General features: G+C 62.1%; 49 protein-coding genes and 2 pseudogenes (1 of these 51 running past the window's edge). 25 read left to right on the top strand and 26 right to left on the bottom strand.

Annotated features, from left to right (window positions below; genetic code table 11):
• From AB4O25_RS16250 to AB4O25_RS16220, 7 genes are all read left to right on the top strand, one after another.
• Nucleotides 1–1022, top strand: partial view of a sarcosine oxidase subunit beta gene (locus AB4O25_RS16250; protein WP_010207084.1) — the 3' portion only. The gene continues 229 nt to the left of window position 1, outside the view; 1022 of the gene's 1251 nt are visible here — the last part of the coding sequence; its start codon lies off the left edge, out of view; it ends in the stop codon at nt 1020–1022.
• A gap of 15 nt (nt 1023–1037) precedes the next feature.
• Nucleotides 1038–1340, top strand: coding sequence for a sarcosine oxidase subunit delta (locus AB4O25_RS16245; RefSeq protein ID WP_017530747.1), 303 nt, complete (start codon nt 1038–1040; stop codon nt 1338–1340).
• Entirely contained in the window at nt 1337–4354 is a 3018-nt protein-coding gene (locus AB4O25_RS16240; RefSeq protein WP_017530748.1) for a sarcosine oxidase subunit alpha, read from the top strand. Before AB4O25_RS16245 ends, AB4O25_RS16240 begins: the two co-directional genes overlap by 4 nt.
• Nucleotides 4355–4432: 78 nt before the next feature.
• Complete coding sequence (locus AB4O25_RS16235; RefSeq protein ID WP_017530749.1) at nt 4433–5065, top strand: sarcosine oxidase subunit gamma; 633 nt, start codon at nt 4433–4435, stop codon at nt 5063–5065.
• Between the two features lie 10 nt (nt 5066–5075).
• Nucleotides 5076–5933, top strand: coding sequence for a formyltetrahydrofolate deformylase (gene purU / locus AB4O25_RS16230; protein ID WP_034101145.1), 858 nt, complete (start codon nt 5076–5078; stop codon nt 5931–5933).
• A gap of 131 nt (nt 5934–6064) precedes the next feature.
• Complete coding sequence (gene fdhA, locus AB4O25_RS16225; RefSeq protein WP_068935670.1) at nt 6065–7264, top strand: formaldehyde dehydrogenase, glutathione-independent; 1200 nt, start codon at nt 6065–6067, stop codon at nt 7262–7264.
• 184 nt (nt 7265–7448) lie between these two features.
• Nucleotides 7449–8021 (top strand): DUF2780 domain-containing protein, encoded by a 573-nt coding sequence (locus AB4O25_RS16220; RefSeq protein WP_065879359.1) that lies wholly within the window; start codon nt 7449–7451, stop codon nt 8019–8021.
• On the opposite strand, the gene AB4O25_RS16215 is transcribed toward AB4O25_RS16220, so the two are convergent.
• Entirely contained in the window at nt 8018–8905 is an 888-nt protein-coding gene (locus AB4O25_RS16215) for an acyltransferase (RefSeq protein WP_065879360.1), read from the bottom strand. The genes AB4O25_RS16220 and AB4O25_RS16215 overlap by 4 nt on opposite strands.
• Nucleotides 8906–9078: 173 nt before the next feature.
• Here AB4O25_RS16215 and rloA2 point away from each other — a divergent pair, with 173 nt between their 5' ends.
• Genes rloA2 through creD form a run of 4 tightly spaced genes read left to right on the top strand, consistent with a single transcriptional unit; the run spans nt 9079 to nt 13121 of the window.
• Nucleotides 9079–9579, top strand: coding sequence for a retropepsin-like aspartic peptidase RloA2 (rloA2, locus tag AB4O25_RS16210; protein WP_017530753.1), 501 nt, complete (start codon nt 9079–9081; stop codon nt 9577–9579).
• A gap of 9 nt (nt 9580–9588) precedes the next feature.
• On the top strand, nt 9589–10257 hold the full coding sequence (gene creB, locus AB4O25_RS16205) for a two-component system response regulator CreB (RefSeq protein ID WP_017530754.1): 669 nt from the start codon (nt 9589–9591) through the stop codon (nt 10255–10257).
• Nucleotides 10257–11696 carry a two-component system sensor histidine kinase CreC gene (gene creC, locus AB4O25_RS16200; protein ID WP_017530755.1) on the top strand — a complete coding sequence of 480 codons (1440 nt, stop codon included), beginning with the start codon at nt 10257–10259 and terminating at the stop codon, nt 11694–11696. Before creB ends, creC begins: the two co-directional genes overlap by 1 nt.
• A gap of 51 nt (nt 11697–11747) precedes the next feature.
• Complete coding sequence (creD, locus tag AB4O25_RS16195; RefSeq protein ID WP_017530756.1) at nt 11748–13121, top strand: cell envelope integrity protein CreD; 1374 nt, start codon at nt 11748–11750, stop codon at nt 13119–13121.
• Between the two features lie 118 nt (nt 13122–13239).
• Here the strand turns inward: creD and AB4O25_RS16190 are convergent, their stop codons facing one another.
• The 8 genes from AB4O25_RS16190 to AB4O25_RS16155 all read right to left on the bottom strand — a co-directional run bounded on the left by AB4O25_RS16190 (nt 13240) and on the right by AB4O25_RS16155 (nt 22034).
• The gene (locus AB4O25_RS16190; protein ID WP_017530757.1) at nt 13240–13869 is read right to left on the bottom strand and encodes a glutathione S-transferase family protein; all 630 of its coding nucleotides are present in this window, start codon (nt 13867–13869) and stop codon (nt 13240–13242) included.
• 30 nt (nt 13870–13899) lie between these two features.
• Nucleotides 13900–14088, bottom strand: coding sequence for a hypothetical protein (locus AB4O25_RS16185; protein ID WP_017530758.1), 189 nt, complete (start codon nt 14086–14088; stop codon nt 13900–13902).
• Nucleotides 14085–15188 (bottom strand): PepSY-associated TM helix domain-containing protein, encoded by a 1104-nt coding sequence (locus AB4O25_RS16180; protein WP_460149775.1) that lies wholly within the window; start codon nt 15186–15188, stop codon nt 14085–14087. Before AB4O25_RS16180 ends, AB4O25_RS16185 begins: the two co-directional genes overlap by 4 nt.
• Before the next feature lie 17 nt (nt 15189–15205).
• Complete coding sequence (locus AB4O25_RS16175) at nt 15206–17635, bottom strand: TonB-dependent siderophore receptor (protein WP_460149774.1); 2430 nt, start codon at nt 17633–17635, stop codon at nt 15206–15208.
• Nucleotides 17636–17823: 188 nt separating this feature from the next.
• Nucleotides 17824–18792, bottom strand: coding sequence for a FecR family protein (locus AB4O25_RS16170; protein WP_065879364.1), 969 nt, complete (start codon nt 18790–18792; stop codon nt 17824–17826).
• Nucleotides 18789–19307: an RNA polymerase sigma factor gene (locus AB4O25_RS16165; RefSeq protein WP_017530762.1), complete on the bottom strand. Its 519-nt coding sequence runs from the start codon at nt 19305–19307 to the stop codon at nt 18789–18791. Before AB4O25_RS16165 ends, AB4O25_RS16170 begins: the two co-directional genes overlap by 4 nt.
• A 100-nt stretch (nt 19308–19407) precedes the next feature.
• Nucleotides 19408–20115 (bottom strand): 3'-5' exonuclease, encoded by a 708-nt coding sequence (locus AB4O25_RS16160; protein WP_017530763.1) that lies wholly within the window; start codon nt 20113–20115, stop codon nt 19408–19410.
• Nucleotides 20112–22034 (bottom strand): putative nucleotidyltransferase substrate binding domain-containing protein, encoded by a 1923-nt coding sequence (locus AB4O25_RS16155; RefSeq protein ID WP_177412863.1) that lies wholly within the window; start codon nt 22032–22034, stop codon nt 20112–20114. The genes AB4O25_RS16160 and AB4O25_RS16155 overlap by 4 nt, the downstream gene beginning before the upstream one ends.
• A gap of 246 nt (nt 22035–22280) precedes the next feature.
• On the opposite strand from AB4O25_RS16155, the gene AB4O25_RS16150 reads away from it, so the two are divergent.
• The gene (locus tag AB4O25_RS16150; protein ID WP_017530765.1) at nt 22281–22727 is read left to right on the top strand and encodes a response regulator; all 447 of its coding nucleotides are present in this window, start codon (nt 22281–22283) and stop codon (nt 22725–22727) included.
• Nucleotides 22728–22839: 112 nt separating this feature from the next.
• On the opposite strand, the gene AB4O25_RS16145 is transcribed toward AB4O25_RS16150, so the two are convergent.
• Complete coding sequence (locus AB4O25_RS16145; protein ID WP_017530766.1) at nt 22840–25017, bottom strand: malate synthase G; 2178 nt, start codon at nt 25015–25017, stop codon at nt 22840–22842.
• 267 nt (nt 25018–25284) lie between these two features.
• Here AB4O25_RS16145 and AB4O25_RS16140 point away from each other — a divergent pair, with 267 nt between their 5' ends.
• Complete coding sequence (locus tag AB4O25_RS16140) at nt 25285–25797, top strand: glycine cleavage system transcriptional repressor (protein ID WP_460149771.1); 513 nt, start codon at nt 25285–25287, stop codon at nt 25795–25797.
• A 111-nt stretch (nt 25798–25908) separates the two neighbouring features.
• Here AB4O25_RS16140 and rarD read toward each other — a convergent pair whose 3' ends face one another.
• The 5 genes from rarD to AB4O25_RS16115 form a co-directional block, all read right to left on the bottom strand.
• Nucleotides 25909–26793 carry an EamA family transporter RarD gene (rarD, locus tag AB4O25_RS16135; protein WP_017530768.1) on the bottom strand — a complete coding sequence of 295 codons (885 nt, stop codon included), beginning with the start codon at nt 26791–26793 and terminating at the stop codon, nt 25909–25911.
• A 117-nt stretch (nt 26794–26910) separates the two neighbouring features.
• The gene (locus AB4O25_RS16130; RefSeq protein ID WP_017530769.1) at nt 26911–27885 is read right to left on the bottom strand and encodes a serine/threonine protein kinase; all 975 of its coding nucleotides are present in this window, start codon (nt 27883–27885) and stop codon (nt 26911–26913) included.
• 169 nt (nt 27886–28054) lie between these two features.
• Entirely contained in the window at nt 28055–29953 is a 1899-nt protein-coding gene (locus AB4O25_RS16125) for a PhoX family protein (RefSeq protein WP_460149769.1), read from the bottom strand.
• Between the two features lie 82 nt (nt 29954–30035).
• On the bottom strand, nt 30036–30800 hold the full coding sequence (locus AB4O25_RS16120) for a TOBE domain-containing protein (protein WP_017530771.1): 765 nt from the start codon (nt 30798–30800) through the stop codon (nt 30036–30038).
• A 52-nt stretch (nt 30801–30852) separates the two neighbouring features.
• Nucleotides 30853–31590 carry a ComF family protein gene (locus AB4O25_RS16115; RefSeq protein WP_267863742.1) on the bottom strand — a complete coding sequence of 246 codons (738 nt, stop codon included), beginning with the start codon at nt 31588–31590 and terminating at the stop codon, nt 30853–30855.
• A gap of 92 nt (nt 31591–31682) precedes the next feature.
• Here AB4O25_RS16115 and bioB point away from each other — a divergent pair, with 92 nt between their 5' ends.
• The 7 genes from bioB to AB4O25_RS16080 all read left to right on the top strand — a co-directional run bounded on the left by bioB (nt 31683) and on the right by AB4O25_RS16080 (nt 38716).
• Nucleotides 31683–32738: a biotin synthase BioB gene (gene bioB, locus AB4O25_RS16110; protein WP_017530773.1), complete on the top strand. Its 1056-nt coding sequence runs from the start codon at nt 31683–31685 to the stop codon at nt 32736–32738.
• 82 nt (nt 32739–32820) lie between these two features.
• The gene (gene bioF, locus AB4O25_RS16105; RefSeq protein ID WP_017530774.1) at nt 32821–33990 is read left to right on the top strand and encodes an 8-amino-7-oxononanoate synthase; all 1170 of its coding nucleotides are present in this window, start codon (nt 32821–32823) and stop codon (nt 33988–33990) included.
• Nucleotides 33983–34714: an alpha/beta fold hydrolase gene (locus AB4O25_RS16100; protein WP_460149767.1), complete on the top strand. Its 732-nt coding sequence runs from the start codon at nt 33983–33985 to the stop codon at nt 34712–34714. Before bioF ends, AB4O25_RS16100 begins: the two co-directional genes overlap by 8 nt.
• Nucleotides 34707–35519, top strand: coding sequence for a malonyl-ACP O-methyltransferase BioC (gene bioC, locus AB4O25_RS16095; RefSeq protein ID WP_017530776.1), 813 nt, complete (start codon nt 34707–34709; stop codon nt 35517–35519). The genes AB4O25_RS16100 and bioC overlap by 8 nt, the downstream gene beginning before the upstream one ends.
• Nucleotides 35516–36196: a dethiobiotin synthase gene (bioD, locus tag AB4O25_RS16090; protein WP_460149765.1), complete on the top strand. Its 681-nt coding sequence runs from the start codon at nt 35516–35518 to the stop codon at nt 36194–36196. Before bioC ends, bioD begins: the two co-directional genes overlap by 4 nt.
• Before the next feature lie 105 nt (nt 36197–36301).
• Nucleotides 36302–36583 (top strand): hypothetical protein, encoded by a 282-nt coding sequence (locus AB4O25_RS16085; protein ID WP_017530778.1) that lies wholly within the window; start codon nt 36302–36304, stop codon nt 36581–36583.
• Nucleotides 36584–36910: 327 nt separating this feature from the next.
• On the top strand, nt 36911–38716 hold the full coding sequence (locus AB4O25_RS16080) for a phenylacyl-CoA dehydrogenase (RefSeq protein ID WP_460149763.1): 1806 nt from the start codon (nt 36911–36913) through the stop codon (nt 38714–38716).
• An 82-nt stretch (nt 38717–38798) separates the two neighbouring features.
• Here the strand turns inward: AB4O25_RS16080 and AB4O25_RS16075 are convergent, their stop codons facing one another.
• Nucleotides 38799–40343: a hypothetical protein gene (locus tag AB4O25_RS16075; protein WP_460149762.1), complete on the bottom strand. Its 1545-nt coding sequence runs from the start codon at nt 40341–40343 to the stop codon at nt 38799–38801.
• Between the two features lie 340 nt (nt 40344–40683).
• Here AB4O25_RS16075 and AB4O25_RS16070 point away from each other — a divergent pair, with 340 nt between their 5' ends.
• The 3 genes from AB4O25_RS16070 to AB4O25_RS16060 all read left to right on the top strand — a co-directional run bounded on the left by AB4O25_RS16070 (nt 40684) and on the right by AB4O25_RS16060 (nt 45734).
• Complete coding sequence (locus tag AB4O25_RS16070; protein ID WP_017530782.1) at nt 40684–41973, top strand: GGDEF domain-containing protein; 1290 nt, start codon at nt 40684–40686, stop codon at nt 41971–41973.
• A gap of 90 nt (nt 41974–42063) precedes the next feature.
• Nucleotides 42064–43836, top strand: coding sequence for an acyl-CoA dehydrogenase C-terminal domain-containing protein (locus tag AB4O25_RS16065; protein ID WP_116078230.1), 1773 nt, complete (start codon nt 42064–42066; stop codon nt 43834–43836).
• 119 nt (nt 43837–43955) lie between these two features.
• The gene (locus tag AB4O25_RS16060) at nt 43956–45734 is read left to right on the top strand and encodes an acyl-CoA dehydrogenase C-terminal domain-containing protein (RefSeq protein WP_017530784.1); all 1779 of its coding nucleotides are present in this window, start codon (nt 43956–43958) and stop codon (nt 45732–45734) included.
• Nucleotides 45735–45960: 226 nt separating this feature from the next.
• On the opposite strand, the pseudogene AB4O25_RS16055 reads toward AB4O25_RS16060, so the two are convergent.
• Nucleotides 45961–46861: pseudogene (locus AB4O25_RS16055) on the bottom strand (LysR family transcriptional regulator).
• 197 nt (nt 46862–47058) lie between these two features.
• Between AB4O25_RS16055 and AB4O25_RS16050 the strand changes: the two are divergent.
• On the top strand, nt 47059–48321 hold the full coding sequence (locus tag AB4O25_RS16050) for an aspartate aminotransferase family protein (RefSeq protein ID WP_065879374.1): 1263 nt from the start codon (nt 47059–47061) through the stop codon (nt 48319–48321).
• Between the two features lie 180 nt (nt 48322–48501).
• The gene (locus AB4O25_RS16045; protein ID WP_003176503.1) at nt 48502–48660 is read left to right on the top strand and encodes a YqaE/Pmp3 family membrane protein; all 159 of its coding nucleotides are present in this window, start codon (nt 48502–48504) and stop codon (nt 48658–48660) included.
• Between the two features lie 5 nt (nt 48661–48665).
• Here the strand turns inward: AB4O25_RS16045 and pqqE are convergent.
• From pqqE to AB4O25_RS16000, 9 genes and pseudogenes are all read right to left on the bottom strand, one after another.
• Nucleotides 48666–49795 (bottom strand): annotated as a pseudogene (gene pqqE / locus AB4O25_RS16040) (pyrroloquinoline quinone biosynthesis protein PqqE).
• On the bottom strand, nt 49788–50063 hold the full coding sequence (pqqD, locus tag AB4O25_RS16035; protein WP_017530788.1) for a pyrroloquinoline quinone biosynthesis peptide chaperone PqqD: 276 nt from the start codon (nt 50061–50063) through the stop codon (nt 49788–49790). The pseudogene pqqE and the gene pqqD overlap by 8 nt, the downstream one beginning before the upstream one ends.
• The gene (gene pqqC / locus AB4O25_RS16030; RefSeq protein WP_460149761.1) at nt 50060–50812 is read right to left on the bottom strand and encodes a pyrroloquinoline-quinone synthase PqqC; all 753 of its coding nucleotides are present in this window, start codon (nt 50810–50812) and stop codon (nt 50060–50062) included. The genes pqqD and pqqC overlap by 4 nt, the downstream gene beginning before the upstream one ends.
• Nucleotides 50813–50823: 11 nt before the next feature.
• Nucleotides 50824–51735, bottom strand: coding sequence for a pyrroloquinoline quinone biosynthesis protein PqqB (gene pqqB / locus AB4O25_RS16025; protein ID WP_460149759.1), 912 nt, complete (start codon nt 51733–51735; stop codon nt 50824–50826).
• A gap of 71 nt (nt 51736–51806) precedes the next feature.
• On the bottom strand, nt 51807–51881 hold the full coding sequence (pqqA, locus tag AB4O25_RS16020; RefSeq protein WP_003194766.1) for a pyrroloquinoline quinone precursor peptide PqqA: 75 nt from the start codon (nt 51879–51881) through the stop codon (nt 51807–51809).
• Nucleotides 51882–52040: 159 nt separating this feature from the next.
• Nucleotides 52041–54407: a pyrroloquinoline quinone biosynthesis protein PqqF gene (gene pqqF, locus AB4O25_RS16015; protein ID WP_217855481.1), complete on the bottom strand. Its 2367-nt coding sequence runs from the start codon at nt 54405–54407 to the stop codon at nt 52041–52043.
• Between the two features lie 59 nt (nt 54408–54466).
• Nucleotides 54467–55261 (bottom strand): carbon-nitrogen hydrolase family protein, encoded by a 795-nt coding sequence (locus tag AB4O25_RS16010; RefSeq protein WP_065879377.1) that lies wholly within the window; start codon nt 55259–55261, stop codon nt 54467–54469.
• An 11-nt stretch (nt 55262–55272) separates the two neighbouring features.
• A complete protein-coding gene (locus AB4O25_RS16005) occupies nt 55273–56976 on the bottom strand; it encodes a flavin monoamine oxidase family protein (RefSeq protein ID WP_017530793.1) in 1704 nt (567 codons plus the stop codon).
• 146 nt (nt 56977–57122) lie between these two features.
• Nucleotides 57123–57569, bottom strand: coding sequence for an Lrp/AsnC family transcriptional regulator (locus AB4O25_RS16000; protein WP_017530794.1), 447 nt, complete (start codon nt 57567–57569; stop codon nt 57123–57125).
• Between the last annotated feature and the right edge of the window lie 102 nt (nt 57570–57671).

The raw sequence follows: 57671 nt of genomic DNA, 5'->3' as shown, positions 1-57671 counted from the left end.
CCACCATCGTGCGCTCCAACTACCTGTGGGATGAGTCGGCGCACCTGTACGAACACGCGATGAAACTGTGGGAAGGCCTGTCCCAGGACCTCAACTACAACGTGATGTTCTCCCAGCGTGGCGTGTACAACCTGTGCCACACCTTGCAGGACATCCGCGATTCCGAACGCCGGGTGAGCGCCAACCGCCTCAACGGCGTGGACGGCGAACTGCTCAACGCCAAGCAAGTGGCCGACGAGATCCCGTACCTGGACTGCTCCAAGAACACCCGCTACCCGGTGCTCGGCGCCACCGTGCAACGGCGCGGCGGCGTGGCCCGTCACGATGCCGTGGCCTGGGGCTTTGCCCGCGCCGCTGACGCGCTCGGCGTGGACTTGATCCAGCAGACCGAAGTGATCGGGTTCCGTAAGGAAAACGGCGTGTGCATCGGTGTGGAAACCAACAAGGGTTTTATCGGCGCCAAGCGCGTCGGCGTGGTGACCGCCGGTAACTCCGGGCACATGGCCTCGCTGGCGGGCTTTCGCCTGCCGATCGAATCCCACCCGCTGCAAGCGTTGGTGTCGGAGCCGATCAAGCCGATCATCGACAGCGTGATCATGTCCAACGCCGTGCACGGTTACATCAGCCAGTCCGACAAGGGCGACCTGGTGATCGGCGCCGGTATCGACGGCTACAACGGCTACGGCCAGCGTGGTTCGTACCCGGTGATCGAGCACACCATCCAGGCTATCGTCGAGATGTTCCCGGTGCTGTCGCGGGTGCGCATGAACCGCCAGTGGGGCGGCATCGTCGACACCACGCCGGACGCCTGCCCGATCATCTCCAAGACCCCGGTGCCGAACATGTTCTTCAACTGCGGTTGGGGCACCGGTGGCTTCAAGGCCACCCCAGGCTCAGGCAACGTGTTTGCCGCCAGCCTGGCCAAGGGTGAAATGCACCCATTGGCCGCACCTTTTTCCATCGACCGTTTCCACAACGGTGCGCTGATCGACGAACACGGCGCTGCGGCCGTCGCCCACTAACAGGAGAAATCCCCTATGTTGCATATCTTCTGTCCTCACTGTGGCGAACTGCGCTCCGAAGAGGAATTCCACGCCGCCGGCCAAGCGCACATCCCGCGCCCGCTGGACCCGAATGCCTGCACCGACGAGCAGTGGGGCGACTACATGTTCTTTCGCGATAACCCGCGTGGCCTGCACCACGAGCTGTGGATTCACGCCGCCGGCTGCCGTCAGTATTTCAACGCCACCCGCGACACCCTGACCTACGAAATTCTTGAAACCTACAAGATCGGTGAGAAGCCTCAGTTCACCGCCAAGGCCTCTGGAGAGAAGGTATGAGCCAGATCAATCGCCTGTCCAACGGTGGCCGGATCGACCGTAATAAAGTCCTGACCTTCAGCTTCAACGGCCAGAGCTACAAAGGCTTTGAAGGCGACACCCTGGCCGCAGCCCTGCTGGCCAACGGCGTCGACATCATCGGCCGCAGCTTCAAGTACTCGCGCCCACGCGGTATCTTCGCCGCCGGCGCCGAGGAGCCGAACGCGGTGCTGCAGATCGGCGCCACCGAAGCCACGCAAATCCCTAACGTGCGCGCCACGCAACAGGCGCTGTACCAGGGCCTCGTCGCCACCAGCACCAACGGCTGGCCGAGCGTCAACAACGACATGATGGGGATTCTCGGCAAGGTCGGCGGCAAGCTGATGCCGCCGGGTTTCTACTACAAAACCTTTATGTACCCGCAATCGTTCTGGATGACTTACGAGAAGTACATCCGCAAGGCGGCGGGCCTGGGCCGTTCGCCCACCGAGAACGACCCGGACACCTACGATAACTTCAACCGTCACTGCGACGTGCTGGTCGTGGGCGCAGGCCCTGCGGGTTTGGCGGCTGCACTGGCGGCTGCACGCAGCGGTGCCCGTGTGATCATCGCCGATGAGCAGGAAGAGTTCGGCGGTTCCTTGCTCGATTCTCGCGAAAGCCTCGATGGCAAACCGGCCACCGAGTGGGTAGCCAGCGTTATCGCTGAACTCAAAGCCCTGCCGGACGTGGTGCTGTTGCCCCGCGCCACCGTCAACGGCTACCACGACCATAACTTCCTGACCATTCACGAGCGCCTCACCGACCACCTCGGTGATCGCGCGCCGATCGGCGTAGTGCGTCAGCGTATCCACCGTGTACGTGCCAAGCGTGTGGTGCTGGCCACCGGTGCGTGCGAGCGTCCGCTGGTGTACGGCAACAACGACGTGCCGGGCAACATGCTGGCCGGCGCGGTTTCCACCTACGTGCGTCGCTATGGCGTGGCGCCGGGTAAAAAACTGGTGCTGTCGACCAACAACGACCACGCCTACCGCGTTGCGCTGGACTGGCTGGATGCCGGCCTGCAGGTGGTGGCGGTGGCGGATGTGCGCCACAACCCACGCGGCGCGCTGGTGGAAGAAGCCCGCGCCAAAGGCATTCGGATCCTCACCGGCAGCGCTGTGGTCGAGGCTCGTGGCACCAAGCGTGTGAGCGCTGCGCGTGTCGCCGCGATTGACGTCAAGGCACACAAAGTCACCAGCCCCGGCGAGTGGCTGGACTGCGACCTGGTCGCCAGCTCCGGCGGCTACAGCCCGGTGGTCCACTTGGCTTCGCACTTGGGTGGCAAGCCGACCTGGCGTGAAGACATCCTCGGCTTTGTACCCGGTGAAGCCCCGCAAAAACGCGTGTGCGTGGGCGGCATCAATGGCGTCTACGGCCTCGGCGATTCCCTGGCCGACGGTTTTGAAGGCGGCGTGCGCGCCGCCAGCGAAGCCGGTTTTGCCCCGGTCGAAGGGACCCTGCCAAAGGCCCTGAGCCGGCTGGAAGAGCCGACCCTGGCGATTTACCAGGTGCCGCACGACAAGCCGACCGCACGTGCGCCCAAGCAATTCGTCGACCTGCAAAACGACGTCACCGCGGCCGCCATCGAACTGGCGACCCGCGAAGGTTTCGAGTCGGTCGAGCACGTCAAACGCTACACCGCGTTGGGCTTCGGCACCGACCAGGGCAAGTTGGGTAACGTCAACGGCCTGGCGATTGCTGCACGTTCGCTGAACGTGACCATCCCGCAGATGGGCACCACCATGTTCCGTCCCAACTACACGCCGGTAACCTTCGGCGCGGTGGCGGGCCGTCACTGTGGGCACATCTTCGAACCGGTGCGCTACACCGCGCTGCAAGCCTGGCACGTGAAGAACGGCGCCGAGTTTGAAGACGTCGGCCAGTGGAAACGCCCGTGGTACTTCCCACGTAACGGTGAAGACCTGCACGCCGCCGTGAAACGCGAATGCCTGGCGGTGCGCGACAGCGTCGGCCTGCTGGACGCGTCCACCCTCGGCAAGATCGACATTCAAGGCCCGGATGCCCGCGAGTTCCTCAACCGCATCTACACCAACGCCTGGACCAAGCTCGATGTGGGCAAGGCGCGCTACGGCCTGATGTGCAAGGAAGACGGCATGGTCTTCGACGACGGTGTGACCGCCTGCCTGGCCGATAACCACTTCCTGATGACCACCACCACCGGCGGCGCGGCGCGCGTTCTGCAGTGGCTGGAAATCTACCAACAGACCGAATGGCCGGACCTGAAGGTGTACTTCACCTCGGTCACCGATCACTGGGCCACCATGACGTTGTCCGGCCCCAACAGCCGCAAGCTGCTCAGTGAAGTGACTGATATCGACCTGGACAAGGACGGCTTCCCGTTCATGACCTGGAAGGAAGGCCTGGTGGGCGGTGTACCGGCACGGGTGTTCCGTATCTCGTTTACCGGTGAGCTGTCGTATGAAGTGAACGTGCAGGCCGACTACGCCATGGGCGTGCTGGAAAAAATCGTCGAGGCCGGCAAGAAATACAACCTGACCCCGTACGGCACCGAAACCATGCACGTGCTGCGGGCCGAGAAGGGCTTCATCATCGTCGGCCAGGACACCGACGGCTCGATGACCCCGGACGACCTGAACATGGGCTGGTGCGTAGGCCGTACCAAGCCGTTCTCGTGGATCGGCTGGCGCGGGATGAACCGTGAAGACTGCGTGCGCGAAGAGCGTAAGCAGTTGGTGGGGCTCAAGCCGATCGACCCGAACGTGTGGCTGCCGGAAGGCGCGCAGTTGGTGTTCGATCCGAAGCAGACGATCCCGATGAAGATGGTGGGTCACGTTACCTCAAGCTATGCGCATAACTCCCTGGGCTACTCGTTTGCCATGGGTGTGGTCAAGGGCGGCTTGAAGCGCATCGGTGAGCGGGTGTTCTCGCCCCAGGCGGATGGCAGCGTGATCGAGGCGGAGATTGTGTCTTCGGTGTTCTTTGACCCGAAAGGCGATCGCCAGAACATCTGATAGACCGAGTTGCCTGCATCGGGGGCTTGCTCCCGATGAGGCCATCAGCCTCAAAACAGAATTCAAAACAGGTGCTTTATGACAGCAGCCAATGTTTACCAACAACGCCCCACCTCCGGCGCCAAGGCCGAGTCGTCGCTGCACCATGCCGACCTCGCCAGCCTGGTCGGCAAGGGCCGCAAGAACGCCGGCGTAACGGTGCGTGAAAAGAAACTCCTGGGTCACCTGACCCTTCGTGGCGATGGCCATGACGCCGCGTTCGCCGCTGGCGTACACAAGGCCCTGGGCATCGAACTGCCCGGCGCACTGAGCGTCATCGTCAAAGGCGACACCAGCCTGCAATGGCTTGGCCCTGACGAGTGGCTGTTGATCGTGCCGAGCGGTGAAGAGTTCGCCGCCGAGCAAAACCTGCGTGCCGCCCTGGGTGACTTGCATATCCAGATCGTCAACGTCAGTGGCGGCCAGCAGATCCTTGAACTCAGCGGCCCGAACGTGCGCGATGTGCTGATGAAGTCCACCAGCTACGACGTGCACCCCAACAACTTCCCGGTGGGCAAGGCGGTGGGCACGGTGTTCGCCAAGTCGCAACTGGTGATCCGTCACACCGCTGAAGACACCTGGGAACTGCTGATTCGTCGCAGCTTCTCAGACTACTGGTGGTTGTGGCTGCAAGACGCCTCGGCCGAATTTGGCCTGAGCGTTCAAGCCTGAGGAATCGCCGATGAGCCGCGCACCCGATACATGGATTTTGACCGCCGACTGCCCCAGCGTGCTCGGTACGGTGGACGCGGTTACCCGCTACCTGTTCGAGCAGGGTTGCTATGTGACCGAACACCACTCGTTCGATGACCGCCTCTCTGGCCGGTTTTTCATTCGGGTGGAATTCCGTCAGCCCGATGGCTTTGACGAACAGGCTTTCCGCGATGGCCTGGCCGCGCGCGGCGAAGCCTTTGGCATGATCTTCGAGCTGACGGCGCCGAACTACCGGCCAAAAGTGGTGATCATGGTCTCCAAGGCCGATCACTGCCTGAATGACCTGCTGTACCGTCAGCGCATCGGCCAGCTGTCGATGGACGTGGTCGCGGTGGTGTCCAACCACCCCGATCTCAAACCTTTGGCCGACTGGCACCAGATTCCCTACTACCATTTCCCCCTCGACCCTAACGACAAACCGTCCCAGGAGCGTCAAGTGTGGCAAGTGGTGGAAGACACCGGCGCGGAACTGGTGATCCTTGCGCGTTACATGCAAGTGCTGTCGCCAGAGCTATGCCGAAAGCTCGATGGCAAGGCCATCAACATCCACCACTCGTTGCTACCGGGGTTCAAGGGCGCCAAGCCGTACCACCAGGCATACAACAAGGGCGTGAAACTGGTGGGCGCCACCGCGCATTACATCAACAACGATCTGGACGAAGGCCCGATCATCGCCCAGGGCGTGGAGGTGGTGGACCACAGCCACTATCCCGAGGATCTGATTGCCAAGGGGCGGGACATCGAAGGGCTGACATTGGCGCGGGCGGTGGGGTATCACATTGAGCGGCGGGTGTTTTTGAACGCCAACCGCACGGTGGTGCTCTGACTGACGCCATCGGGAGCAAGCCCCCGATGAGGCCCTTACAAACAACACAAGCAACAGCATCTGTACCCGAGCACTTAACGCGCTGCCCCAAGGGCAACGCAGTTCCATAAAAACAACAGCGAGGTGAAAGCATGTCTGGTAATCGTGGTGTCGTGTATCTCGGCAACGGCAAGGTCGAAGTACAGAAAATCGACTATCCCAAAATGCAGGACCCCCGTGGCAGGAAGATTGAGCACGGCGTCATCCTGCGCGTGGTCTCCACCAACATCTGCGGCTCCGACCAACACATGGTGCGCGGCCGCACCACCGCCCAGACCGGCCTGGTGCTCGGTCACGAGATCACCGGTGAAGTGATCGAGAAGGGGAGCGACGTCGAAAACCTGAAAATCGGCGACCTGGTTTCGGTACCCTTCAACGTGGCGTGCGGCCGCTGCCGTTCGTGCAAAGAGCAACACACCGGCGTGTGCCTCACCGTTAACCCGGCACGTGCCGGCGGTGCCTACGGCTACGTCGACATGGGTGACTGGACCGGCGGCCAGGCCGAATACGTGCTGGTGCCGTACGCCGACTTCAACCTGCTGAAACTGCCGGATCGCGACAAGGCCATGGAGAAAATCCGTGACCTGACCTGCCTCTCCGACATTCTCCCCACCGGCTACCACGGCGCCGTCACTGCCGGCGTTGGCCCAGGCAGCACCGTGTACATCGCCGGTGCCGGCCCGGTCGGCCTGGCCGCTGCCGCTTCCGCCCGCCTGCTCGGCGCGGCGGTGGTGATCGTGGGTGACGTCAACTCCATCCGCCTGGCCCACGCCAAGGCCCAGGGCTTTGAAGTGGTCGACCTGTCCACCGATACCCCGCTGCACGAACAGATCGCCGCACTGCTCGGCGAGCCGGAAGTGGACTGCGCCGTCGACTGCGTAGGTTTTGAAGCGCGCGGCCACGGCCACGATGGCGTCAAGGCCGAAGCCCCGGCCACCGTGCTCAACTCATTGATGGGCGTGGTACGCGTGGCCGGCAAGATCGGTATCCCTGGCCTGTACGTCACCGAAGACCCAGGCGCTGTCGACGCTGCCGCCAAAATGGGCAGCCTGAGCATCCGCTTCGGCCTGGGCTGGGCCAAATCCCACAGCTTCCACACCGGGCAGACGCCAGTGATGAAGTACAACCGCCAACTGATGCAGGCGATCATGTGGGACCGCATCAACATTGCCGAAATCGTCGGCGTGCAGGTGATCAGCCTGGATGACGCGCCACGGGGCTATGGCGAGTTCGATGCGGGCGTGCCGAAGAAGTTTGTGATTGATCCGCATAGGTTGTTCAGTGCGGCGTAACGCGGCGGAAAAATGAAAAGGGCGGCCTACGGGTCGCCCTTTTTTGTGTCTGCCGCTTAGCCTGCAACCGCTGAGCTATACGCCCCCTCCCACATGGATTTTGTGGTGCCTGGAGAGGCCCGGAACAATGTGTCGGATACCCAGTCCAACGCCTGCTTTCGCCCTATATCCAGAGGTTGTCCCCATGAAGATTTCACGCGGTTTCGCCCTTTCCTGCCTGCTGGCCATGGCCGCCGGCCCGGTGTTCGCCGCAGGCTTCAGCCTTGGCGATGCGGCGAACGCCATTGCCGGCATGCAGGGCGGGAACAATAAAGCCGCTGCCGCTGCGCCGTCGTCCGAGACGGCCGACCTGTTGACCGCGTTGACCTCGCAATTGAATGTCACCCCCGAGCAAGCCATCGGCGGCACGGGCGCGATGCTGGGGTTGGCCAAGAACCAACTGGGCGGTAATGACTACTCGCAACTGGCCAAGAGCGTGCCCGGGCTGGACAAGCTGTCCGGCGACAATGCACTGGGCAGCCTCGGCGCCTTGAGCGGCTTGCTCGGCCAGACCGGTGGCAGCAAGACCAGCGGCCTGGATGGCCTGCTGGGTAACGTGAAAGACACCAACGACCTGAACACCGCGTTCAGCGCCCTGGGTATGGACGGCGGCATGATCAGCCAGTTTGCACCCGTGATCCTGAGCTACCTGGGCAGCCAGGGCACCAGCAGCTCAGTGTTGGGCAAGTTGGCCCAGGCCTGGGGCACCGGCAGCTAAATACACTCCGCGCGCGACGCTTGGATGCGTGCATCCTTCTCCTGCCAGAGCTGGTTGACCCAGTTCTGGACGGTCTGGCGAAACGCCGGATCATTTTCGTAGTCCCCTTGCCACAATGCCGGGTCAAGCTCGCGGGTGCGGATATCGATGATCACCTTCGGCACCGCGCCGCTGATCAAGTCCCAGAAACCCGGAATTTTCTGCTGCGGATACACCACGGTGACGTCGAGGATCGCATCCAGCTGTTCACCCATCGCCGCCAGCACAAACGCCACGCCGCCCGCCTTGGGCTTGAGCAACCGCGTGAATGGCGAACCCTGCTGTTTGCGCTTGGCCTCGCTGAACCGTGTGCCTTCCAGGTAATTGACCACTGTGACCGGTTGGCGCTTGAACAGCTCGCAGGCCGCTTTGGTGATCTTCAGGTCCTGCCCGGCCAGCTCCGGGTATTTGGCCAGGAACGCCTTGGTGTAGCGCTTCATGAAGGGGTAGTCCAGCGCCCACCAGGCCAGGCCCAGGAAGGGTACCCAGATCAGCTCTTTTTTCAGGAAGAATTTGAAGAACGGCGTGCGTCGGTTCAGCGCCTGGATCAGTGCCGGAATATCCACCCAGGACTGGTGGTTGCTGATCACCAGGTAGCTGGTGTCGCCACGCAGGTTCTCGCCGCCGCGAATATCCCATTGGGTCGGGATGCACATCGCGAAGATCGCCTTGTCGATCTCGGCCCAGGTTTCGGCGATCCACATCACCGCCCATGACATGTAGTCGCGAGAGCGACCCGGTGCCACCAGCTTGAGCAGGGCGAACACCATCAAGGGGCCGATCAGGATCAGCGTATTGAGTAACAGCAGCAGTGTGACCAGACAGCCGGTGAGCAGGCGGCGCATAAGCAACTCTTGGAAGGGTGTGGGCGGGCCATGATAAGAGAGCCGGGCCCGCAGGCCAAATTGCAAACCGACGGACGAATATTTCACCCGGTGCCCGTTATGCTCGGGCGAGCTAACTAAGTGCTGCCTTTGCGGTCTAGAATCCGTCTACTTCTTTCCGAGGACATCCCTTCGTGAAACTGCTATTTGCCTCGCTCGTCCTGGTTGCCCTGCCCGTCATGGCCGCCGAGCCGACCCTCTACGGTCGCTACGAATACATCCAGTTGCCGGAGATCGGCGAGACCTTCAAGGCCAAGATGGACACCGGCGCGCTGACCGCCTCGCTGTCGGCCCGTGACATCGAAACCTTCACCCGTGATGGCGATGACTGGGTGCGCTTCCGTCTCGGTGGCAAGGACGCGTCCAACAAGGTCTACGAACACAAGGTGTCGCGCATCAGCAAGATCAAGAGCCGCGCCGACGAAGACGACGACAAGGACGAGGCCAGCGTGACCAAGCGCCCGGTGGTCGACCTGGAAATGTGCCTGGGCAACGTCAAGCGCACCGTCGAGGTCAACCTCACCGACCGCAGCAGCTTCAACTACCCGCTGCTGATCGGCGCCAAGGCCCTGCGTGAATTCGGCGCTGCGGTAAACCCGGCTCGTCGGTACACTGCCGACAAACCGGACTGCTGACGGACCAAAATGCCCCACATCCTGATTGTCGAAGACGAAGCGGCGATAGCCGACACGCTGATATTCGCCCTGCAAGGCGAGGGCTTCACCACCACCTGGCTGAGCCTTGGCCAGGCGGCGTTGGAGCATCAGCGCCAGGCCCCGGCCGACCTGATCATCCTCGACATCGGCCTGCCCGACATCAGCGGTTTTGAAACCTGCAAGCAATTGCGCCGCTTCAGTGAAGTGCCGGTGATGTTCCTCAGCGCCCGGGACGGCGAGATCGACCGCGTGGTGGGGCTGGAGATCGGCGCCGACGATTATGTGGTCAAGCCGTTCAGCCCACGGGAAGTGGCGGCGCGGGTGCGGGCGATCCTCAAGCGGGTCGGCCCCGGTGCCGCGCCGGCGCTGTTCCAGGTCGACCTGGAACGCATGCAGATCCACTATCGCGGCCAGCCCCTGAACCTGACCCGTCACGAATTCCGCCTGCTGCAAAGCCTGCTGGACCAACCCGAGCGGGTCTTCAGCCGCGAGCAATTGCTGGATGCGGTGGGCGTGCCGGCCGATGCCGGTTACGAGCGCAATATCGACAGCCATATCAAAAGCCTGCGCAGCAAACTGCGGGCCGTGGCGGCGCAGGCTGAGCCGATCCAGACCCATCGCGGCCTCGGCTACAGCTATAGCCCGAGCAACAGCTGATGCGCCTGGGGCTGCGGATTTTCCTGGTGTACGCGCTGTTTATCGGCCTCACCGGTTACTTCGTGCTCAGCACGGTGATGCAGGAGATCCGCCCTGGCGTGCGCCAGTCCACCGAAGAAACCCTGGTGGACACCGCCAACCTGCTGGCCGAGATCCTGCGCGAAGACGTGAAGAACCGCACCCTTGGCCAAAGCCACTGGCCGCAGGTGCTCAAGGCCTACGGCAATCGTCAGCCGGGCGCGACCATCTGGGGCCTGCCGAAAAACCAGGTCAATCACCGTATCTACGTGACCGACGCCAAGGGCACGGTGTTGCTCGACTCCAGCGGCGACGCGGTGGGCCAGGACTACTCCAAATGGAACGACGTGTACCTGACCCTGCGCGGCGAATACGGTGCGCGCTCCACCCGCAGCAACGCAGATGACGCCACGTCGTCGGTGATGCACGTGGGCGCGCCGATCCGCGACAACGGCCATATCATCGGCGTGGTCACCGTGGCCAAGCCCAACAGCTCGTTGCAACCCTATGTCGACCGCACTGAGCGGCGCCTGCTGTGGTACGGCGCCGGGTTGGTGATCCTGGGTTTGCTGTTGGGCGCGTTGTTGTCGTGGTGGCTGAGCGTGGCCTTGCGACGCCTGACCGCCTACGCCGAAGCGGTCAGCGAGGGGCGACGGGCCGAGTTGCCGCATTATCGCGGCGGTGAGTTGAAGCAGTTATCCACGGCGGTGGAGCACATGCGCACGCAACTGGAGGGCAAGGCCTACGTCGAACATTACGTGCACACCCTGACCCACGAGCTGAAAAGCCCATTGGCCGCGATCCGTGGCGCGGCGGAACTGCTGCAGGGCGATATGAGCCGCGAGCAGCAGCAGCGCTTTGTCGGCAATATCGACAGTGAGAGTGCGCGCCTGCAACAGTTGATCGAGCGCCTGCTGAACCTGGCGCAGGTGGAGCAGCGCCAGGGGTTGGAAGAGCAGTCGAGCATCGCGCTGGGTGCCTTGGTCGACGCGGTGCTCAAGGCTCAATGCGCACGAATCGAAGGGGCTGGGCTGCGTGTGGAGCAGGCGATTGCGGCTGACGTGAAGGTGTTCGGCGAACCCTTCCTGCTGCGCCAGGCCCTGGGCAACCTGCTGGAAAACGCCCTGGACTTCACACCGCCCGGCGGTCTGTTGAAGTTCAGTGCGCAGACGCTGCACAACGATGTGCAGGTTAGCCTGTTCAACCAGGCCGCACCGATTCCCGACTATGCATTGCCGCGCCTGAGCGAACGTTTTTATTCGCTGCCACGCCCCGCGAGCGGGCGCAAAAGCACGGGCCTGGGCCTCAATTTTGTCGAAGAGGTGATGAAGCTGCACGGCGGCGCGTTGCAGATCGGCAATGTGCCGGGCGGCGTGCAGGTGGTGCTGCATCTCCACACAGTCTCCACATTGCCCACATAAAACACCCACATGCGCGGCTCACTCTGCCCTCATCAAAACAGGGAGAGACCCATGAACCGCAGCCTGCTTTTCAAACTTGGCGCGATTGCGCTGCTGATCCTGCTGTTGCTGATTCCGTTGCTGATGATCAACGGCATCATCAGCGACCGCCAGCAACTGCGCGACGGCGTATTGATGGACATCGCGCGCAGCTCCAGTTACGCCCAACGTATTACCGGGCCGGTGATGGTGGTGCCGTATCGCAAGACCGTGCGTGAGTGGAAGCTTAATGAAAAGCTCAACAAGCGCTACGAGGTCACCCGTGAAGAGCGCGGCCGCCTGTACTTCCTGCCGGACCGTTTTGAACTCGACGGCAAGGTGCAGACTGAACTGCGCGCACGCGGCATTTACCAGGCGCGGTTGTTTCATGCCGATAACCGCATCGCGGGGCGTTTCGAGCTGCCTGCACAGTTGGGGATCACTGAAAACTTTGCCGACTACCGCTTCGAACCGGCCTTTCTGGCGGTGGGCATCAGCGACATTCGCGGCATTGAAAACTCACTCAACCTTGAGCTTGGCAGCCAGCGCCTGGAGTTCTCGCCGGGCTCGCAAGTGGATTGGCTGGGCGAAGGCGTGCACGTGGCGCTGCCCGAGCTGGACAGTAAAAAACCGGCCGTGGTGGACTTCGCCTTCGACCTGCGCCTGCAAGGCACCGAGCAACTGCAAGTGGTGCCGGTGGGCAAGACCAGCCAGGTGTCACTGGCCTCCAACTGGCCGCACCCCAGCTTTATCGGCAACTTTCTGCCGACACAACGGGCGATCGACGAGAAGGGGTTTACGGCCAACTGGCAGACCTCGTTCTTCTCAACCAACCTCGAACAAGCCCTGCAAACCTGCCTGGACGCACAAGGCTGTGATGACTTCAACAGCCGCAGCTTCGGCGTGAACTTCATCGACCCGGTGGACCAGTACCTCAAGAGCGACCGCGCGATCAAATATGCGCTGCTGTTTATCGCCCTGACCTTTGCCGGCTTCTTCCTGTTCGAAGTGCTCAAGAGCCTGGCGGTACACCCGATTCAATATGCACTGGTGGGGGTGGCCCTGGCGTTTTTCTACCTGTTGCTGTTGTCGTTGTCCGAGCACCTGGGGTTTGCCTTGGCGTACCTGATCTCGGCGAGTGCCTGCGTGTTGCTGATCGGGTTTTACGTGTGCCATGTGCTGCGCAGCGTGACCCGTGGCCTGGGGTTCTCGGCGGGGTTGGCGGCGTTGTATGGCTTGTTGTACGGGCTGTTGAGCGCCGAGGACTATGCGTTGCTGATGGGCTCGCTGTTGCTGTTCGGCCTGCTGGGCACGGTGATGGTGCTGACACGTAAGCTCGATTGGTATGGCGTGGGCAAGCGCAAGGGGGTTGAACCGTTGGCGTTTGATCTGGAGGCAGTGCAATGATCGGGTTGCGCGAGGATCAGCAAGAGGGGGCGCAGTTGGCCGCAAGGATCGTCACCTTCCTCACGACCACCATCGCCCACTGTGGCAAGCCCCCTCTCACATTGGCTCGGCGTGAATGTCAGATCGGCGGCTGGGTCTGCTGCATCGAAGGCCGCTGGCTGACCTCGGCGTACCAGGCGGCAAGCTGTGGGTTGGCCGACCGCCAGGGCATGTCCGGATGGCGAAAATCCAGGTAACCCAAGGCGCAGGCCACGCTGATGGCGGCGATGTCGAAATGGCTGGCCAGTTCGGCAATGGCGTCCTGCTCCAGCTCGGCGAGGGTGCGGTTGATCTTGTTGCGCTGTTCGTCGAGCCACTGGTCCCAGTGTTTTTCCACCGGGCGCAGGGCGGTTTCGTAACGTACCAGCACGGCGGCGTCCATGATGCCGTCGGCCATGGAGGCCAGGGTCAGGCGACGCCAGCGCGCCGAGCCGTCGCGGGGGATCAGCGGGTTGCCGACGTGCTGGTGGTCGAAGTAATCCAGGATCACCCGGCTGTCGTGCAGCACGCTGCCGTCGGCCAGGCGCAGGGCGGGGATCTTGCCCACGGGGTTGCCTTGTATCACCTGGGCATCCGGGGTTACCGGGGTCGGCACGCAGGCGTGCAGGCCCACGCGGTCCTGCTGGCCGGTTTCGAGCAGCAACACGCGGACTTTGCGCACGAACGGTGAAGCGGGGTTGTGGAACAAGGTCATGCTGGGCGCGGACATGGGCATTCCTCTCAATGGGCTGTGGCTAGCCTAGAGGGTTGCGCGCCGCTTGAACAACCCCCAAACGCCTATCACAGCAGGCACGCCCAACCCCACCCAACTGAGCGAATCCCACAGCCCGTCCCCCAGCAACGCCGCGCACAGCCCGGCGGCGCTGAGCAGGCCAACCCCCAGTGGCAGGCCAAACACCTTCCAGAAGTTCGACTGGCGCGGCTTCATGCCTTGCCCGCCTTGCGCCGCGCGATCCACAGGTAAACGCCACTGCCGAGGACGATGATGGTCAGCACGTCCAGCACCGCCCACAGGATCTTCATCGGCATGCCGCCGTAGTCACCAAAGTGCAGCGGCTGGGACAGGCCCATGGCGTCCATGTACCACGGCCGTTCGGCGATGGCGGTGACAGCCAGGGTGCGGGCATCGATCAGCACCGGGGTGAGCAAATGCGACGTCAGGTGGGTGCCGCCTTTCATGAATACGGCGTAGTGATGCTCGCTGGAAAAGCGCGTGCCGGGGAAGGCAATGAAGTCCGGCTGCATGCCGGGCGCCGCCTTGGCGGCGATGCTCAGCAGGTCGCTGGCGGGTGCGCGTTGGGTCAGTGGCGGGGCGTTTGTGTAGGGCGCGATCATCGCGCTGAGGCTGTCCTGGCGCCAGGCGGCGATGATCAGGTCGGCGCAGGCGCTGATCACGCCGGTCACGCCCACTACCAGCGCCCAGGTCAGCGTGACCACGCCGATCAGGTTATGCAGGTCGAGCCAGCGCAGGCGGGTGGACTTGTCCCGGCGCACGGTGGCGAACTTCAAGCGGCGCATGAACGGCAGGTACAGCACGGTGCCGGAGATCATCGCGAGCACAAACAGAACACCCATGAACGCCAGCCATAACTTGCCCGGCAGCCCGGCAAACATATCCACATGCAAGCGCAGCAGGAACAGCGTGAAGCCGCCGTTGGCCGCCGGCATTGGCACCGACTCGCCGGTGCGCGCATCGAGCATGAAGGTATGGGACGCATTGGGCTCGGTGCCGGCGGTGGCGGCCATGATTGCGATCACGCCGTTCTTGTCATCCTCGTCCCAGGCCAAGTACTGCAGCGCCTCGCCGGGGCGTTGGGCCTGGGCCTTGGCCACCAGTTGCTCAAGGTTGAGCTGCGGCGTATCGGCGGGCATCCGCGCCAGTTCGGGCTCGTTGCCCAGCAGGTGATCGATCTCATGGTGAAACACCAGCGGCAGGCCGGTGAGGGCGAGCAGCAGCAGGAACAGCGTGCAGATCAGGCTGGTCCAGGTGTGGATGAAGGACCAGCGGCGGATGGTTCTGCTTTTCATGTTCTAGCCTTGGCCATTTACCACTGGTAGGTGGCGCTGGCGACGACGCTGCGTTGGTCGCCGAAGTAGCAGTAGTTGCCATCACAGGTGGACAGGTAATCCTTGTTGAACAGGTTGGTGGCGTTCACCTTCACCGACGCGCCCTTCAGGTTGTTGTCGAGGCGGCCGAGGTCGTAGTGCACCGCGCCGTCGAACACGGTGTAGGCGTTGGCCTTCCCCAGCCAGGTATTGGCCTGGTCGCCGTAGGTGTTGCCGGTATAGCGGGCGCCGAAGCCGATGCCAAAGCCGTCGAGGATGCCGGTGTGCCAGGTGTAGTCGGTCCACAGCGAGGCTTGCTGGTTGGGCATCAATTGCAGACGGTTGCCTTGGTTGATGCCTTTTTGCACCTCGGACTTGGCCAAGGTGTACGCGGCGATGACCTTGAGGTTCTCGGTCACATCGGAGACCGCTTCCAGTTCCAGGCCTTTGACTTTCACTTCGCCGGTCTGGCTGTTGATTTGCTGGCCCCCCGGGCCGATGGTGGTCACCTGCACGTTCTTCTGGGTCAGGTCATAGACGGCCGCGCTCAACAGCGTATTGGTGCCGGGCGGCTGGTACTTGACCCCCAGTTCCCATTGTTTGCCTTCGGTCGGTTTAAACGTGGTGAGCGCATTGGTATCGGCGTTGCTCGCCGGTTGGAACGACTCGGCGTAGGACAAGTAAGGCACGAAGCCCGAGTCGAACACATAGCTAAGCGCCGCGTTGCCACTGAAGTGTTTGATGCGGTCAGTGTTGGTCGCATCGCTGTCATTGAAGTAGGTAGTGCCCTGATGCACCCAGTCTTCACGACCGCCCAGCGTCAGACGCCACTGGTCCAGGGCCATCTGATCCTGAATGTAGAGGCCGGTTTGCACGGTTTTCTGGTTGTAGTCGTAAAACGGCCGGACATCGGTGGGGCGCAGGGTTGGCTGGGTATTGATCGGGTTGAAAATATTGGTCCCTGACGCAGTGCCGAATATCGCCCGATAGGACGTGTCGGTGCGCTGGTGATCCAGGCCCAGCAGCAGGGTGTGCAGGATGTCACCGGTCGCGAAGTCAGCCTGGAAATGGTTGTCCACCGCGAACTGGCTGATGTCCTCGTCAACGTTGGTGGTGGAGCGGGTGATATTGCCCGCCGCGTCCGCCGGTGAGAACGCGTAGGAACCCACGGTCAACTGCTGGAACGACAGGTCCGATTTGGTGTAGCGCAGGTTCTGCTTGAACTGCCACGTATCGTTGAAGCGATGCTCAAAGGCATAGCCCAGCGCGTAGTAGGTGCGGTCGTAGTATTCGTAGTCCGGGTCGCCCAGGTTCTTGTGGTGTGACACCTCGCCCAGCGGCGACTTGATCTTGGTGCCCTGGATCGGCAGGAACTGGCTGGTGGTACCGGTATCGTCGCGGGTGAACTGCGACAGGAAAGTCAGCTGGGTATCCGGGTCGATATTCCAGGTCAGGCTCGGCGCAATGTTGTAGCGCTTGTTGTCGATGTGATCGACCTGGGTGCCCGCATCACGCACCACGCCGCTGAGGCCATAGAGAAACTGGCCTTCGTCATCGATCTTGCCGGTGCTGGCAAAGTTGATCTGGCGATAGTTGTCGCTGCCGTATTGCACCTGGATGGCACTGCTCTGCTCGGCGCTGGGACGGCGGCTGACCATGTCCAGCAGGCCTCCCGGCGGGGTCTGGCCGTACACCGATGACGCCGGGCCACGCAGCAGGGCGAGGCGGTCGAGGTTCCAGGTTTCGGCTTTCGGGTTGGCGTACACGCCGCGAGGCAGTGGCAGGCCGTCGAGGAATTGGGTGGGTTCGAAGCCGCGTACGCGCATCCAGTCATAACGGGTATCGCTTCCGTAGCTGGCGGAGACGATGCCGGGCATGTACTTCACCGCGTCATCCAGGTTTTGCACGTTGCGGTCCTGCATTTGTTCGCGGGTGGCGATGGAGATCGAGCGGGGTGCTTCGACCAGCGCGGTGTCGGTCTTGGTGCCGGCGGCGGTGCGCTTGGCCAGGTAACCGTCGACCGGGCCCCAGGCGCTTTCATAGCTGTCCTGGCCAGTGATGCTGGTGGTGGGTAGCGCCAGCGCACCCTCCGGAACCGCCACCAGGCTGAACGTCCCGGCGCTGCTCTGCTCCAGTTGCAAGCCTGTGCCGCGCAGGGCCTCACGCAGTGCGCCCGGTGCATCAAACTGGCCCTGGACCGGTGCCGAGGTCTTGCCCGACGCCAGCGCCGGGTTGAGGGTCAGTGCCAGGCCGGCCTGGCTGGCGATCTGGTTCAGCGTGGTCGCCAGGGGCGCCGCCGGCAGGTTGTAGGCGCGCACGCTTGAGGCTTGTTCGGCGGCGAACAGCACGGTGCTGGCCAGCGGGGCGCTGAGGGCAATGGCCACGGCTAACAGGCTGGGGCGCAACAAGGTGTCTAGCGTGCGGGACATGGGCGGCTCCTGAGTGAAAATATTTCTCAATTGCCTAGGTGCCGAACGAGAAGCGAAAAGTGATAGGGCAGGGTGAAATTTTTTTTGTGGTGTGTTTGAGGGACTCATCGGGGGCAAGCCCCTCCCACACACATCAAAATGTGGGAGGGGGCTTGCCCCCGATAGCGATAGCCCAGGCGCCGGAAAACCTAAGGCTTACCTTTGACCACCACCCACCACGGTGTGTGTTGCTCGATGCGCACCGGCAGGGTGGGCAGCAGGGCGTTGAGCGCCAGGGTGGTGTCGTGCAGCGGGAAGCTGCCGGTGATGCGCAGGTCGGCCACGTTTTTATCCACAGCCAAATAACCGCTGCGGTAGCGGCTGAGCTCCTCGACCACATCCTCCAGACGGGCGTTGTCGACCACCAGCATGCCGCGGGTCCAGGCGTCTGTGGCGGGGGTGACGGCAAGCGCAGGGCCAAGGCCATCGCTGCGCATCAGCACTTGCTGGCCTTCCTTGAACACCTGTTCCTGGTGCAAGGCCTGTGGTTGCGCCGCCACCGCCGATTGCAGGACGCTCAAGCGCGTGGCGTCGTCTTCGCGCTTGACGATAAACCGTGTGCCCAGCGCCCGCAGGCTACCGTCGCGGGTCTGCACGTAGAACGGGCGCGCATCGTTGTGGCCGGTCTCGACGAAGATTTCGCCTTCCTGCAACACAATCAGCCGGCGTTGCTCATCAAAACGCACGTCGATGGCGCTATGGGTATTGAGGTTGATCCGGGTGCCATCAGCCAGTTTCAGCGTGCGCTGCTCGCCGGTGGCGGTGCGCTGGTCGGCCAGCCAATAGTGGATCGGTACGTAGCGTTCGCCGGCGAACAACGCCAAGCCGCACACCAGCGCGATACTGGCAAGGCCGGTGCCCAACTTGCGCACACGCTGGCGGATGCCTTCACGCGACTGCAACAACGCCGCCCGCGCCGGGCCCGAGGCCACGCGAAAGCGCTGGTCGAGCATGCCCAACTGGCGCCAGGCACGGGCGTGCTCTTCATTGCTGGCCAGCCATTTGCCGAACTCTTCGCGCTCCACGGCGCTGCCGTCGCCTGAATCCAGAGACAGCTGCCAGGCAATTGCCGCATCCAGCACCCGGGCCGAGACCGGCTTGGAACCGCTGATGCTCACGACGGCTCGCCATACAGCGCGATGTAGCACTGGCGAATGCCCTGGGCCAGGTACTGGCGCACACGCGGCACCGATACCCCCAGGCGCTGGGCGATTTGCGCGTGGCCCAGGCCGTCGAGACGGTTATAGAGGAAGGCGGCGCGGGCCTTGCTGGACAGTTTGCCGAGCAGGCGGTCGATGGCCTTGAGGTCTTCGAGGATCAGTTGTTGTTCTTCGGGCGAGGGGTGTTCGCTGGGCGGGATCAACATCAATTCGCTGAGGTAGGCCTGCTCCAGGGCTGCGCGACGGAAGTAGTCGAACAACAAGCCTTTGGCGATCGCCACCAGAAATGCGCGGGGCTCGCGCGGGGCGCGCAACTCGTCACGGCCGAGCAGGCGCATGAACGTGTCCTGGCTCAGGTCTTCGGCGCGGCTGGGGCAGGCCACATTGCGTCGCAGCCAGGCCAGCAGCCAGCCACGATGGTCGCGGTACAACGCGCCAACAAGCTCACTGTGTGGGTTCTGGACCGACGACAAGGCATCACCGAATAAACAAGAGGTTTAAACTAACGAGAATTATTCGCGATTGTGTCAGAGGCGTGGGAAGGGCGCAATTGGCGTCTGTCGGGAGATGAGATTAAAACGATGGCGCTTGTTTACGCCGTTTCCATTGGCTCAAACGCGTGTGCAGCGCGTGGGGGGTGTCGATGTGGTGCCGGCGCGCGCGACTGAACAGGATGAGCATCAGCTCGGCTGTGGCCAGGGCATCGGCGCTGGCGTGATGGCGTTCGCCCACCTGCAGGTTGAAATGCTTGATCCAGTCGTCCAACCCGGCTTCGCGGATGTGCGCCTCGGGGCACACCAGAGGGGCGATGTCGGCCACATCGAGGAACGGATGAGCCAGGCGATAACCCAGGCTGTCCTTGAGTGCGCGGCCGAGCATGTGCTGATCGAACGGCGCATGGAACGCCAGCAGCGGGCTGTCGCCGACAAACTCCATGAAGTCCAGCAAGGCTTCGACCGGATCGCTGCCGGCGGCGATGGCGCTGGGGCCCAGGCCGTGGATCAGCACACTGGGGCTGAGTTTGGTGTCGGTGCGCTGCAAGGTGCGTTCGAACAACTGGGAAAAATCCACCGCGCCGTCTTCGATCACCACCGCGCCGATGGACAGCACCTGGTCGCGGTTGAGGTTCAGGCCGCTGGTTTCCAGGTCCACCACCACCCAGCGTTGGGTGCGCAACGCACTGTCGCCCAAGGCGATGGGCTTGGGCAGTTGCTCCAGGCGCCGCTGTTGCGCCGCATCCAGCCTGGGTTTGGTTGTGCGCAACCAACTGAACAGGCTCACAGTTGGTACCGCAAGGTCAGGCTGCTTTGCAGGCGTTGGGCCTGGCGCAGGGATTCACGCAGGATGCGCCGGTCCAGATGGTTAAGGCTGTCGGGGTCGACGCGGTTGGAATACGGCTGGTTTTCGCGGGTTTGCAGTTGGTGCTGTTGCATGCGGGTTTGCTGGATAAAGTGGTACGCCTCTTCATAGGCGGCGCCGTCCAGCGGTTCGATGACTTCCTTGACCACCAACTGGCGCAGGCGCTCCAGGGTGTTGTTGGCGCGGATGCCATTGGCCAGGGCCAGCAGGCGCGCGCCGTCGACAAACGGTGTGAGGCCTTGCACCTTGAGGTCCAGCGTGGCCTTTTCGCTGCCTTTGCGCGTCAGCACAAATTCACGGAAACGGCCCACCGGCGGGCGCTGGCGCAAGGCGTTCTCGGCGAGCATGCGCTGGAACAGCCGGTTGTCCGCCACCTGGTCCAGGATGCCTTGGCGCAACTGCTCGCAGCCGTGTTCGTCGCCCCACACCACGCGCAGGTCGAAATAGATGCTTGAACCCAGCAGGTTCTCCGGCGTGGCTTCGCGAATAAACGCCGCAAAGCGTCGCGCCCATTCGGCCCGCGACAAGCACAACTCGGGGTTGCCGGCCATGATATTGCCCTTGCACAGGCTGAACCCGCACAGCGCCAGGCTCTGGTTGATCTGCTGCGCCAGGGGCAGCAGGCGCCCGCGGATCTCGGCGGCTTCCACCGCATCCTTGGCTTCGAACAGAATGCCGTTGTCCTGGTCGGTGTACAGCGTCTGCTCACGACGGCCTTCGCTGCCGAAACACAACCAACTGAACGGCACGCCAGGGTCGCCTTTTTCGGCAAGGCTCAGCTCGATCACCCGGCACACGGTGTGATCGTTGAGCAGCGTAATGATGTGGGTGATCTGGGTGGACGACGCGCCATGGGCCAGCATGCGTTCCACCAATTGGCCGATCTCGCCGCGCAGCGCCACCAGGTGCTCTACCCGTGGCGCATTGCGGATGGTGCGGGCCAGGTGCACCAGGTCGACGCGCTGCAGGGAAAACAGGTCGCGTTCGGACACCACGCCACACAAGCGCTGGTCCTTGACCAGACACACATGGGCGATATGCCGCTCGGTCATGGCGATGGCGGCGTCGAACGCGCTGTGATCCGGCGTCAGGAAGAACGGCGCCTGGGTCATGTGCGCGGCGATCGGCTGGCTGAAATCGCCGGTGCCATCGGCCACCACCTGGCGAAGGTCGCGCAAGGTGAAAATGCCCAGTGGCGCCTTGTGTTCGTCGACGATCACGATGCTGCCCACTTGCTGCTCGTGCATCAGCGTCACCGCTTCGCGCAGCGGTGTGTCCGGGTTGCACGTGACCGGGTGGCGCATGGCCAATTCGCCCAGGCGGGTGTTCAAGGAGTATTGCGTGCCGAGGGTTTCCACGGCCTTTTGCTGCACCTGCTGGTTGACCTGGTCCAGCAGGCTGCTGACGCCGCGCAGGGCAAAGTCGCGAAACGGGCTGGAGAGGGCAAACAGCTTGATAAAGGCCGGTTTGTTCAGTTGCAGGCAGAAGGTGTCTTCGGCGGCCTTGTGCTCGGTGCGCGTGGCGCGTTCACCCAGGAGCGCGGCGAGGGGGAAACATTCGCCGGTGGTGATTTCGAAGGTGGTGTGCTCCGAGTCCGGTCGCTCGCCCACCACACGACCTTGCTTGACGATATAAAAGTGCTCCACCGGTCCCCCGGACGGCTTGAGAATGCTCTCGCCGGGGCCGAAAAAGCGTAACTGGCACTGCTCGACCAGAAACGCCAGGTGCGCGTTTTCCATCTGGTTGAACGGGGGGAAGCGTTGCAGGAATTGCAGGGTGCCGTGGATGTTCTGCAACACGGCGGTTTTACCCGCCTGCGTGAAAGCATCAGCTTTACTCATAACAGTGACCGCAGTTTTTTTGTCGTTATCGTCCTGCATGGTCGACTCCTGCGCGGCGGGTGCCCATTGGACGTAAGTCTAGGTCGCTGCAAACGGCGTGAAGCTAGGGAAAAACCTTACATGAATATCGTCCAAACCCCGTGGAACACCTACTAGGCAAAGTTTCCGACGAAAGGCACATTGATCGTCCTTCAGCAGATGTCTGACGAGTGTGCTGTGAGAGTGATGAGAGCTGCTGAGAACCGTATGTCCGACCACGATATTTTGAGTGATGCCGAGCGCGAGGCGCTGAGCGCCGTGATGCTGGAGCCTGATTTGCCGCCACAACGTGTGCTGATCGTTGACGACGATAAAGACGCGCGCGAACTGCTGGCTGAAATCCTGGGCCTCGATGGCATTCGCTGCATGACCGCCGACAGTGGCGAGAGGGCGTGGGACTTGCTGAAGTCCAGCAGCTCGATCGGTTTGCTGATCACCGACCTGCGCATGGCGCCGAGCAATGGCCTGGAGTTGATTCGCCAGGTGCGCGAATCCACCCGCGCGGCGTTGCCGATCATCATCATATCGGGGGATGCGGAAGCGCCAGACGTGATTGATGCGATGCATTTGAGTGTGGTGGACTTTTTGCTCAAGCCGATTGATAGCGTGAAGTTGGCGAAGCTGGTCAAGCGGGAGTTGGGGATGGTGTCCTGATTTTTGCGGTGAATGTAAGGGCCTCATCGGGGGCTTGCTCCCGATAGGGCCAGACCAGCCACCACAGCCCCCCAAAGAAAAAGCCCTGATCTCACGATCAGGGCTTTTTCATTTACAGGCCGTTTTTAGCCTTGAACTCCCGACGCCGGCGGTGCAATACCGGCTCGGTATAGCCATTGGGCTGTTTGGTCCCTTCAATCACCAACTCCACCGCTGCCTGGAACGCGATGTTGCTGTCGAAATCCGGCGCCAGTGGGCGGTACAACGCATCCCCGGCGTTTTGACGGTCTACCACCGGTGCCATGCGCTTGAGGCTTTCCATCACCTGGGCCTCGGTGACGATGCCGTGACGCAGCCAGTTGGCGATGTGCTGGCTGGAAATTCGCAGGGTGGCGCGGTCTTCCATCAGCCCTACGTCGTTGATGTCCGGCACTTTCGAGCAGCCGACGCCCTGGTCGATCCAGCGCACCACATAGCCGAGGATGCCCTGGGCGTTGTTGTCCAGCTCGTTGCGGATTTCTTCTTCGGACCAATCGGTGTTGCTGGCCAGGGGGATGGTCAGGATGTCATCCACCGAGGCGCGCTCGCGTTTGGCCAGCTCGGCCTGGCGCGCGAACACGTCGACCTTGTGATAGTGCAACGCATGCAGCGCGGCGGCCGTCGGAGACGGTACCCACGCCGTGTTGGCGCCGGCCAATGGGTGGGCGATTTTCTGTTCGAGCATCGCCGCCATCAGGTCGGGCATCGCCCACATGCCTTTACCGATCTGTGCGCGACCTTGCAGGCCGGTGCTCAAGCCGATATCGACGTTCCAGTTTTCGTAGGCGCCGATCCATTTTTCCGCCTTCATCGCGGCCTTGCGCACCATCGCGCCGGCTTCCATGGAGGTGTGGATTTCATCGCCGGTGCGGTCGAGGAAGCCGGTGTTGATAAACACCACGCGCTCACTGGCGGCCTTGATGCAGGCCTTGAGGTTGACCGTGGTGCGGCGTTCCTCGTCCATGATGCCGACTTTGAGCGTGTTACGCGGCAGGTTCAGCACCTCTTCGATGCGGCCGAACAGCTCGTTGGTGAACGCGGCTTCTTCGGGGCCGTGCATCTTCGGCTTGACGATGTACACCGACCCGGTGCGGCTGTTCTTGCGGCTGCTGTTGCCGTTGAGGCTGTGGATCGCCGCCAGGCTGGTGAGCAGGCCGTCGAGTATACCTTCGGGCACTTCGTGGCCGTCTTTGTCGAGGATCGCGTCGATGGTCATCAGGTGGCCCACGTTGCGCACGAACAACAGCGAGCGGCCGTGCAGGGTCACGTCCTGGCCGTCCACGCCGGTGTAGACGCGGTCGGGGTTCATGGTACGGGTGAACGTCTTGCCGCCCTTGGCCACCTCTTCAGCCAGGTCGCCTTTCATCAGGCCGAGCCAGTTGCGGTAGATCACCACTTTGTCGTCGGCGTCCACGGCGGCCACGGAATCTTCGCAGTCCATGATGGTGGTCAGCGCGGCTTCCATCAGCACGTCTTTGACGCCGGCGGCGTCGGTCTGGCCGACCGGGGTGCTGGCGTCGATCTGCAGTTCGAAGTGCAGGCCATTGTGTTTGAACAGGATCGCGATCGGCTCGGCCGCGGGGCCCTGGAAGCCGATCAACTGGGCGTCATCACGCAGGCCGCTGTTGCTGCCGCCCTTGAGGCTGACGATCAACTTGCCGTCGACGATCTTGTAGCCGGTGGAGTCGACGTGGCTGCCGGCGCTGAGCGGGGCGGCTTCGTCGAGGAAGGCGCGGGCGAAGGCGATGACTTTGTCGCCGCGCACTTTGTTATAGCCCTTGCCCTTCTCGGCGCCGTCGGCTTCGCTGATGGCGTCGGTGCCATACAGCGCGTCATACAGCGAGCCCCAACGCGCGTTGGAGGCGTTGAGGGCGAAGCGGGCATTCATCACCGGCACCACCAGTTGGGGGCCGGCCATGCGTGCGATTTCATCATCGACGTTTTGGGTCGAGGCGTGGAAATCCGCGGCTTCTGGCAGCAGGTATCCAATGTCTTGCAGGAAGGCTTTGTAGGCCACCGGGTCATGAGCCTGGCCGGCATGGGTCTGGTGCCAGGTATCGATCCGCGCCTGGAAATCGTCGCGTTTGGCGAGTAGGGCTTTGTTCTTCGGGGCCAGGTCGTGGATGACCTTGTCGGCACCGGCCCAGAACTGCTCGGCAGTGACGCCGGTACCGGGAATGGCTTCGTTGTTCACGAAGTCGAACAGGACTTTGGCGACCTGCAGGCCACCGACTTGAACGTGTTCAGTCATCTCTTGCCTCACTCTGCGGAGCTTATGCGCTGTTTCAGATTTTCATTATGTAGTGCTCGGTTGGGCATACTACATGATGACTTGCGGTTGTGAAAATTAGACTAAATACGTCGTTTAGCGACCCACTTTGGTCGTACGGTCACAGCGGAGAACCGGATGTTCTCAAAAAACTATTGGATTGTTCCAGATAAATATAAAAATGGTACACGATTTGTTTTCGAGGGCCGCCGGGTCCACCTTGTAGATTGAATTCCAGAGGGCTTCGCCATGGACCATCTTGTACTCACAATTATCGCCGCCGACAAACCCGGCCTGGTTGAACGCATCGCGCAGAACATCGCCGCCCACGGTGGCAATTGGCTGGAAAGCCGCATGGCCCATATGGCCGGGCAGTTTGCCGGGATCCTGCGGGTCAGCGTGCCTGCGCAGAACCGTCAGGCACTGGTGGGTGCGTTGGAAGACTTATCCACACACGGCATCCGTGTGCTGGTGGGTGAGGGCAGCACCGGGCAGGCCCTGGCGTCCAAACCGATTGTGATGACGCTGGTGGGCAATGACCGCGCGGGCATTGTGCGTGAGATCACCGCGCTATTGAGCAAGCAGGGCGTGAATCTGGAGCGCTTGAACACCGATGTGCGGCCGGCGCCGATGAGTGGTGACCCGCTGTTCAGCGCCGAGGCGCTGCTGCAGGTGCCGTCGACGTTATCCTTGGATAAGTTGCAGGAATGCCTGGAAACCTTGGCCGATGACTTGATGGTAGAGCTGCGCAACGAGGAATAGTCCGCCCGCAAGGTTATGCATGGAAATCTTGCATGGGCCTGTGGATAACCTTGGGGTGGATGCCTGCAAGCCACGTTGGCTGTGGCTCGCAGAGGGTTGTGCATTATTTGATCAGCGCTTGCGTACCGTCAGCCAGGCATCCACGCTGTAGACCACCAGGCCGGCCCAGATAAAGGCAAAGGCGAGCAGCGTGCTTGGCGCCAGGTGCTCGCCGAACAGCAACACCGCTTCCAGCAACACCAGGGTGGGCGCCACGTACTGTAAAAAGCCCAGGGCCGTGTAGGGCAAATGCCGCGCGGCGGCGTTGAAGCACACCAGCGGGATCAGCGTCACGGGGCCGGCGGCCACCAGCCACCAGGCTTCGGAGGTGCTCCAAAATGCAAGCTGTGCGCTGTGGGCGCTTGGGTTGAACAGCAACCACGCAACGGCAATCGGCACCAGCATCCAGGTTTCCACGACCAGCCCCGGCAGCGCCTTGACCGGCGCCTGCTTGCGGATCAAACCGTAGAAACCAAAGGTCAGCGCCAATGCCAGCGACACCCACGGCAGGCTGCCGACCTGCCACACCTGTTGCGCCACGCCCACCGCGGCCAGCCCGACGGCTACCCATTGCAGGCGGCGCAGGCGTTCGCCGAGCAGCAACATGCCGAGCAGCACATTCACCAGCGGGTTGATGTAGTAACCCAGGCTCGCCTCCAGCATGCGCCCGGTATTGACCGACCACACATAGGTCAGCCAGTTGGCCGCAATCAGCGATCCGCTCAAGGCCAGGATTGCCAGGCGCCTGGGGTTGTCGCGCAGCTCGCGGAACCAGCCGGGGTGTTTCCATACCATCAGCAGCAAACCGCCGAACAACGCCGACCACAGCACGCGATGCACGATGATCTCGGCGGCGGGTACGCTGGCGATGGCTTTGAAGTAGAGCGGGAACAAGCCCCAGATAACGTAGGCGCTAAGGCCCAGGATGTAACCCTTGCGGGGGTTGGCGGCGTGCATTGCAGAGTCCTTGCTTAGGCAGCTAACAAGGCGCGATTGTAAGGATATTTGTCTATTGGTGGGATCTGCTTTGCTTTATGTGGGAGGGAGCAAGCCCCCTTCCACCTTAAAAAGCAGTCAGAAGAGCTTCAGCGGTTCTTCGTTAAGTGCCGAAAGCTGTTCGCGCAACGCCAGCACCTGATCCCCCCAATACCGCTCACTGCCGAACCACGGAAAGCTGTGCGGAAACGCCGGGTCGTCCCAACGCCGCGCCAGCCAGGCGCTGTAGTGCATCAGGCGCAACGCGCGCAGGGGTTCGATCAGCGCCAATTCACGCGGGTCGAAGTCATGGAATTCCTGGTAGCCGTCCATCAATTCCGACAACTGCCCCAGGCATTCCTGACGGTCGCCGGCGAGCATCATCCACAGGTCCTGGACCGCCGGGCCCATGCGGCAGTCATCCAGGTCGACGATATGGAACATCTCGTCACGGCACATCATGTTGCCGGGGTGGCAATCGCCGTGCATGCGGATGTTCTTGTGCGGCGTGGCCTTGTACACCTCTTCCACGCGCTTGAGCAGGTCACGGGCCACGGACTCGTAGGCTGGCAGCAGGCTTTTGGGAATGAAATTGCCTTCGAGCAGGGTGGTGAGGGAGTCGTGACCGAAGTTCTTCACCCCCAGCGCTTCGCGGTGTTCGAACGGGCGGGTGGAGCCCACGGCGTGCAGGCGACCGAGCAATTGCCCGAGGCGATACAACTGGTCGAGGTTGCCCGGTTCCGGCGCGCGGCCGCCACGGCGCGGGAACAGGGTAAAACGGAAACCCGCGTGTTCGAACAGGCTTGCGCCGTTGTGGATAAGGGGCGCCACCACCGGCACGTCGCATTCGGCCAGTTCAAAGGTAAAGCGGTGTTCTTCGAGGATCGCCTCGTTGGTCCAGCGCTGGGGGCGATAGAACTTGGCGATCAGCGGTTCTGAGCCTTCGATGCCCACCTGATACACGCGATTTTCGTAGCTATTAAGCGCCAGGATGCGGGCATCGCTGAGGAAACCGATGCTGTCGACAGCGTCGAGGACCAGGTCGGGAGTGAGTGTTTCAAACGGGTGGGCCATGCGAACTCCTGCGCGCAGCAGGGCGCCGCGTCCGGCCCGGTATGGTAACGCACCGGGCCAGAGATAGGTGGTGGCTGTGCGATTGCCATCGGGAGCAAGCCCCCTCCCACACTTTGATTTGTGAATACAGTTCAAATGTGGGAGGGGGCTTGCCCCCGATGAGGCCGTGTCAGGCGCCGACGACCCCGCCGTCATCCCGCCGAATCACCATCACCGACGAGCGCGGCTTGCCGTTCGGCAAATGTTCCGGCCAGGTCGAACCGCCGGTTTCACCGGGATGCTGGATCCCCACAAACAGGGTTTTCTGATCCGGCGAGAAGCTGATCCCCGTGACCTCACATGCCACCGGGCCCACCATGAAGCGGCGGATTTCGCCAGTGCCTGGGTCGGCGCAGAGCATCTGGTTATTGCCCATCCCCGCGAAGTCGCCGGCGTTGCTGTAGTCGCCATCGGTGAGGATCCACAAGCGCCCGGCCTTGTCGAAGCCCAGGCCATCGGGGCTGTTGAACATGTTTTGTGGGTTGATGTTGGACGAGCCGCCCTTGGGCTTGCCGGCATGTACCCCAGGGTTGCCGGCCACCACGAACAGGTCCCAACTGAAGTCAGCCGCGCCGTGGTCATCGGCATTGGCCTTCCAGCGCAGGATCTGGCCGTAGACGTTCTTTTCGCGTGGGTTGGGGCCGCCCACCGGCTGGCCGTCTTCGCCGCGCTTGGCGTTATTGGTCAGGGTGCAATAGACCTGGCCGTCGGTGGGGCTGACCACGATCCATTCCGGGCGGTCCATGCGCGTGGCTTTGACCACGCTGGCGGCCAGGCGCGCGTGGATCAACACTTCGGCCTGGCTGGCAAAGCCGCTGCTGGCGTCGATGCCGTTTTTGCCGTGGGTGAGTTCCACCCATTGGCCCTTGCCCTTGGGGTGGTCGACGTCGCCGTCGCCCGCGTCGAAGATCGCCACATACAAGGTGCCGTGGTCGAGCAGGTCCTTGTTGGCCTTGGGGTTCTTGTGGTTGATCTTGTCGCGGCTGACGAATTTGTAGATGAACTCACCGCGCTCATCGTCGCCCATGTACACCACGGCACGGCCGTCGCGGGTTTCGGCCAGCGCTGCGTTCTCATGTTTGAAGCGGCCCAGGGCGGTGCGTTTGGTCGGGGTGGATTGCGGGTCGAACGGGTCGATTTCCACCACCCAGCCGTGGCGGTTGAGTTCGTTGGGGTGCTTGGCCATGTCGAAGCGCGGGTCGTGCAGGTGCCAGTTGATCTCTTTGCTGGCGGCGACCACGCCGTAGCGTTTCTGCCCGGCATCGAATGCTTGCTGTGGGTTGCTGCTGCCGAAGCAGTCGGTGAAGTTCTCTTCACAGGTCAGGTACGTGCCCCATGGCGTTTTGCCGTTGGCGCAATTCTGGAAGGTGCCGAGGACTTTTTTGCCGGACTTGTCGGCGCTGGTTTTCAGCCATTCGTGGCCGGCGGCGGGACCGCTCAGGCGGATCGGCGAGTTGCCGTGGATGCGCCGGTTGTAGCGCGAGTCCTGGACGAACTGCCAGGTGTCGCCCTTGCGCCGTATTTCGATCACCGACACGCCTTCGCTGGCCTGGGCCTTGCGCACGTCTTCGGCCGACTGCGGCGCGCCACCGTGGGCATAGAGGTAGCGATAGTTGGTGTATTCGTTGTTGATCGCCATCAGCGCGCGGTTGTCGTCACCGGGGAAGGCGAACAGGCTCATGCCGTCGTTGTTGTCGCCGAACTGCTGTTCCTGGGCCTTGGCCGTGCCGTTGCCGGACGGGTCAAAGGCCGGGGCGCTCTTGTGCAGCGGCTGGCCCCAACTGATCAGCACCGAAGCGCCGTAGCCCGGCGGCAGGGTGATGGTGTCGCTGGTGGCGGCGGCGATGCTGGTGAAACCCAGCAGCGGGCTGGCGGAGGCCGCGTTTACGGCCAGGGCGCTGCGGCTGAGCAGGTTGCCGCCCAGGAACATCGCGGCACCGCAGAGTGCGCCGGCACCGATAAAACGACGGCGGGTGAGGCCGACCATCTGTTCGAGGTCGGTGGCTTGGTTCTCTTCTAACAGGCTCATCACGGGCTCCTTGAGTGCTTTTTGCAAACACCTTAAGCAGCCGTCGTGACGAAATTGTTGCAATTTGAAGGCAGTGTGCAACTTACACGGGGGTGCCGAGCAAGACCTGGCTGGGGGCGAATTGCACCTGGACCGTCTGACCTTCGGTGGTGCCCAGGGCCTCCAGCGCGTCCGGCGGCGCCAGGGCGCATAGAACCAGGCCGTTCGGCAGGGTGATGCGCACTTCGCTGGGGCCGTCCTCGGCGGTGAGAATGGCGGCGACGATGCCGCTCATACAATTGTGTCCAAGTGTTGCGGCTGCCTGCGGTGCCAGCAGTTCCAGCCAACCGGCCTTGATCAAGGCGACGACTTCCACGCCCAACTCCAGCTCCAGCCGCTGCGTGCTGTCGTGGGTGATCTGCGCCTCGAGGGTCAGCCCGCCCGTCAGTTGCAGGCGCACCAAATCGTTGCGGCCTTGGCGTTGAATCGCAACGACCTGGCCATGCAGCTGGTTCCGTGCACTGGTGCGCAGCATCAGGCGGCCGAGCAGGTTGAAGTCACTGGCCGCTTCGTCCGAACCCAGCACTTGGGCCTGCACCGCTTGCAGGCGCTGATAGAGGCGCAGTACCCGTTCACCTTCGACCGTGAGCCTGGCGCCGCCGCCGCCCTTGCCGCCGACGCTGCGTTCGACCAGCGGTTTTTGCGCCAGGTTGTTCAACTCGTCGATGGCGTCCCAGGCGGCCTTGTAACTCAAGCCAGCGCTTTTGGCGGCGCGGGTAATGGAGCCCTGCTCGGCGATATGCGCAAGCAAGGCAATGCGCTGCGGGCGGCGGACGATATGTTGGCTGAGCAGGGTGGGTAGAGACATGGGCATACGCTGTGTGGGGATGAGCGGACGTTGCGGGCGCGGGGCGGCAGAGTCAAGTGTCTGGCTTTGGCGTGCGCGCCAGGCAGTACACGTCGACCTGTCGCGCGCCGGCATGGATCAACAACCGCGCCAGGCTGTGGGCAGTGGCGCCGGTGGTGAGTACGTCGTCCACCACGGCAAAATGGCGGCCTTGCACCTGGGCGCCGGCGGCCAGGGCAAAGGCGCCGAGCAGGTTGCGTTTGCGGGTCTTGGCGTCGAGGGCTTGTTGCGCGAGGGTTTCATGGGGACGCAGCAGCAGGTGTTCATCGCAGGGGATATTCAGGTCGGCGCTGAGCCAGCGCGCCAACATCAGCGCCTGGTTATAGCCACGTTCGCGCAGGCGTTTGCGCGCCATGGGTACCGGCAGCAGGGCGTCCGGGCGTGTGAGGGCAGTGTTGTCGAAGCGGTGTTGCACGTGTTGCCCCAATAAACGGCCGAGCATATGCCCGAGCGGCCAGCGCGCCTGGTGTTTGAAGCGGCTTATCAGACGGTCGACGGGAAAGCTGTAGGCCCAGGGGGCGATCACCTGTTTAAACGCCGGCGGTTGATGTTGGCATTGGCCGCAGACCAGGCCGTCCATCGATAAGGGCAGGGCGCAGACTTCGCAGTGTTCCATCAGCCAGGGCAGTTCGGTCTCGCAGGCGTTGCAGACCGAGTCGGCGGTTTCAGTGGGCTCATCGCAGATCAAACAGTTCTGTTTGTTTTTTGACCAGATGTAAACCTGGTATTTGCGCTTCAGTTGACAGTGCATGGATCTTCCTTAAATATGCCGAGCATCCGTGTCGCGCCTGTGGGTATTGCCCTTCCCGCAGCGCCTGTCAAAGCATAATCAAGGAATCGCCCATGAGCGCCAGCACCACTGCCACCCTGCGTCACGATTGGTCCCTGGCCGAAGTCAAAGCACTGTTTGTGCAACCGTTCAATGACCTGTTGTTCCAGGCGCAGACCGTGCACCGCGCGCATTTCGACGCCAACCGGGTGCAGGTGTCGACGCTGCTGTCGATCAAGACCGGCGCCTGCCCGGAAGATTGCAAATATTGTCCGCAGTCGGGCCACTACAACACCGGCCTGGAAAAAGAAAAACTGATGGAAGTGCAGAAGGTCCTCGAAGAGGCTGCCCGCGCCAAAGCCATCGGTTCTACGCGCTTCTGCATGGGCGCCGCCTGGAAGCACCCGTCGGCCAAAGACATGCCCTACGTGTTGCAGATGGTCAAAGGCGTGAAGGCCATGGGCCTGGAAACCTGCATGACCCTCGGCCGTCTCGACCAGGACCAGACCGAAGCCCTGGCCCAGGCCGGCCTCGACTACTACAACCACAACCTCGATACCTCGCCGGAATTTTACGGCAGCATCATCACCACCCGTACCTACAGCGAGCGCCTGCAAACCCTGGCCTATGTGCGTGATTCGGGGATGAAGATCTGCTCGGGCGGCATCCTCGGCATGGGCGAGTCCCTCGACGACCGCGCCAACCTGCTGATCCAGTTGGCCAATCTGCCGGAGCATCCGGAGTCGGTGCCGATCAACATGCTGGTGAAGGTGGCCGGTACGCCGTTGGAAAACGCCGAGGACATCGACCCGTTCGACTTTATCCGCATGCTGGCGGTGGCGCGCATCCTGATGCCGCAATCCCATGTGCGCCTGTCGGCCGGCCGTGAAGCGATGAATGAACAGATGCAGGCGCTGGCGTTTTTCGCCGGGGCGAACTCGATCTTCTATGGCGACAAACTGCTGACCACCGCCAACCCGCAAGCCGACAAAGACATGCAACTGTTCGCGCGCCTGGGCATCCTGCCGGAAGCCCGTGAAGAGCATGCCGACGAAGTGCACCAGGCGGCGATCGAACAGGCGTTGGTGGAGCACAAGAGCAGCGAGCAGTTTTACAACGCCGCTGTTTGACCCAAATGCAATTCAAATGTGGGAGGGAGCAAGCCCCCTCCCACATGTTCTACCGCGAACATCCTGCTGAATCGAGGCCTGCATGTCTTTCGATCTCGCCGCGCGCCTCGCTGCCCGCCGTGCCGAACATCTTTACCGTCAACGTCCTCTGCTCCAGAGCCCCCAAGGCCCGCAAGTGGTGGTAGACGGGCAGCCGCTGTTGGCGTTCTGCAACAACGACTACCTGGGGCTGGCCAATCACCCGCAAGTGATCGAAGCCTGGCGCGCCGGTGCATCTCGTTGGGGCGTGGGCGGTGGCGCTTCGCACCTGGTGGTCGGGCACGCCATGCCGCACCACGAACTCGAAGAAGCCCTGGCCGACCTGACCGGTCGCCCGCGTGCCTTGCTGTTTACCACCGGTTACATGGCCAACCTGGGCGCGGTCACCGCATTGGTGGGGCAGGGCGATACGGTACTCGAAGACCGCCTTAACCATGCCTCGCTGCTGGATGCCGGCTTGCTGTCGGGCGCGCGGTTCAATCGCTACCTGCATAACGACGCGGCCAGCCTGGCCAAGCGCCTGGAAAAAGCCACCGGCAATACCCTGGTGGTCACCGACGGTGTGTTCAGCATGGATGGCGACCTGGCCGACCTGCCCGCGCTGGCGCGCGAAACCAAGGCCAAGGGCGCCTGGTTGATGGTGGACGACGCCCATGGCTTCGGCCCGCTGGGGGCCAACGGTGGTGGGATCGTCGAGCACTTTGGCTTGAGCCAGGACGATGTACCGGTATTGGTCGGCACGCTTGGCAAGGCATTCGGCACCGCCGGTGCGTTTGTGGCGGGCAGTGAAGAGCTGATCGAAAGCCTGATCCAGTTCGCCCGGCCGTACATCTACACCACCAGCCAACCGCCGGCGCTGGCCTGCGCCACACTCAAAAGCCTGGAGCTGCTGCGCACCGAGCATTGGCGGCGTGAACACCTCAACGGCCTGATTCGCCAGTTCCGCCAAGGGGCCGAGCAGCTTGGCCTGAACTTGATGGACAGCTTCACCCCGATCCAACCGATCCTGGTCGGCGACAGCGCCAGAGCCGTGCGTTTATCGCAGAGGCTGCGCGAGCGCGGCCTGATGGTCACCGCGATCCGCCCACCCACCGTGCCCGCCGGCGGTGCGCGGTTGCGCGTGACGTTGACGGCGGCCCACAGTGAAGCGCAGGTGCAGCTATTGTTGAGCGCATTGCAAGCGTGTTTGCGCCTGGAGCCTGCCCATGCGTAATCGACTGGTATTGCTGCCCGGCTGGGGCCTTGGCGTATCGCCGCTGGAACCATTGGCCGCCGCCTTGCAGGGCCTGGATGAACACCTGCACGTGCAGATCGAGCCGTTGCCTGCGCTGGGCTCCTGCGACCTGGAAGAATGGCTCGATGAACTTGACGCGACCTTGCCGGACAACACCTGGCTGGGCGGCTGGTCCCTCGGCGGCATGCTGGCCGCCGAGTTGGCGGCACGGCGCGGCGAGCGTTGCTGTGGCCTGCTGACCCTGGCGAGCAACCCGTGTTTTGTTGCCCACGAGGGCTGGCCGGATGCGATGCCCGCCGAGACGTTCGATGCGTTCCTCAGCGGTTGCCACGCTGACTCGCAAGTCACTCTCAAACGCTTTGGACTGCTGTGTGCCAAAGGCGCCGCCGACCCTCGCGGGCTCTCGCGTTTGCTGGTCAGCGGCGCCCCGCATACGGCCCCCCATGTATTGATGCCGGGTTTAGAGTTACTCGCTCAATTGGACACGCGTGAGGCCTTGCTCGCCTATCGCGGCCCGCAGTTGCACCTGTTTGCCGCTATGGACGCGTTGGTGCCCGCGCAGGCGGCCAGTGCGCTCTTGGTATTGTTGCCCGATGTAGAAATCGGCCTGATTGAACAAGCCGGTCACGCTTTTCTTCTGGAGGACCCTCACGGTGTGGCGGAGGCCATCCAGGCTTTTTTGCATGAGTGTGTTGATGACTGATCTCTCCCAACCTTCACTGCCGGGCGCCTTGCCGGACAAGCTCCGGGTGGCGGCCTCGTTCTCCCGTGCGGCAGCCAGTTACGACAGCGTCGCTCAATTGCAGCGAGCGGTGGGGCACGGCCTGCTGTCGCGTTTGCCGTCGGCGGGGGCGCCACAACGTTGGCTGGATATGGGCTGCGGCACAGGTTACTTCAGCCGTGTGTTAGCTGAACGCATGCCCGCGAGCCAAGGCGTGGCGCTGGATATTGCCGAGGGCATGCTTGCTCATGCGCGGCCTTCAGGTGGCGCGCAGCACTTCATTGCCGGTGATGCGGAACGCTTGCCGCTGAAAGCTGACAGCTTCGGGCTGCTGTTCTCCAGCCTGGCGGTGCAATGGTGTGCGAACTTCGACGCAGTGCTGAGCGAGGCCTATCGGGTGCTGCAGCCGGGCGGCGTATTGGCGTTTGCCAGTTTATGCGTGGGCACGCTGGATGAACTGCGCGAAAGCTGGCGCGCCGCCGATGGCCTGGTGCACGTCAACCGTTTCCGTACCTTCGAGGCTTACCAGCAATTGTGCGCGGCCAGCGGTTTGCGCGTGGTCAGCCTGGAGCGCCAGCCCCATGTGCTGCATTACCCCGATGTGCGCAGCCTGACCCACGAATTGAAGGCCCTGGGCGCACACAATCTGAACCCAGGCCGCCCCGGTGGGTTGACGGGCCGCGCGCGAATTGCCGCATTGGTTCAAGCGTATGAGCAGTTCCGCCAGGCCCAGGGCCTGCCGGCAACGTATCAAGTGGTGTATGCCGTACTGGAGAAACCTCTATGAGCCCCGCTTATTTCATCACCGGCACCGACACCGATGTGGGCAAGACCACCGTCGCCGCCGGCCTGTTGCACGCGGCGCGCCAAGCCGGCAGAAGCACGGCTGCGGGCAAACCGGTGGCGTCCGGCTGCGCGCTGACGCCCCACGGCCTGCGCAACGACGATGCCCTGGCGCTGCTGGCGCAGTGTTCATTGCCGCTCAGTTATGCCGAGGTCAACCCCGTGGCGTTCGAGCCTGCCATCGCACCGCATTTGGCGGCGCGCGAGGCAGGGGTTGCGCTGACGGTGCAGTCGTTGCTCAAACCCATGCAGCAGATTCTGGCGCGCCAGGCCGATTTCACCTTGATCGAAGGCGCCGGCGGCTGGCGCGTGCCGTTGGCTGATCAGGCCAACCTGTCAGACCTGGCCATGGCGCTCAAACTGCCGGTGATCCTGGTGGTGGGCGTGCGCCTGGGTTGTATCAGCCATGCCTTGCTCACCGCCGAGGCCATCGCGCGGGATGGTTTGCAGATGGCGGGGTGGGTGGCCAATATCATTGATCCCAAGACCTCTCGTCTGGAAGAAAACCTCGCCACCCTGGCTGAGCGGTTGCCGGCGCCGTGCCTGGGGCGTGTGCCCAGGCTCAAGCACGCCGGGGCTGAAGCGGTGGCGCACCACCTGCACCTGGATCTGCTTGACTGATTTTGGCTATCGCTAAGGCACTGTGCCATTATTGTTTTTGACGGGCATTTGGCCACGATCTCTGCTTCAATCACCGCTCACGATTCTGTAAAGGCAGGCTTAGCCATGGAAATCTCTGGAAGCAGCGCGTTTTATTCGGGCCTGAACACCATTCAGTCCGGGCAGAACCGTGTGGACCAGGCCGCCGGCAAGATCGCCAGTGCCGCCACCAGTCAGCCTTCGGATGCCCAGAATGATCGCCTGCAGGCGGTCAATCGCGGCCAACCGACCAACTCCGCCAGCAATATGGTGGAACTGGCCGAAGGCAAGTTCCAGGTCGAGCTGGGCGTCAAGGTGGCCAAGGCTTCGGACGAAATGCTCGGTACATTGATCGACACTTACGCCTGATCTGCCGGCGTTTGAACCTGTGGGAGGGGGCTTGCTCCCGGTAGCGGTACATCAGTCAAAGAGATATCGACTGACACGACGCTATCGGGAGCAAGCCCCCTCCCACATTTGCCCTGTTTTATTCTGATCCCTTTCTATACATCTCTCTGATGTGGCATCCAGCCTCAGGCTTTGTTGTGCCTGGGTTGATGTGTGTCATGACAAACGGCATCTGAGCGACGCTTGACATCCCCAGGTCGTAAACGTATGTTTCAAACACCTGTTTGACCGCCACAATAAATTCCACGCGGTTGTTCATTCCAGCTACATCAGCAGAGGTTTATCGCTATGCCTGACTACAAGGCCCCCTTGCGTGATATTCGCTTCGTTCGTGACGAACTGCTCGGTTATGAAGCGCACTATCAGAGCCTGCCGGCTTGCCAGGACGCTACCCCGGACATGGTCGATGCCATCCTTGAGGAAGGCGCCAAGTTCTGTGAGCAAGTGCTGGCACCGTTGAACCGCGTGGGTGACATCGAAGGGTGCACCTGGAGTGAATCAGGCGTTAAGACCCCTACGGGCTTCAAAGAAGCCTACAAACAGTTCGTCGAAGGCGGCTGGCCGAGCCTGGCCCACGACGTGGAGCACGGTGGCCAAGGCCTGCCGGAATCCCTGGGCCTGGCCGTGAGCGAAATGGTCGGCGAAGCCAACTGGTCGTGGGGCATGTACCCAGGGCTGTCCCACGGTGCGATGAACACCATCTCCGAGCACGGCACTCCCGAGCAGCAAGAGGCTTACCTGACCAAACTGGTGTCGGGCGAATGGACCGGCACCATGTGCCTGACCGAGCCGCACTGCGGCACCGACCTGGGCATGTTGCGCACCAAGGCCGAACCTCAGGCCGATGGTTCCTACAAAGTCTCCGGTACCAAAATCTTCATTTCGGCCGGTGAACACGACATGGCCGACAACATCGTCCACATCGTACTGGCCCGCCTGCCGGATGCACCGGCCGGCACCAAAGGCATCTCGCTGTTTATCGTGCCCAAGTTCCTGCCTAACGCAGACGGTTCAATCGGCGCGCGTAACGCGGTGAGCTGTGGTTCCCTGGAGCACAAAATGGGGATCCACGGTAACGCCACCTGCGTGATGAACTTCGATGCGGCCACCGGTTACCTGATCGGCCCGGCGAACAAAGGCCTGAACTGCATGTTCACCTTTATGAACACCGCGCGCCTGGGCACTGCGTTGCAAGGCCTGGCTCACGCCGAGATCGGCTTCCAGGGCGGCCTGAAGTACGCTTGCGACCGCCTGCAAATGCGCTCCCTCACCGGCCCGAAAGCGCCGGAAAAAGCCGCTGACCCGATCATCGTTCACCCAGACGTGCGCCGCATGCTGCTGACCATGAAAGCCTTCGCCGAAGGCAACCGTGCGATGGTGTACTTCACCGCCAAGCAAGTGGACATCGTCAAGTACGGCACCGACGACGAAGCCAAGAAACAGGCCGATGGCTTGCTGGCATTCATGACCCCGATCGCCAAGGCGTTCATGACCGAAGTCGGTTTTGAATCGGCCAACCACGGCGTGCAGATCTACGGCGGCCACGGCTTTATCGCCGAGTGGGGCATGGAGCAGAACGTTCGCGACAGCCGCATCTCGATGCTGTACGAAGGCACCACCGGTATCCAGGCGCTGGACCTGCTCGGCCGTAAAGTGCTGATGACCCAGGGCGAAGCGCTCAAGGGCTTCACCAAAATCGTGCACAAGTTCTGCCAGGCCAACGAAGGCAACGAGGCTGTCAAAGAGTTCGTCGCACCGCTGGCGGCACTGAACAAAGAGTGGGGCGAGTTGACCATGAAGGTCGGCATGGCCGCGATGAAGGACCGTGAAGAAGTCGGTGCCGCTTCGGTGGATTACCTGATGTATTCCGGTTATGCCTGCCTGGCGTACTTCTGGGCCGACATGGCACGCCTGGCGGCCGAAAAACTGGCCGCCGGTACCAGCGAAGAGGCGTTCTACACCGCCAAGCTGCAGACCGCGCGGTTCTACTTCCAGCGTATCCTGCCGCGTACCCGTACCCACGTGGCCACCATGTTGTCGGGCGCCAACAACCTGATGGACATGAAAGAAGAAGACTTCGGCCTGGCTTACTAAGCGTCGGCAGGGTTTCTTCCACAGCGTAAAAGCCGCCGCTCTTTCGGGAGCGGCGGCTTTTTTATGGGCGTGCGCCCAACTCTCAAGGCGTCGGAATGAAAGGCGTCCCGTCGCAATAGACGTTTCCGGGTAAAACCCCCCTGACTCGAACGGGCACCGGCGTAGATCGAATCTGTTGATTGGCGCTATTTAGCGTTGAGTAGCTGACATACATCACACCTCTGCCGATTACCCCCATAGTCGTCGAGTAGGGCACGTCGACGATAAGGCCTCGTGTGGGCGCATCGGCGGAAAGCACCACAGAAACTGTGACTGCTGGAACGATGACGTTTGAACCATCATCCTGCCGGCTCAGCGCGCAGGTCACGGTCAACGATCTGCCGGCAATCAAGAGTGTCGAAGCGGGGATAGACACCTGAATGAAACGATTCGAATAGGTTGCGCCCAAGGGCAGCGCTGAGTTGCAGTTGAGGTTGCCGTCAGCGTTCAGGTTTTGCACCACCGGCGGCGCCAACGTCATCAGGGCTGACAGGTTGAAGGTCAGGGTTCGGACGGGGCCGTTGAAGGCAACCCCGCGGCTGGTAACTCGAAACCCAACCTGAGCCGAGGTATCCGTGTTGGCGGCGCCCGGCAGCGTGGCCAGTATTTGCCCCGTCGAGACAGTGAACGGTAGCGGCAAGGGTTGCCCTGCGTAAGTCAAGGACGCCGTTACGACGGTGCCCGCCAGGGTCACGGCCACCGTGTCGCCGATTTGCAGGCTGGCGTTGTCCAGCCATACGTCCACCCCTGGCTGGCCACTTTGGTTGATGTCCCATTGGGTCACGGTGTTGTCCGGCGCAATCGCCAGAGGTATCCGTGGCATGGCGATGTTGGAAGGCGTCACGCGTATGGCAACTGTTATCTCGAGACTCAGCGAGTCCCGGGCGCGGTTGCCGCCCTGGTCAATGAGGCGGTAGGTCAGTTGTTGTGTGCCGTTGCCTCGGGCACGCATGATCGCCGCCGGCACCGGGATCATCCGCTCAGCCGGCACGTCAGACAGGGTGACGGGTGGGGTGTAAGGCACCGCCAGATGGATGTTGGTGTTGCCGTAGTAGAACACTGCACGCACATTTTTCTTATCGTTGATCTGTTCATGCTCGGGAATCCGAAACCAGACCGGGTCATTGTTGGCCAGGTACTCATCGGTAATCAGTGGCGTCGCCAGGTTCGCCGGCAACAGTGGGCGCGGTGGTGTGATGGAGAGATAACCAAAGGGAGGCGTTTTATGAACCCGCAAGAGCGTGCTGGTGGTGGCACGCAACACATTGTCACCGTCGTCCACGGTATAGGTGAGCCAATACTCGCCCTCGTTGCCTACAAAACGACGTGGCACGACGACCTCAATATCCCCGACGGGATAGGCCGGCAATACCGTGTACGAGAACACCTGGTATTCCCCCGGTGGCGGTAACTGCGCGTACACCCTGATGCTGATTGGACGAGACACGGGAGGGCCGGGTTGCGGCAGCGCCGGAATGCGAATTCGCAAGTCTTTTGCGGCCACCGACAGGGGGACCAGGCCGTCGGCATTGGCAATTGCATCCACCACGATCAGCGGTGGCAGCCTGGAAATGGCGTGACGAATCAAGAACGCTGAGCTTGTGCGCACAAAATCGGCAATGGCGGTTTTCCATGGGAACGCTCCCTTGATGTTTGAAGGACACTCCCTTGTCCCGAGTGCTCGATGGGCGCTTAGTGGGTGTAGCCAGTAAACACTGCAAACCCCTCGGCGGATACTGTCAGAACTAACAGGGCGGATGGTCCGCTGATTGCCTATTTGGCGCGTGATAAAAAACCATAGCGTTGCGCTCAGGGATTGGGCAAACCGGCCGTTAAAGTAGTGGCAATTTGATACAGGGCAGGCAGCTTGTGCTTAACTGTCGGCGTAACGGCATAGTGCCACTATTTTGTAGGTCGGAGTTTTACCCTTGTCACGCGTGTCGGCTGTGCGGTTCAGTCATTTTCTTCCCTCGTTGCTGCTCTTGCTGGCGGGGCTTTCGGCTGCATACGTCAAGGATCTCAACGTCTTCTTCACCTCGCTGTTCAACGTGTTGCCGACCCTGGTGTTGCTGCTCGGCGGTTCGTACTGCGCGGTATACCGGCGCCAGCGTGAGCTGTTCTTGATGATTACCGTGTACGTGGCCTACTTCCTGCTCGATACCCAGACCGATTTCTACCGTGACAACGGCCGCGTGCGCGAAGATGCGGCGGTGGTGTTTCACCTGTGTTGCCTGTTGTTGCCACTGCTGTTCAGCATTTATGCGTTGTGGCAGGAAAAAACCCACCTGTTCCGCGACTTCGTAGCGCGCGGCGCGGTGTTGCTGGCAATAGGCAGCGTAGCGTTGGCCCTTGAGCAAAGTTATCCCCAGGCGCTGTTGAACTGGTTGGCGCAGATCCGCTGGCCGGCGTTGCATGGCAACTGGATGAGCTTGATCCAGCTGTCGTACCCCATGTTCCTGATCGGCTTCCTGACGCTCGCGGCGCAATACTGGTACCAGCCGCGCCCGCTGCATGCGGCGCAATTGGTGGGGGTGCTGGGGCTGTTCTGGATGTTGCCCCAGACGTTCATCCTGCCGTTTACCCTCAATATCATGTGCAGCCAGGTGATGTTGATGATCGCTGCCGGCGTGGCCCATGAGGCCTATCAAATGGCGTTTCGCGATGAGCTGACCGGTTTGCCGGGGCGTCGTGCGCTCAACGAGCGCATGCAACGGCTGGGGCGTAACTATGTGCTGGCGATGACCGACGTCGACCACTTCAAGCGCTTCAACGACACCCATGGCCACGATGTCGGCGACCAAGTGCTGCGCCTGGTGGCGAGCAAATTGTCCCGGGTCAGCGGTGGCGGGCGTGCGTACCGCTATGGCGGTGAAGAGTTTGCCGTGGTGTTTGCCGGCAAGAGCCTGGATGAGTGCATGCCGCACTTGGAGGAAATTCGCGAGATCGTCGCTAATTACGACATCAAGCTGCGCAACTCGGATCGCCCTCAGGATGATAGCCAGGGCCGGCAACGCCGCGCGGGCAGCGGCGCGTCGAGCGTGTCGGTGACGGTCAGCATCGGCGTGGCCGAGCGCCAAGCCGAACAGCGCACCCCTGAAGAAGTGCTCAAGTCCGCCGACCAGGCGCTGTATGCCGCCAAAGGCGCGGGGCGCAACTGTGTGATCGCCGCCGGGCAAACACGGCGTGGCGCGGTGCGCATGGAGAGCGCTGCCGGTTGACTGATGGCGACGTATTCAGCGGTTCTACAGTGATTGTTCGGGGCGCTGGCCGGCAGTAGGTTGATGGCATCTGCTGCCGGAGACATGACCATGCCTGAGTACAAAGCTCCCCTGCGCGACATGCGCTTTTTGATCGACAACGTGTTTGATTTCCACGGCCACTACGCCGCGTTGGGCGCAACCGACGCCAGCCCGGACATGGTCAACGCGATCCTCGAAGAAGGCGCCAAATTTTGCGAGAACGTGCTCTCGCCGCTCAACCGCAGCGGCGATGAAGAAGGCTGCCATTTCGACAATGGCGTGGTCACTACGCCCAGGGGTTTCAAGGAAGCCTTCGCCCAGTATGTCGAGGGCGGCTGGCATGGCGTAGCGGCAGACCCGGCCTACGGCGGCCAGGGTTTGCCGCAGTCGCTGGGCCTGGTGCTCAGTGAGATGATCGGCTCCAGCAACACCTCCTGGGGCATGTACCCGGGGCTGACTCATGGCGCCATGTCGGCGATCCATGCCCACGGCACTGCCGAGCAGAAAGACATCTTCCTGGGCAAGCTCACCGCCGGCGAATGGACCGGCACCATGTGCCTGACCGAAGCCCATTGTGGCACCGACCTGGGCCTGATCAAGACCCGCGCCGTGCCCCAGGCCGATGGCAGCTATGCCGTTACCGGCAGCAAAATCTTCATCTCGGCCGGCGAGCACGACATGAGCGCCAATATCATCCATTTGGTGCTGGCCAAGCTGCCGGATGCGCCGGCCGGCACCAAGGGCATTTCGCTGTTTATCGTGCCCAAGTTCCACGCTGACTCCGGCGAGCGCAACGCGGTGAACTGTGGCGCCATCGAGCACAAGATGGGCATCAAGGCCTCAGCCACTTGCGTGCTGAACTTCGACGGGGCCAGGGGCTTTTTGATTGGCGAGGCCAACAAAGGCCTCAACTGCATGTTCACCATGATGAACCACGCGCGCCTGGGCACCGGCATGCAAGGCCTGTGCAATGGCGAAGCGAGCTTCCAGGGCGCGATAAAATACGCCAATGATCGCCTGCAAATGCGCTCGCTGACCGGCGCCAAGGCCCCGGACAAGGCTGCCGACCCGATCATCGTGCACCCCGACGTGCGACGCATGCTGTTGACCATGAAGGCCTTCAACGAGGGCAACCGCGCACTCACCTATTTCACCGCGCAGTTGCTTGATACCGCGCACCTGAGCAGCGACGCCGGCCAGCGCCAGGAAGCCGAAGACCTGTTGGCGTTCCTCACGCCGATCTGCAAAGCCTTTATGACCGACACCGGGCTGGAAGTGACCAACCATGGCATGCAGGTATTCGGCGGCCACGGCTACATCCGCGAGTGGGGCATGGAGCAACTGGCGCGCGATGCGCGTATCGCGCCGATCTATGAAGGTACCAATGGCATCCAGGCCCTCGACCTGCTGGGGCGCAAGGTGCTGGGCAGCCAGGGCAAGTTGCTGCGCGGGTTTACCAAAATCGTGCATAAGTTTTGCGCCGCGAATGCCGAGCATGCGCAGCTCAAGTCCTATGTGGCGCAGCTTAACCAACTGAACCAGCAATGGGGCGAGTTGACCAGCCAGGTCGGTATGGCCGCGATGAAGAATCCGGATGAAGTAGGCGCCGCCGCGGTGGATTACTTGATGTACAGCGGTTACATCATCCTCGCCTACCTGTGGCTGCGCATGGCGATTGCGGCGCAGGGCCACGGCGATGCCGAGTTCGCCAAGGCCAAGCTGGCCACCTGTGAGTTTTACTTCAAGCGCCTGTTGCCGCGTACCGCGACCCATCGCGCCGCGGTGGAAGCGGGCAGTGAATGCCTGATGAGTCTGTCTGCGGCGGCGTTTATGCTGGAGTGACTTAAAAATACCAGCTAGTCACAAGTGGACCCTATGTGTCTGAAAAGTTGTTCGGGTACACTCGGAGCCTGTAAAACAGATCCTATCGAATCACTTTTCACGTTCTCACGAGGTTTGCCATGGCTGATTACAAAGCGCCGCTGCGTGATATGCGCTTCGTCCTCAACGAAGTGTTTGAGGTTGCCGCTACCTGGGCCCAATTGCCGGCGTTGGCAGACATCGTTGACGCCGATACTGTCGAGGCGATTCTCGAAGAGGCCGGCAAAGTGACCGCCAAATCCATCGCGCCGCTCAGCCGCGGTGGCGATGAGCAGGGTTGCCGTTGGGACAACACCGCCGTGTTTACCCCGGACGGTTTCCCACAGGCCTACAAAACCTACGCCGAAGGCGGCTGGGTGGGCGTAGGCGGTGATCCTTCGTTTGGCGGCATGGGCATGCCCAAGGCGGTGTCGGCGCAAGTTGAAGAGATGATCAACTCGTCGAGCCTGGCGTTCGGGCTTTACCCGATGCTGACCTCCGGCGCCTGTGTGTCGATCGCTACCCACGCCAGCGAGGAACTCAAGGCGGCCTACCTGCCGAAGATGTATTCCGGCGAGTGGGCCGGCTCCATGTGCCTGACCGAGGCCCATGCCGGTACCGACCTGGGGATGATCCGCACAAAAGCCGAACCTCAGGCGGACGGTTCCTACACCGTCAGCGGGACCAAGATTTTTATCACCGGCGGCGAACACGATCTCACCGACAACATCATCCACCTGGTGCTGGCCAAGTTGCCGGACGCGCCGGCAGGTCCAAAGGGTATCTCGTTGTTCCTGGTACCGAAGTTCATGGTCAATGCCGACGGCAGCCTGGGCGCACGTAACCCGGTGAGCTGTGGCTCCATCGAGCACAAGATGGGTATCCAGGCCTCTGCGACCTGCGTGATGAACTTCGACGCAGCCGTGGGTTACCTGGTGGGCGAGCCGAACCGTGGGTTGGCGGCGATGTTCACCATGATGAACTACGAGCGTCTGGGTGTGGGTATCCAGGGCCTGGCTTCCGGCGAACGCTCTTACCAGAACGCCATTGACTATGCGCGTGACCGTCTGCAGAGCCGCTCCCCGCTGGGGGCTCAGGCGAAAGACAAAGCGGCCGACCCGATCATCGTGCACCCCGACGTGCGGCGCATGTTGCTGACCATGAAAGCTTCGAACGAAGGGGGCCGGGCGTTCTCCACCTACGTGGCGACGCAGTTGGACATCGCCAAGTTCAGCGACGACGCCGCTGCCCGCGAACGTGCGGATAACCTGGTGGCGTTGCTGACGCCGGTGGCCAAGGCGTTCCTGACCGACCTGGGCCTGGAAACCACTGTGCTCGGCCAACAAGTGTTCGGCGGTCACGGCTACATCCGTGAGTGGGGCCAGGAGCAATTGGTGCGTGATGTGCGCATCACCCAAATCTACGAAGGCACCAACGGCATCCAGGCCCTGGACTTGATGGGGCGCAAGATCGTCGGCAGCGGCGGCGCGTTCTACCGCGTGTTCGCCGATGAGATCCGTCAGTTCATCGCAGGCGCGGGCGCCGAATTGGCCGAGTTCACCCAGCCGCTGAGCGCGGCGGTCGACAACCTGGACGAACTGACGGCCTGGGTGCTGGATCGCGCCAAGGCCAATCCGAACGAAATCGGCGCGGCTTCGGTGGAGTATTTGCATGCGTTTGGCTACGTGGCATACGCCTACATGTGGGCGCGCATGGCCAAGGCTGCCGTGGGCAAAGAAGAGGAAGATGACTTCTACGCCAGCAAGCTGGGCACGGCACGGTTCTACTTTGCCCGCCTGTTGCCACGTATTCACTCGCTGATCGCGTCGGTAAAAGCCGGTAGTGAATCGCTGTTTTTGCTGGATGAAGCCCTGTTTTAAGGGCTCGGAGGGCGTGTAAGCATTCTCTTACATGACGTGCTGCTAATCGTCCTCTATCGCCACATTGGATCCACGGATAATCTACTTCACATGGACGTCGCGCAGGAAGCGCAAAGCAACAACACGGACACGTAGGATTCTGCCAGGAAGGCGGAGTGAAATGGATGTCAGGGAAACAGTCTGCAAAGCCCCGCTTCGGCGGGGTTTTCTTTTGCCCGCGAAAAAGTCAGGCGGGTGCCTGCGGCGCGTTCATCACGTCTTCCAGCAAGGTGCGCAGCAACGCCAGCGTCGCCTGTTGACGCTGCACATCGCGGCATACCAGGCCGACTTTCAACGGCACCCTCGGCTCACTCAACGGTTTCCACAGCAGCGACTGGCTGTTGTGCTCATCCTGTGAGCGCCCCGGCAGCACCGTGGCCAATCGGGTGTTGGGCAGGCTGTCGAGAATACCCACCATGGTATTGAGCTCTGCCTGCACCTGCGGCCGCCGCCCCAGGTTGGCGAGTTGCCCCTGCCAGATCTCGCCTGATCTGAAACTCTTCCCCCAGCAGCAACATCGGCAACTCGGCGGCTTGTTTCAGCGAGACTTTCTTGAATTCGCGCAGGGGATGGTCGTCGGGGATGACCACCTTCAGCTCGTCTTCGTACAGCAGCACGCCGTGTAACCCCGGTTGACGTGGCGGCAGATAGCTGATGCCGATGTCCAGTGAACCGTTGAGCAACCGCCGCTCAATCTCAATACCGGTCAATTCGTAGATCTGCACCACCAGGTGCGGCTGGGCCTTGCGCACACGCTCAAGCATTTGCGGCACCAGGCTGGTGTGCACGGTTTGCAGCACGCCGATGGCCAAGGTGCGCAACGCCTGGCCCTTGAAGTTGCGCAACGCCTCGACGGCCTGCTGCATGCCGTCAATCAACGGCAACGCGTGGTTGTACAAGGTGTGGGCCGCAAGTGTCGGCAATAGCCGCTTGCTGCTGCGTTCGAACAGGCTCACATCCAGGTTCTGCTCCAACTGGCGGATCTGTTGCGACAAGGCCGGTTGGGAGATCGACAGACGTTCCGCGGCACGGCCCACATGGCCTTCTTCGTACACCGCGACGAAATAACGCAGTTGCTTGAAATCCATAAGTCTTTCTTATCGAAAAAGCAGGAAAATCGAAATGGCCGATGGCCCCCGAGATGGCTAGTCTAGCGCCTATTCGCAGGGCTTACAGGGCCGGATCGGGCAATGAACAGTGTTTGTGTTGATAGCGTTTACATAGGCAAGACAGAAAACCCACAGCGGGTGTTCGTACCAGGCTCGATTGCTATCGGGGTGGATCTGTGAATCTGTTCACTAGGCGTCGCCCCACGCCCAGCCTGGATGACTTGGTTATGGACGCAGCGGGTGACGTGACCAGTGAATCCTTGATGCCTACCGTGGCACGGCCGCCACACGTGTTTTTGCGTGGCCAGGGTTCCTGGTTGTGGGACAGCGACGACCGCGCTTACCTGGACTTCAGCCAGGGCAATGGCGCGAACAGCCTCGGCCATAGCCCGCAGGTATTGATCCGCGCCCTCGGTGAACAGACCCAAGCACTGATCAACCCCGGCATGGGCCTGCATAACCGCACCCAGCTCAATCTCGTCGAGCGTTTGTGCCACCGCACCGGCAGCGACCAGGCCTACCTGCTCAACAGCGGCGCCGAAGCCTGTGAAGCGGCGATCAAGTTGGCGCGCAAATGGGGCCAACTGCATCGCGGCGGCGCATACCGCATTATCAGCGCCAGCAACGGTTGCCATGGCCGCAGCTTCGCGACGCTGGCGGCCTCGGCGGGCGCCTTGGAAAACCGCTTCGAACCCCAATTACCCGGCTTTACCCACGTGCCATTCAACGATCTGCCGGCGCTGCATGCCGCCGTCGATGCGCAAACCGTGGCGATCATGCTTGAGCCGCTCCAGGGCGTCGGCGTCATTCCCGCCACCGAGCATTACTTGAAGGGCGTCGAGCGGCTGTGCCGTGAACTGGGGATCCTGCTGATTCTTGACGAAGTGCAAACCGGCCTTGGCCGTTGCGGGACGTTACTTGCCGAGCAGCAGTACGGCGTGCGCGCCGACATCATCACCCTCGGTAAAGGCCTGGGCGGCGGCGTGCCCTTGGCGGCACTGTTGGCACGCGGCAAGGCGTGCTGCTTTGAAGTGGGTGAGTTGGACGGCACCCATCATGGCAACGCGCTGATGGCATCGGCCGGCGCGGCGGTGCTCGACACGGTGCTGGAGCACGGCTTTCTCGAGCATGTGCGCGAGTCCGGCGTTTATCTGGGCGAAGGGCTGGCGCGCCTGGCTTACCGCTACGATCACGGCCAACTGCGCGGCCAAGGCCTGATATGGGGCTTGACGTTGTCGGAGGATTCAGCACATGCCGTGGTAAAAGCCGCGCTGCACGAAGGCCTGATCCTCACCGCGCCGCAACCCGACTGCCTGCGCTTGACCCCCGCGCTGACGGTGAGCAAAAGCAACATCGACGAAATGCTCCTGCGCCTGGCCCGCGCCTTCTCCCGCGTGCGCACCGCGCAGCTGCAATGCCGCAAGGGCATCGCCGTTTAACCTGTTATTCCTGAACCGTCTCGCGGTATACGCGGCGCCTCCAGCCTGACTCTTTTGGCTGGGGGCGTTTTTTTATGCTTATTGCGGGATGGCGCAATGCCAGAACTCACTGAACCCTCACGAGCCCCCAAGGTCGATTAGCTACACGGCTCACACGAGCCGATTTTATGGAGCTGACCCATGGATTTCATTCGTATCATCATCGCTATTCTGCTGCCGCCACTGGGTGTGTTCCTGCAAGTAGGCTTCGGCGGCGCGTTCTGGCTGAATATTCTGCTGACCTTGTGCGGTTACTTCCCTGGCATCATCCATGCGGTGTACATCATCGCCAAGCGCTGAGGCCCTTAGCCTTTTGCGATGAGCCGTGAGTTGCGCTCATTGCGAAAGGCCAGTTGCTCGATGCTCAGGCTGGCGTGCTCGGCGTCTTCCCGCGCTTGCAGGATGATGCCGTGGTGTTCGGACTTGCTGCACACGGGGTCGGCATTGCTGGCGTCGCCCGTGAGCATGAAGGCCTGGCAACGGCAGCCGCCGAAGTCCTTTTCCTTTTCGTCGCATGAACGGCATGGCTCGGGCATCCAGTCGTAGCCGCGAAAGCGATTGAAGCCAAAGGAGTCGTACCAGATGTGCTGCATGCTGTGGTCGCGCACATTGGGAAACTGCACCGGCATTTGTCGGGCACCGTGGCAGGGCAGGGCGGTGCCGTCCGGTGTGACCGTCAGAAAAATACTGCCCCAGCCGTTCATGCAGGCTTTGGGGCGCTCCTCGTAGTAATCCGGGGTCACAAAGATCAGTTTGCACGGGTGCCCTTGCGCTTCGAGCTTTGCGCGGTATTCGTTGGTGATGCGTTCGGCACGCACCAACTGTTCTTTGGTGGGCAATAAACCCACACGATTGAGCTGCGCCCAGCCGTAGAACTGGCAGGTGGCAAGCTCGACGAAGTCCGCTTCCAGCGCGATGCACAGCTCGATGATGCGGTCGATCTTGTCGATATTGTGCCGATGGGTGACGAAGTTCAGCACCATTGGGTAGCCGTGGGCTTTCACCGCCCGGGCCATTTCCAGCTTTTGCGCGAAGGCTTTTTTCGAGCCGGCCAGCAGGTTGTTCACCTGCTCGTCGCTGGCCTGGAAGCTGATCTGGATATGGTCCAGGCCGGCCGTCTTGAAGTCGCTGATTTTCTGCTCGGTCAGGCCGATGCCGGAGGTGATCAGGTTGGTGTAGAAGCCCAGCTTGCGCGCCTCGGCGATCAACTCCGCGAGGTCCTGGCGCACCAGCGGTTCACCGCCGGAAAAACCCAACTGCGCGGCGCCCATTTCGCGTGCTTCACGAAACACCTTGATCCACTGCTCGGTGCTCAGCTCTTTGCCCTGCTCGGCGAAATCCAGCGGGTTGAGCAGTAAGGGCACTGCAACGGGCAGCGGTAGGTCAGCTCGGCCAACAGCCACAAGGGCAGGCCGATGGCTGGCTTTTCAGGCAAGGGTAATCCAGTGCTCAGCACGGGCGACCTCCATGAATTGCTCGATGTCGTCACCGAGCTCAGGCACACCAGGAAATTGTTGGTCCAGTTTGGCGATGATCGCCGCTACGTCGCGCTCGCCATCGATCAAGCCGCCGATCAACGCGGCACTGTCGTTGAGCTTGATCATGCCTTCGGGGTAGAGCAATACATGGCCTTTTTGCGCCGGCTCGTACTGGTAACGATAGCCCTGGCGCCAGGTCGGTATTTTGCTGCGATCAAAGCTCATAGGGCGATCCCTTTATGCCAGACCCGCTGCTCGGTCACGCTGTGATAGGGCGGGCGTTTGAGTTCATAGGCCATGCTCATGGCGTCGAGCATGCTCCACAGGATGTCCAGTTTGAACTGGAGGATTTCCAGCATGCGGTCCTGACCTTCACGAGTGGTGTAGTGCTGCAGGGTGATCGCCAAGCCGTGTTCAACATCGCGACGGGCCTGGCCCAGGCGGGTGCGAAAGTACTCGTAGCCGGTCGGGTCGATCCACGGGTAATGCTGTGGCCAGCTGTCGAGGCGCGATTGGTGGATCTGCGGCGCGAACAGCTCGGTCAGCGAACTGCTGGCAGCTTCCTGCCAGCTGGCGCGACGGGCAAAGTTGACGTAGGCATTCACCGCAAAACGCACGCCGGGCAGCACCAGTTCCTGGGAGCGCAGTTGGTCCGGGTCGAGGCCGACGGCCTGGCCCAGGCGCAACCAGGCTTCGATGCCGCCGTCTTCTCCGGGCGCGCCGTCATGGTCGAGCAGGCGCTGGATCCATTCGCGACGGATCTCGCGGTCCGGGCAGTTGGCCAGGATCGCGGCGTCTTTCAGGGGAATGTTTACCTGATAGTAGAAGCGGTTGGCGACCCAGCCCTGGATCTGTTCGCGGCTGGCGCGGCCTTCATACATCGCCACGTGGTACGGGTGGTGAATATGGTAGAAGGCGCCCTTGGCCCGCAAGGCCGCTTCGAACTCGGCGGGCGTCAGCGGTGTGTCAGTCATTTGCGTTGCTCCTACAGTTCAATGCTCATGCCGTCGTAAGCCACTTCGACATTGCGCCGCGTCAGCTCTGCCCGCTCGGGGGAGTCTTCATCGAGGATCGGGTTGGTGTTGTTGATGTGGATAAGCACCTTGCGTTGCGCCGGTAGCTGCTCAAGCACTTCGAGCATGCCGCCGGGGCTGTTCTGCGCCAGGTGGCCCATCTCGCGCCCGGTGCGGGTGCCGACGCCCCGGCGCTGCATTTCATCGTCGTCCCACATCGTGCCGTCCACCAGCAGGCAGTCGCTGCCGGCCATGATCTCCAGCAATGGCGCGTCGACCTTGCCCAGCCCCGGGGCATAGAACAGTTTGCCGCCGGTGCGCAGGTCTTCGACGATCAGGCCGATATTGTCGCCCGGGTGCGGGTCGAAGCGGTGCGGCGAGTAGGGCGGTGCGGCGCTGCGCAGCGGTAGCGGGGTGAAACGCAGGTTCGGGCAGGCGGGGATGCTGAAGCTGGCGTCCAGCTCGATGCGGTTCCAGGCCAGGCCGCCGTTCCAGTGAGTGAGCATGGTGAACAGCGGGAAACCGGTGCTCAGGTCTTCATGGACCATGTCGGTGCACCACACCTGGTGCGGGCAGCCTTCGCGCAGGCTCAACAGGCCGGTGGTGTGGTCGATCTGGCTGTCCATCAGGATGATCGCGCCGATGCCGGTATCGCGCAGCGCACGGCCGGGTTGCATCGGCGCAAACGCTTGCAGTTGCGCGCGAATATCCGGGGAGGCGTTGCACAGCACCCAATTCACGCCGTCGTCGGAGATCGCGATGGACGACTGGGTACGCGCCTGCGCCCGCAGGCTGCCGTCACGAAAACCTGCGCAGTTCACGCAGTTGCAATTCCACTGTGGGAAACCACCGCCGGCGGCAGAACCTAGAATCTGGACAAACATGATTGCTCCATCACGCAAAGCTCAAAACAAAAACGCCCCGGGCGAACCGAGGCGTTGTATTACCCAGCGGATTAACGGCTGGCGAAGTACATGGTGACTTCGAAGCCGATGCGCAGATCAGTGTAAGCAGGTTTGGACCAAGTCATATTCTTACTCCTACGAAGGGATGGGACGTTTACTACCAAGTAATACATATAGTCCACCTCCAGCTGGAGATGTTCAGATGTTCGCCCGGGAATGTTACGCAATTCTAATCAAGTTAGCGCTGTCTTGGTGGAAAAAGCCTATTGCAGCGTAGGCAATGATCAGCCCGCTGGTTTCCACCCGTCACCGGTGTGCGAACCGTTGGCCACACAGCGCCAGCCGCCTTGGGCATCGTTCAGTTGCTGGGCGGCGAGTAAAAGCTCATCAACGCCGCAGCTTTGGATCAACGCCTGAAGGCGCGCCAGATAATCCGACGGGTGGCCCGCCAGATGCGCGTGCCATAGCCATTCAGCGGCTTGGGTCATCGACAGCACCTGAGGCGAGAACTGCTGCGCCAGTGCCAGGTTGCCCGCGTTTGCGCGGCTGCGGACCAGCGCCGGCAATTGCGTCAGAAATGTCTGAAGGTGCGCAACGATCCCCTCAAGGGGCACGCTCGGGGATTGCACGCCAAACAGCAGGCCGGTTTGCCCGTTGATCTGTCGGATACCGCTGAATACGGCGTAGCCCACTTGCAGTTCGACCCGCAGGCGTTGGTAGAACGGCCCCTGGAGAATATGACCGAGCAGGCGCCACGCGGCTTCGTCCGCCAGGGCTTGGCTGGGTGTTGGGCAAAACAGCAGTAAGGCGGCTTCGGTGGAGTCGGTTTTTACCTCATGCCACACGCGTTGGCCGCTGAGGTCTTGGTGTGTGTGCTCCAGGCTGGTGGGTTGGCCCGGCAGGCGAGCGGCGGCGGACTTGAGCGCCGCTTCGCACGCGGCGGGAAAACCCAGACCGAGGCCATGCCAGCGGGCGGTGCTCCATGCGGCGGGCTGTTCGCCGGGGGCGAAATGGCTTGCGGCGCAGCACGCCGGTAACGCCTTGAGCAGTTCGCGAATGGCCATCATGGGCGTCGGAACGAGAGGCGCCTCCTGGGGCTGATTCAGGCGCTGGGCCAAGGCTTCGAGGATGGCCGGCATCGGCTCGTGCAGCCCGATTATTTTCAGCAGCCATTCATTGCCGGCGGTTTCGAAAGACAGCTCGACGCCTGCTTGGTGAGCGCTCTCCCGCACGGCTTGCATAGTGCTTTCTAGTGCGGGCGCCGCGCATTCGAACTGCCAGCGCAGGTACAGCGCACCTTCACCGCTGCTATCCGCCAGCGCCTGGCTGAACGTCGGCGCCGCTACCTCTCGACGCCCTCGGGAACGATCCTGGGCAAAAGTACGTAAGCCTCGATGCGCGCTGGTTTGGCCGCGAATCAGGCCCGCGCGTTCTTCCTTGATCGGCGGCCGTAGGAACGGGTTGTTCGGGGGGAGTTGCCAAGGGTGCCTGGAGGGCGGCAGGTGCAGCGAATCGAGCATGGCCTTGAGCGCTGTGGCGCCCTGCTCCGAAAGGTCTTCGCTGTCGTTTCGGGCCAATGCCAGGGCGTCCTGGACCTGTGGTTGGCGAGCATTCAGCAGGGCGAACTCTTCGCGCAGTGGCGTCCAGTCGCTGTGTGCGAAAAAGCTCAGCCAATCATGTAGCAGCGCCTGAATCTGTGTCGCCGGTTCGCCTTGAGTGCTGCGCGTGATAACGATATCCAGCAGCGCTTGCCCGGCGAAGTGGTACGGCGCCGACGCCTGCACTGCGGTGGCCAGCCCGCGTGTTTTCAGCTCGGCGAGCAGGCCGCCGGGCGCCGGGGCATTGAGCCAGGTACACAAAAAATCCAGTGCTTCACGCGATGCCTCGCAGGCGATGACGTGGTGCCAATGCGGGCTGGCGCCAGGTTGGCAGCTATATGCCTGGCCCTGCATCAAGGCAGGCGGAACGGCTTGGGGATGCCAAGGCCCTGACGTCAGCTGCTCGCTGAACCGCTGTGCCAGGGCTTCGAGCTCTACCAGTGACTGCGGGCCGGCAAGGCTCAAGGTCATCTGCCCGCTCTGATAGAAATGTGCATGGAATTCGCGCAGCGCTTGCTGAAAGGTCTCCCGCTCCACCGGTAGCGTGTCGCGGTTGCCCGCGTGAAAGCCACGCAGCGGATGGTCCGCCGCCAAGCCTTCAAACACCGCCACCTGCTGTTGAGCCTTGGCATCCTGGGACCAGGCCACGAATTCCGCGTGCAGCACTTCGCGCTCGCGCAGTTGATCGTCCAACGCCAGGCGCGGATGAGTCAGCATGTCTGCCAACCGATCCAGCCCATCGGCGAAGGTCGGCACAGGCAGTTCGAAGAAAAAGTCCGTGGTGCGTTCGCGGGTGCTGGCGTTCACTTGCCCACCGTGACGTTGCACGAAGGCCATCAACCCTTCGCCCGTGGGAAAGCGCTGAGTACCGAGAAACAACAAGTGCTCAAGAAAATGCGCCAGGCCCGGCCAGGCTAACGGCACGTCATGGCTGCCGGCAGCGACCTTTAACGCTGCGGCGCAACGCTTCAAGCGCGGCGCATGTCGCAGGGAAACCCGCAGGCCATTGGCCAGGGTCAGGTGCTGGGGGTGAGGGTGGGCCGGCGCAGACATGGGCACTTCCGAAACGTAGGAGGTGGCTATGCTAACAAACCGTCGGCAAACCCGCAGGCTCAGGGCTTGGTCAGCGCGCCGTACAGGTCGGGGCGACGGTCTTGCAGGTAGTCGTTGGCGGCGCGGGCGTCGAGGATCGCTTGGTGCTCCAGCGTGCCGACAATCAAGGCTTCATCCAGGCTGGCCAGGGCGATTTGCTGGCCATTCGGCGCGGCAATGCTGCTTTGCCCGCAGTAGTGAATCTCATCTTCGTGCCCGCAATAATTGGCGTAGGCCACGTAGCATTGGTTTTCAAAGGCCCGCGCCCTCACGGTGACGTCAGCGACAAAGTCGAACGGCACCATGTTGGCGGTAGGCACCAGGATCAGCTCGGCTCCGGCCAGTGCCAGGCGCCGGGTGTTTTCCGGGAACTCCAGGTCATAGCAGATCAGCAATCCCAGGGTCCATCCGTTGAGTTTCACCAGTGGGAAGTCACCGTCGCCGGCGCTGAACATCGAGTGATCCAGGTCGCCAAACAGGTGGGTCTTGCGGTAGTTACACAGGCGCTGCCCGTGGGTGTCGATCAACTGCGCGGCGTTGTAGATCTGCCCATCCTCAGCCCGCTCCGGGTAGCCGTACAGAATGGCCAGCCCGGCGCTTTGCGCGATCTCGGCAATGGTTTGCGCAGCGTTCCCATCCTGCGCCTCGGCCAAGGCGCCGACTGCTTCAGCGCCGATGTTGTAACCGGTTAGAAACATCTCCGGCAGCACCAGCACATCGGCGCCGGTGGCCTCATGCGCCACCTTGTGCAGGCGCTCGAGGTTAGCGGCCACGTCCAGCGGTAGCGGCGGGCATTGGTACAGGGCGACACGCATGGCGTAACTCCTTAATCGGCCAGGGCGATCGGCCCGATCTCATCAAACACGTCGCCAGGCCCTGGGTTCTCGGCGTGGGTGCTGCCGCCGAAGTGAGTCATGATGCCCCACACGGCGTTCAGTGAGGTTTGTACGGCGCCCTCGACCCAGGCGGGTGTCCATGAGACGTCGTCACCGGCGATAAAAATCCCACGTTGTTCGGCGGGCATGTCTTTTTGCATAAAGTGCGCGTACATCCGCTGGTTGTAGCGATAGTGGCCGGGCAACGCGCCCTTGAAGGCCCCGAGGAAATGGGGGTCGGCCTCCCAGGATACGGTGATCGGGTCGCCGATGATGCGCGCCTTGATATCGACTTTCGGGTAGATCTTCTTCAATGCATCGAGGGCCAGCTTCACCCGTTTATCGATGGGTTGCGGCAGCATTTTCAGCGCGTCGCTCATCCACGAGTACGACAGGCAGATCACGCCCGGCTTGTCGTCCCCGTTGTCGAACAAATACGTGCCGCGGGTCAGGCGGTCGGTGAGGGTCATGCTCATCAGGTCGCGGCCGGTTTGCGGGTCTTTGTCTTTCCAGAACGGGCGATCGACCATCACGAAGGTTTTCGACGATTGCATGTAGCGCGTGCGGTCCAGGGCCATCCACATCTTTTGCGAAAACAGGGTTTCGTCGCACTCGATCTGGGTGGTCAGCAGCCAGCTCTGGCAGGTGGTGAGCACGGCGGCGTATTCGCGGGTGTCGCCATAGTTATCGGTCACCGCGAAGCGGCCACCCTCAGCGTGGGCAATCCGCTTGACCCCCGCGCGAGGCGCGCCGCTGTGCAGCGAACTGAGGCTGGTGCCGGCCGGCCAGTGGGCGCAGCGCTCCGGCACATGACGCCAGATGCCCATGGGCACTTGCGCCACGCCGCCGACCACCAGGTGCTGGTGGTCGTCGCAGTTGGTCATCACCACGCGAAAGATTTCCAGCATTGAGTTGGGGAAGTCCGAGTCCCAGCCGCCGGTGCCGAAACCCACCTGGCCGAACACTTCACGGTGATGGAACGACAGCTTGGCGAAGGCCTTGGAGGTGGCGACGAAATCATAGAAAGTGCGGTCGTCCCACAGCGGCACCAGTTTATTCCACAGTGCTTTGAGACGCGGTACGTCACGGTCGCGGATGGCTTGCTGGATATCGCCGAACTGCGAGCCGGCTTCCAGGGCATCGGCCCAGGCGTCGGCTACTTCCTGGAATAAGGTAGGCAAGTCGGCCAGTTTTTGTGCGTAGTGGGTCTGGCCTTCGAGGTCGATCACCGTGCTGCCGGAGGCCGGGGTCAACGGGTTGGGAAACGGTTTGGTGTGAAGGCCGAGCTTGTCGACATAGTGATAAAACGCTGTGGACGACACCGGGAACCGCATGCCGCCGAGCTCTGCGATGATGCCTTCGGCGCCTTCGAAGGCCTGGGAGCGCAGGCGGCCGCCCATTTTCGAGGCTTCGTATACCACGGGCTTGAGCCCCAGCTTCATCAGCTCATAGGCCGCCACCAGCCCGGCAATACCGGCGCCGACAATCGCCACCTCGGCACCATGGTGTTCGGTGGGAATGCTGCCCAGGCCGGCGGGGTGCTCGATCCAGTCATCGAACGCAAACGGGAAGTCCGGGCCGAAGATGGTGATGGGTTTTTTACCGTCTGCTGGGTGACGATTGGTCTTGCTGAGGGTACTGGACGGAATGCTCATGGCTGACCTTACTGACGACTCGGCGGGATTTGGCCCGTTGAGTATAGGAAAAGATGGCAGCCAGTTTAGGGAGCGTAGCGCTCGTTAATAAGACGCAAAGTGTCGTCGGAATGGATTGTTTTCAGTCGTAGTGACGAATGAGTTGGTCAGAGTGGTTGGCCGCGATCCAATTTGTTACTGAGGATGATCGAGGTAGTGGTTTTCTCCACGCCATCGACGCCGCCGATCTGGTCGAGCAGTTGGTCCAGCTGGCCCGGCGAGTCGGTGCGCAGCCAGGCCACGTAATCAAACTCGCCGCTCACCGCGCATAACTGCTGCACCTGAGCCATGGCGCTCAGCCTGCGCAGCACTTCCTTGCCCGAACGCGGCTGCACGGTGATGCCCACATAGGCCTGCAAACCGCCGTCCACCACACGTTGGCCAAGACGGACGCCGTAACCGGTGATCACCTGGGTTTTCTCCAGCCGCGCCAAGCGCGACGTCACCGTAGTGCGCGCGATGCCTAACTGCCGGGCAAGCATGGCCACGCTTTCGCGGGCGTTGATCTGCAAGGCGGCGATCAACTGGCGATCGATTTCATCCAAGACAGGCAAGGGAGGCTCCGTAACGGGGGGCAATGGGCATGCATGTTACAGGCTTGCATCGGACTTGAGGCGGGCGTTCCCGCCGCAAAGCTACGCGCATGGAGGTTTGAC

This window comes from Pseudomonas sp. S3_A03, from assembly GCF_054668275.1.
The sequence above is the reverse complement of the archived record's forward strand: the minus strand, read 5'-3'. Positions and strand labels throughout refer to the sequence as shown.

Bases quoted from the DNA above. Each gene is read 5' to 3' on its own strand.
- AB4O25_RS16145 (WP_017530766.1), bottom strand. From the start codon at position 25,017: ATGACTGAACACGTTCAAGTCGGTGGCCTGCAGGTCGCCAAAGTCCTG.
- AB4O25_RS16190 (WP_017530757.1), bottom strand. From the start codon at position 13,869: ATGTCCGCGCCCAGCATGACCTTGTTCCACAACCCCGCTTCACCGTTC.
- AB4O25_RS16100 (WP_460149767.1), top strand. From the start codon at position 33,983: ATGCGTAATCGACTGGTATTGCTGCCCGGCTGGGGCCTTGGCGTATCG.
- AB4O25_RS16045 (WP_003176503.1), top strand. From the start codon at position 48,502: ATGGATTTCATTCGTATCATCATCGCTATTCTGCTGCCGCCACTGGGT.
- AB4O25_RS16150 (WP_017530765.1), top strand. From the start codon at position 22,281: ATGTCCGACCACGATATTTTGAGTGATGCCGAGCGCGAGGCGCTGAGC.
- pqqC (WP_460149761.1), bottom strand. From the start codon at position 50,812: ATGACTGACACACCGCTGACGCCCGCCGAGTTCGAAGCGGCCTTGCGG.
- bioB (WP_017530773.1), top strand. From the start codon at position 31,683: ATGAGCGCCAGCACCACTGCCACCCTGCGTCACGATTGGTCCCTGGCC.
- AB4O25_RS16080 (WP_460149763.1), top strand. From the start codon at position 36,911: ATGCCTGACTACAAGGCCCCCTTGCGTGATATTCGCTTCGTTCGTGAC.
- bioD (WP_460149765.1), top strand. From the start codon at position 35,516: ATGAGCCCCGCTTATTTCATCACCGGCACCGACACCGATGTGGGCAAG.
- creC (WP_017530755.1), top strand. From the start codon at position 10,257: ATGCGCCTGGGGCTGCGGATTTTCCTGGTGTACGCGCTGTTTATCGGC.
- AB4O25_RS16175 (WP_460149774.1), bottom strand. From the start codon at position 17,635: ATGTCCCGCACGCTAGACACCTTGTTGCGCCCCAGCCTGTTAGCCGTG.
- AB4O25_RS16185 (WP_017530758.1), bottom strand. From the start codon at position 14,088: ATGAAGCCGCGCCAGTCGAACTTCTGGAAGGTGTTTGGCCTGCCACTG.
- AB4O25_RS16085 (WP_017530778.1), top strand. From the start codon at position 36,302: ATGGAAATCTCTGGAAGCAGCGCGTTTTATTCGGGCCTGAACACCATT.
- AB4O25_RS16245 (WP_017530747.1), top strand. From the start codon at position 1,038: ATGTTGCATATCTTCTGTCCTCACTGTGGCGAACTGCGCTCCGAAGAG.
- AB4O25_RS16220 (WP_065879359.1), top strand. From the start codon at position 7,449: ATGAAGATTTCACGCGGTTTCGCCCTTTCCTGCCTGCTGGCCATGGCC.
- bioF (WP_017530774.1), top strand. From the start codon at position 32,821: ATGTCTTTCGATCTCGCCGCGCGCCTCGCTGCCCGCCGTGCCGAACAT.
- AB4O25_RS16060 (WP_017530784.1), top strand. From the start codon at position 43,956: ATGGCTGATTACAAAGCGCCGCTGCGTGATATGCGCTTCGTCCTCAAC.
- AB4O25_RS16120 (WP_017530771.1), bottom strand. From the start codon at position 30,800: ATGTCTCTACCCACCCTGCTCAGCCAACATATCGTCCGCCGCCCGCAG.
- AB4O25_RS16125 (WP_460149769.1), bottom strand. From the start codon at position 29,953: ATGAGCCTGTTAGAAGAGAACCAAGCCACCGACCTCGAACAGATGGTC.
- AB4O25_RS16130 (WP_017530769.1), bottom strand. From the start codon at position 27,885: ATGGCCCACCCGTTTGAAACACTCACTCCCGACCTGGTCCTCGACGCT.
- AB4O25_RS16005 (WP_017530793.1), bottom strand. From the start codon at position 56,976: ATGAGCATTCCGTCCAGTACCCTCAGCAAGACCAATCGTCACCCAGCA.
- AB4O25_RS16010 (WP_065879377.1), bottom strand. From the start codon at position 55,261: ATGCGTGTCGCCCTGTACCAATGCCCGCCGCTACCGCTGGACGTGGCC.
- rarD (WP_017530768.1), bottom strand. From the start codon at position 26,793: ATGCACGCCGCCAACCCCCGCAAGGGTTACATCCTGGGCCTTAGCGCC.
- bioC (WP_017530776.1), top strand. From the start codon at position 34,707: ATGACTGATCTCTCCCAACCTTCACTGCCGGGCGCCTTGCCGGACAAG.
- AB4O25_RS16115 (WP_267863742.1), bottom strand. From the start codon at position 31,590: ATGCACTGTCAACTGAAGCGCAAATACCAGGTTTACATCTGGTCAAAA.
- AB4O25_RS16180 (WP_460149775.1), bottom strand. From the start codon at position 15,188: ATGAAAAGCAGAACCATCCGCCGCTGGTCCTTCATCCACACCTGGACC.
- pqqF (WP_217855481.1), bottom strand. From the start codon at position 54,407: ATGTCTGCGCCGGCCCACCCTCACCCCCAGCACCTGACCCTGGCCAAT.
- AB4O25_RS16215 (WP_065879360.1), bottom strand. From the start codon at position 8,905: ATGCGCCGCCTGCTCACCGGCTGTCTGGTCACACTGCTGCTGTTACTC.
- pqqD (WP_017530788.1), bottom strand. From the start codon at position 50,063: ATGAGCTTTGATCGCAGCAAAATACCGACCTGGCGCCAGGGCTATCGT.
- AB4O25_RS16155 (WP_177412863.1), bottom strand. From the start codon at position 22,034: ATGAGTAAAGCTGATGCTTTCACGCAGGCGGGTAAAACCGCCGTGTTG.
- creD (WP_017530756.1), top strand. From the start codon at position 11,748: ATGAACCGCAGCCTGCTTTTCAAACTTGGCGCGATTGCGCTGCTGATC.
- pqqB (WP_460149759.1), bottom strand. From the start codon at position 51,735: ATGTTTGTCCAGATTCTAGGTTCTGCCGCCGGCGGTGGTTTCCCACAG.
- AB4O25_RS16240 (WP_017530748.1), top strand. From the start codon at position 1,337: ATGAGCCAGATCAATCGCCTGTCCAACGGTGGCCGGATCGACCGTAAT.
- fdhA (WP_068935670.1), top strand. From the start codon at position 6,065: ATGTCTGGTAATCGTGGTGTCGTGTATCTCGGCAACGGCAAGGTCGAA.
- AB4O25_RS16140 (WP_460149771.1), top strand. From the start codon at position 25,285: ATGGACCATCTTGTACTCACAATTATCGCCGCCGACAAACCCGGCCTG.
- creB (WP_017530754.1), top strand. From the start codon at position 9,589: ATGCCCCACATCCTGATTGTCGAAGACGAAGCGGCGATAGCCGACACG.
- AB4O25_RS16065 (WP_116078230.1), top strand. From the start codon at position 42,064: ATGCCTGAGTACAAAGCTCCCCTGCGCGACATGCGCTTTTTGATCGAC.
- AB4O25_RS16235 (WP_017530749.1), top strand. From the start codon at position 4,433: ATGACAGCAGCCAATGTTTACCAACAACGCCCCACCTCCGGCGCCAAG.
- purU (WP_034101145.1), top strand. From the start codon at position 5,076: ATGAGCCGCGCACCCGATACATGGATTTTGACCGCCGACTGCCCCAGC.